Source organism: Desulfomonilaceae bacterium (assembly GCA_041662605.1).
In the GTDB taxonomy this organism is placed as follows: Bacteria; Desulfobacterota; Desulfomonilia; order Desulfomonilales; family Desulfomonilaceae; genus CAJBEZ01.
The window spans coordinates 57,672-98,806 of record JBAZSD010000015.1 but is presented as its reverse complement, the minus strand read 5'-3'; the positions used below and the strand labels follow the sequence as shown (position 1 = coordinate 98,806).

Sequence of the window (41,135 nt, the reverse complement as noted above, 5' to 3'; positions counted from 1 at the left end):
AAAACCAGGTTGAAGGCGAATTGGCATTTTCTTTGTCCTCCCTGCTTGATATACTTTCCCTATAGCACAGACTGAACAAGCCGCGAAGACTGTGGACTGAAAAATCAATCAATTTTTAGAGACGCCCGTAAATCATAGTGAGAGCTTTCATCCAAAACGTAAGTTAAGCTCTTTTAGTAATTACCCTAAGAACCTATACGAAAACTGTGTTTTGAAATTGGCCCAAAAATGAAGAATCCTAACGAAAAACGTCAAATTGTTATGTGTCTCCTGATCCTCTGGGCGCCTATCGGGCTATCCTTCATTGCTGCTGCGATTCAGGACTGGAATTATGTATTTGACGATTCATTCATAACATATCGCTACGCAAAGAACTTGGCTATGGGGCATGGAATTACTTGGAATATTGGTCAGAATCCAACTGAAGGTTACACAAACTTCCTTCTGGTTGTTGTTCTGGCTCCGTTCATTAAGGCTGGATTTGATCCCCTTTTAGTTACTAGGGTGATTAGTTATGCCAGTTTGGTGGCGATAGCCCTTATTTTATTCACCGTCGCACGATCTCATTACGGTTGCTCGGCTCTAAGCGCTATGATGGTCACTGCTCTTATCTTTCTCGTTCCGGAGACCAAGTCTCTCTGTCTCCTAGGCATGGAAACGATAATCTACAGCCTATTCCTACTAACCTCATTTGTAGCTGGCATGGCATTCATCAATCGTCAACGAACCAGTTCTTCAGTTGTGTTTAGCTGTCTCTTGTTTCTCACGATCTTGCTCCGGCCAGAGGCCACTATGCTATATCCTGTAATATTCGTATCATATTGTGTTTTGGCCTTTCGTAGGAACAGTATTCAATTGAAACCTCTAATAGTGGGATTTTTATTTCTGATAGCCATTGGAAGCGTGTATCTTACCTGGAAGGTTCTCTATTTCGGTCATCTTTTACCCAATCCTTTTTACATTAAAGCGTCTGGATCTTATTTTGTCAGCAGCCTTGGCATGCGGACCGTGCAGTCATTTTTCAGTTCTCACTCTCTTATACTCGCCCTCATTTATCCCAGTTTACTTATGGTGTTTTTGTCGGGAAATTATAGAAATAACGACAAAGTAATCATGCTATCAGCCGTTAGCTTCTTGCTATTCTATCTATGTTTCTTTGCTCGCTGTGATACCCTGATGGACGTCAAAGGGCGTTTCTTGTATCCATTGATCCCTTTGGTGATCTGTCTTATTATCCCGATCTTTGTGTGGATGTCAGGAGTTCTCAATGAGCTTATCGGTCGCAGATTGATTTTACTGGTGGGGGCTCTAATAGCGTTTCTTCTTGCGTTTGGACCAAGGGACATTCTTGAGATATATGGTAATTCCAAAAAGCTTTCTCCAAACAACAAATGGCGGATTAGTGACCTGCTTATGCAGAAAGAGCGTCGTGTCGCCACAGCGTTAGCCAACTTGCCGGACATAGCTCAAGTCCGAATAGCAGGCAGTGATTCAGGAGGCATCCCCTATTTTTCAGGAGCAGTATGGCTGGATATTGTAGGGCTTAACGACTCTTTTATAGCTAGGACTCGCGACAATAAGTCACTAGTTGACTATTTTTTCAATTGGAATGCTGACTTGGTGATCCAAGAAAGTAACAAGGATGGTTCATGGATTCAATATGGACATGGGCCGCTTGGAGATAAATCTTCTTGGGCCTCAGACCCCAGATGGGACAGATATTATTACGTTGGTACGGTCAAAACAGGTGGCAAGATGTATGACCTCCAGTTTTTCGTCAATAAGTCTAGTAAATTCTCGCCTTCCCTCGAAAGCTTTCTGAAGAACAACGTAGTCGATGGATGGTATGATCCATCTCCATATTCTATAGGAACCTACAAACTTAAAAGAGAAATCGAGCCAAAATGGGTGATTCGGACAGTCCCACTTGACAACATTATGCCCGACGGCAAGAATCTCGAATAGAACTTGACCAAACTCTGTTTATACTACTCTACTCCCGAACGTTTGATGAACGACGACGTATGGTATAGTTTGCCTTCAGAAATTTATAGAGGTCTTCAGCCATTGATTCATTCCCCTTTATAGTCACGTGAGAATCATTACGTGCCCTTTCATATCCATTGGAACTGTTTACAACTTTTATACCGTGATGAGGCATAATTTCTCTAATTGCTCGTATCGGACTTAAAAAATTCTCTTTAGCCTCTTGTGTGTCAGGGTGACGATACCAGTCAGCGTGCCATTTGAATTCCATTTCGTCGGTTACCGGAAAGATGACCAACTCAGCGTGTATTGCATTAGCTAATTGCTTGATTTTTATTGCGAGAGCCAAAAACAGCCTCCATTCATAAGAATTTATGTCTAATTTCTGTGGGAAGTATCTTTCCTCCAACCAAAATTTGTGGTGCAATCTGTCTTCAAACACCTTGAAGGCGATTTTTTGGGTTTGATCATCTTCCGAGTTTAAGAATAATTTCAGTTCATCTGAAGTGACTCTTGTGTCAAGCCGCTTTTGCAGTAACTTATAAAGATGTGATCCTTCATCTAAATTCAATAGAAATTGAAGTTGATCAAGTTGATTCTTTCCTATCTTATAAACTGTGTTGCAGGGATTATGGTAAGGGGAGAATTGATACAAGCGTTTAAGTATTTCGGAATTATTGATACAGAGTTTGATAACATTGCTGCTGATCCAAGAATCCCAAGTCCACGACCTGTGAAAGTGTGGATTCTCTTTTCTCAAAAGCTCATTGGAGTCAGCTACCTCGTAATAGAAAGGTTTGTAGCCTTTCATTTGTTCTGGAACTTTCGACCCAGGTTTCGATGCATTGTAAAAGTACGCGTTGTCCCACAAATCATTCGTTGAAAATTGCAGGATTATTAAGTTTGGCTTGTACATTAGGCCTTCGTTGACAAGCGCCTCCAACTCCTGGTCTGTTCCCCAACCGTTCAACGCCACACTTATGACCTCCACATTGTAGCCGACGTCCCTGAGTTTTCTTTCCAATATGCGTGTATAAATTTTCTCGGCTGGAACAATCGCACCAAAGGTGTGAGAATCGCCAAGCGCTAATATCCGATAGGATCGTTTGCTATTTTCGTAATCCCTTTCCAGATCTCGCCATCCATGGCTGTTGGTCCGGTCTATGGAGACTGCGCAGGAGTCAGGGTCGGAAATCTTTATCAACTGCTTCGGATGAATTCCCCAGCCGTATATCGCTCCGTTACGAGTTGAAGGAAGTCCAAAAAATCCAATAGGAGAAGGATATAATGTTCGTAACAATAGCTCGGCCACGATAATCAGAAGACTGATACCTACAAAATTGATGGTGAACAAAGTTAATATGCGGTTTGTTTCAAACCAGGTTTTCATGAAAAGATGCTTGACCTACAGAACCAACCTACGAATCGGAAGTCAAATTTGGGGTGATCGCCGACAGTTACCGCACAAAGCACTTTCACGGACTTCCTATTGGTGGAGTCTTCACCACACATCCAATAACCTTTTAGACTCAGGCAGTTCCTTTGCAGGCCACATGGCCTGCTGCTTCTCATCGGCTTTGGAAAGTTCTTGTTCACTGTCTATTTGGGTCCAATTCTTTTTCGCAATCGTTCAACCACCATACGATTAAAACACCAAGTAATATGTACTCAATAAAGGAGATAGCATGAATTGCCCGACTACCATGAAAAGAATACAAATCGAGATATTGAAAATTGTTACTGAGTATAGTCAGGATTGGAAAAGGCGTAGAGAACTCATTGGGATAATCAGGAATAGTCCAAAGAACTCTCTCTGAGATCAATTGTCCAACAATCAGAATGGTTAGCCCAAATGGAATCAATTTTGCTAATACTGCATTATCTTCTATAGATTTTCCGACAAGAAGATAAACTATAGGCACACCCCAAAATAGAATTCTTTCTGTATCAGTACCACCAATCCACGCTAAAACTGCAAATTGAAGCAGATAAACCAGTATGAATTGGTTCTTTGCCAGAAAACGAATTGTTCCACGCCAATAATAAATCGGAATGACAATAATCGGCCCAAAAGCAATAAACCAAGCGTGCAGATAGGTTAACGCGGGTTTATTATATGCCCACATGATCGCTGTTCTAATATAGGAGTATTCATTGTTTTGAGAGGCTATTAGGTGAACTGTCAGAAGGCCAAGAATAGCAAAACCAAGTGGAAGAAAGAATGTGGGGGGAATACTCTCAATAACTGGCTTATTCTGAAAGCTAGGCAACGCAGAAGATGTTTTCCTTGACAGGATAATGGGGTCTTTACAAAACAGAAAAGCGACAGGTATCATAAATGCAGACTCTCGAAATATTACGCCCACAAATGCCACCAACCCCAGAAGGCATATGCGTACAACAGTGGCGCTTGTCTGAATTTGCTGAATTCCTATTAGGCCAGCAAGTAACATGACAAACAACCAAGGATCGGTATAGACTTGATAGTAATAGACGAATCGAACTGGTCCATGCCACATGACAAGAAAAAATGTAACCAACAAGACCCTGGTTTTACGATCGTTCAGATATAGATTGAGCCAGAAAACAAATAACACAGCCGTGAGCATATTTCCTGCAGTGTTGATGATCTTGAACCCTAATAATAGGTCTCTTTTAGAGAAAAGCGATACCAACAGAGGTGTTCCGAGACGATAAACGAAAGGAGCTTCAGCACTAGGTAGTCCGTGGTTACCTAACTGTTCCACAACCTTTAAGAGCAAGGCCCCATCCCATCCGTGCCCATTGTTTAAAGAAATAGGCCGTTGAAATGTCTGGCTGAATAAATTGATAAGAACAAACAAGAACAGGGTGATAGCTAGTTCAATCCAATATTCTTGTCTTTTTATCATTGCATTGTTTTAGAAATTTCCGGAGAAAAAGGTTTTTCGTTTCCGATTGTTGAGGAAACGATTCCAATTCAGAGCGTTAAATGGACAACATACCGAAAGCTTAGACCATTTTTCAGGGACGGTTTGTCCTCGGGGTCTTAGCCCACCCCATGACTTTAATTCTAGCGATAACCGTGCCCCTGTTTGGCCGCAGTCAGTTATCTCCAGAACATATCTTTCAATTATGAATAATAATCAGATTAATGTAAAGATACAGGCCAAAAAGCGGTGTGGCAAATGATTTTTCGAGGTACATCGAACATATTGAATCGGCAATAAAAATAACAGGTTGATGTTACACGGTTTATTTGTGAGCGATATTGCACATCAAAACATGCGGCATGAGCATAAACGCTTGTCTTTTTTGGACCTAGCCCCTGTGACGAGCCAAAGCCAAAAGAAACTTCCCCCGAAGCCACTTAGCCTCGGCCGATGAATCACGTGGTTTTTAGATTGGAATTTTCTAAAGACTTTTTCAAGGAGCCACTGTCTCTTTTCTTTCAACCCTAAATGTCACATGTATAAAAGGCTATTGCCCACCGTATGGAACAGTTGCACCTGGTGTTGAGCGAAGATAGCAAACAATTAAGTTCGCGCATATGGAGTTGCCCGTTTCATTCCAATGGAATTTATCGGATGATCTGACTGTTATACCCCTGTCTTCAGCATTTTGAATCGCACTACCGATTCCATCAATAAATTCAATCTGTTGTTCTTTGGCAATCTCTTGGAACTGATCAAGATATGGCTGAGTATTATCTACGGAAAACGCCACGATGCGAGCTTTTGGTATCCTATTTCTAACCATTGACATTATCTTACGCGTAGTTTGGACAGACTGTCTGAAACCTTCATGCCGAAGACCTATTTCATTGATATTTTGTTCAAAGTTAAATCTCATACCAATATATGACTCGATTTCATACGCTTTTTCAAATAGCCGACGCGTTAGAAGCATATATTTACTCAGAAAATGCCTCAAACTGGAATCGTTATTGCTACCAGCGTAGAAAATCTTTCCGTCCTCAGATAAGAATGGACGTCTCATTTCGTTTCCCCGCTCCCGAGCCATAGGCCATGAATTGTCAAAAAAGTCATTGTAACAGAACTGCCAGACCACTACGTCGGGCGAAATGGCGTCTAGGTATTCATCCAATATCATGTATTCTTGCAGCGAGCCATATCCGCCACAACCATATGCAAAAATAGTGGTCCCAATTGCATCGCCCACGAGAGAATAATAAGTCTTGCTATCTGAAACGTCGTTAGCAGCAGTAAAAGAATCTCCAATAAACAAGATGCGTTGATGTTTTTCCAATCTCAAAGGGTATTTCCGAAATCCACCCGAGGACGTGGAAAAACTTAATTCGTATTGCTTTCCAGAGGCATCTAAACAAGTCGTATGAATTGAAATATTCTCTATCATCCGCCAACCAAGCTTCGGGTCTGAAGTCATAATTGGTGGCCGAAAGGCCACCGGGCCGAATTTCAGGTATATGTATCCTCTGAAAGAAAGTTCAGATAAAACTATAATCGTAACCAGGCTTGAAATGAACAACACCACAGAATGAACAATATGCTTGTGTACAGCTTTAGACATTTCCAGATAAAAGAGTTGTTAATTTCCAATCATTGCGTAACCAAGCGACGGTCTAAGGATTTGGCACAGTTGAAAGCAAGCTTTACGTTCAACCTTCTTTTTCATGCTGCTGCCGCTGTTTGGGAAGTGAATTCGAACAAACTTCATCAGGGGGTCTTCTGTCACCTTTGTTCCCCAAGGTGAATTCGTCAAACGTGAATTGAATGATCATCAGTATATAGAATTTCGGTCCTAGTAGGAAAAAATTCTTAATTACCTTTTATTTCTACGGTGATTTTGCTTACATTTAAAAAAATTTAAAAAAATAACCCTTTTCTGTCTACAGAATGTGAAGAGCAAAAACTTTACAAACGATGACCGAACAAATACATGTCAAAAACCCTATATCCATTTGATTCAAAAAGGAATCGATTTTGCATTTCCAGAGGCCATGAAATTTTATCTCCTGGATGCAACAAATACCATCGAATGTTCCAAGTCCTTACGATTTTCCCAACGCACTCTTTAGTGGGGCATTGTCTCAGCTGATTGTGAATCCTTCGTTTTTTTTCTATCCATTCTAGATCTGGACTATCGTTAGAAAGCCGGGATATGTAAGGTTCGGACAAAAATAAACGCCTCTCACCAACCCCGCAAACAATATTGTGAAACTTGTCTTCGGTCGAATCTAGGGTAACATCTCCCAAATGACCTTTATTTCTAATAAATTTAGAAGCTTCCCACAAACCGGGGTCAATAGTGACATCATGGAGTCCCGAAACCCAAGCCCCTGTGTTGAGAACCCTTTTACCGAAATACAGTGGGATCAACAATAACGACAGGCTTACTATGATCGGAATGAATTTCGACTTCATACCACTAGAGCCAGATTTTTTTGATGGCCGACAAGGACTCGAAAAGAACAGGTTCGCAGATCTCGCAATTACCCAAATTGTAAAGAAATAATAGACAGCATGATATGGCCTGTGATGAAATTCATCGGGTCTACCTAACACATTAGTATTAGCTGGCATAATCAGAATTAAGATCGTCCAAAACAAGAGACATAGGAAGGGAACCATATCTCGGAAATTCAAAAGATCTTTTCTTTTCAGGTAATATATCAAAATCACTCCTCCGAGGAGAACTGGTCCAAGGGTTCCTAACCAGACCATGGTGGTCCCGACTATGACATCATCCAAAATAGTCGAAGTGCTTTGTGTCAGAGAGAAAATAGTTGTATGAAGCCTTGGTCTATTTCCTATACCAGAAGAGAAAATGTTCCTGAAAAATTCAATTGCCCATGGTTTGCCAAGCGAAATGTAGTTAAGATGCCAAGCTAATAATGCTACTAACCCGAAGGCAGCAGAAAGTAATATTATCCCTAATATTTTTGTCGTTGTACTCATGCGAGACAAAGACAAAATTAACCAGAAACATGCTGCCGGAAAAACAACAATAAATATATGGGCTTTAAAAAATACCAGAGTAGAAATTGGAATTAATCCCGCCAGAATTATTCGGGAATTTGCCTTGACTATCCCTTGGGCCAGTGTGCCGAGGCCTACTGCGGCGATTGCTTCTGCGTAATAATTGGCTGCTCCTGTCTGACCAAGGAAATGGTAACTGAAATAACCGAGGCCGCAGCCGCACATGTACGGATCTGGTAACAAAGTAATCGCCAGAGCGCTGACAATCCCTTCCTTTTTCCCCCACATGGAATTGCCAAAAACAAAAGCCCCCAGACCGGAAAGTATTCCTCCAAAAGGGAGCCAAAATGCAGTGGCTATATTGATAGCCGGTAAATCGCTTACGGCTCTCAATAAAGAAGAAAACATATAAGAAGCATAGTGATATAACGGAGCGGGTATCCCAGACATTAAGGCAAATTCTTGATGACGACCGAGCGTTGAACCTTCATACAGCCTTTGAATCATTGAAGCATGAATAAAATAATCGACACATGGCCGGAATATAATCTCTTGCCCACTGACGACGGTCTGAATGATTCCCGTCTGACTCCAAAGAGACATTGCCAAACCAACGACAGCTAGAAGTCCTATATTTGGGGTTGTTACATAAATTTGTTGAAAACTTTTTCTATTGAAAATCAATAAACAAATCATTGCCATTGACAAAGTGGCGCTCAAGATACTCATGTTAGCTAGGGGAGGCAGGTAGAAAACAAGGCACATCGCTAACAGGCTTATTACAAAAAATCCTGTTATGAGAGAGGATTCAATACTCAGAAGACATGGATCATCGATGGAGAAAACCTTGAAATACAGTCGTCCCCAGATCACACATGTCAAGGGCATCAAAAGCAGAAATAACCCGCCCCAAAATCCCGGATTGGAGCCACACACAGTTAGGTCGACAAATAGACTAAATGATAATAACAGGCTGTAGCAAATCGCTAACATAAAACTATTACCTGAGCAATTAGGGAGGGTCACCCATGCCGAAGTTTTTCGCCTTTAACATGTTTGTAAAGAAACAAGAGACGACATTTATGATCTTCAAACAATCTCTTAGACTGTCGCGCTTCGGTAAACAATTTAAACTGATCAGCTAGAAAAAAAATTATCGCTTCGCTTCTTGAGCTAAATCGGTGATTTTCTATCCGCAGATTCTTTTGACAACCGTTGATTTATCCGAGTGAAAAGGTTAAATGCAAGCGCTCCAAGAAAACCTCCTAACAGATCAAAGAATAGGTCATCAACTTCATAACCACGACCAGTTAAATGCTGATCAATCTCGTGAATTATCCCAACGACAAACGACAATCCAGTTGTCCGAACAACGTTCTTTAGGCCCAAACATTTAAACATCTTTTCCAGAAAATTGGAGATTAAGAAACCAAGACCAATAAACATAACAAGGTGCCCTACCTTATCATTTAGCGGAATGCCGCCAAGAAATTTGGAAATGTCATCCGGATGCGGTGGGTCTGGTAGTATCGATATATAAATGATGCCGCAAAAGACTACTATGAGTGGCAGGCTGCAAGACAAAATCTTCATCAATCTTGGGTTAAAGATAATCAATCAACTACCCAGACGACGGCATAGTTTCAAAAAGCCGACAAAATTGGTAAGGAATTGTTTTCAGAAGTCACAAAGTAATTAAAGACACTTAATGGACAAGTCTACTTTCGAGCCTCAATTGGCGTGGCCTTCCGAGTAGTTCCGGATGGTCCGGATTTCCTGTGCAAAGGCCCTTGCAATTACAAAGTTAAGCCATGCTCTATGGTGAGCGCCGCTGTGTTGATTTTCCCACGGAATTCCAGGAACCGCGTGCGTAATTGATCTCGCAGCGGGTTCCCAGTCGGCAAATCGTACACTGTTTTGAGCGGCCCAAGATTTGAGCCAATCATAGGATTCTCCCACCATAAACCAAGACACAACGGGAACCGCCCCCAATTCTCTTGCTGTAGACACTATTTTTTCAATTGCATCCCCCTCCATTTCCGCAACGCTCCGCCCATGACTTTCTTCCGCTTGAGCTTTGTAGGCACCAGTTTTAAAAATCCCCTCCTGAACTAGATACTTAATTCGTTTACCTATTTCTAGTTCCAAAAGAAACCATTTCATGGGATAGTAAAGCCATCCATAATGCGGGTTATGCAGAACCAGATTCTTGTGACGGATCCCCGAGTCAAACATCAAATCATCAGTATAATCGTTTGAACAACCCAAATACAATACTATATTAGGTTTTCTTAGGCATTTTTCGAATCGTTTTAGGGTAATCAACTCCTGCTTCCCTCCATACGGACCAAGGCCTAAATTTACAATTCCGTATCTTTTAGAGTAAATTCCTTTGTCGTCAATGTTAAGAAGCAAATCGAGTTGAAAGGGATATGAACTGTCAGTAGGGACTCCCAAGCCTTGAGTGTATGAATCTCCGAGCGCAAAAACAATAGTTTTATATTTCGACAAATCCTCTTGAAAATTTAAAGCACCTAACTGATTTGTTTTAACTTCTTGCTGGTAATCCGTGAGGTGAAAGAAATGTATTGCTTTGCGGAACCGATATCCTAGATCTTCATCATATTCGAAGGATTCGATTGGCTGCATGAAATGAAAGGGACAAAACAATCTCAACACAGCCTCTAATATTAACAAGCAGCAGGTCAAAGACAAAGTGAATATCACGATATTGGTTGTCCATTTTCTGCGAACATTAGTTAAATAAGCCATCAAGGCGCCCCCCACTAACCACCGTCTGGTACATTCCGGTCATGGTAATGAAATTGACGAATCAAATGATCTGCCAGGGCATTGGCGAAAATGCGTTGCGCCGATTGATTTGGATGAGCGTCCAGAGCGGAAACCCAATACTTCATTAAATTATGGCCTTTAAAAGAGGACAATATATCTACACAATCAATGCTGTTTTTTTTACAAAAAGACAAAATTAAATCGTTTGCAGGTTTGTATGGGTAGTTGTCAAAGTTCAGCATTGCCGGCAGAATGGCCAACGTAAATCCTATTTTTTCGGAATCGCATTCCAATTTCATTTGTTTTAATAAACTAGATATCTTGGCCCACCCTCCGTTTGAAGATATATATTGATTCAAAGTATCTTGAACATAATTAGACGCATACCATGTAGGGTCGAAAAGTCGAATCAGATTTCCCGCCCTCTGTTTCACGAATTGTGTGATTAGAAGATCGTCCAGGAAATAATTTTGCAAACGGTCAATCAATGGCTCGTGGCTGTGTTGCTCTTTTTCAACTGAATTGGGGTCAACCCCTATTGGCTCGCAGTCATTTATGTTATATCCAACTACCACCCAATTGGGTTTCCGCGGTAGTACGAAAGACTTTAGGAGATAAGCCTCTTGTTCAGTGTTGTAGCCGGATACCCCGAGATTCCACACCCGGAACCGCTGGGTCTTACCTGATTGATTCAGGAGATTCTGTAGAATAACCGACATTGTTTCAGATTGGGGGACCCCCTGCCCAAAGACAAAAGAATCTCCTAAAACTGCAATCAAAAACTCACCTGGTTTGGGTTCCCCTGAAAAATTAGTGTCACGAAATCCGTCGGAGTTAGTTTTGATTTCAACTCCTTCACGAACAATCTGGAGGTTTGGTTTCATCTCATAAACTATTGGAGTTGAAGTCAATTCCACCAACCCAGAATGATCCCAACTAGGTATATAATGGCGAAGCGTCAATTCCCCGATCACTGCAAGAACAACGACCAATATTCCGAGAACAAATAAATTTGTCAGAAAAATGTTAAGTATAGATTGTTTTCGATTTTTCATACGTTTCCAAATCTTAGGCCTGTTTTTTTATTGAACCTTTGCGAATGGCAAGATTGATATATGGCGCAATTGTAATACCTGTGAACGTTTTAAAAACCCTGCAAAATTGCCCTGCGACCTGTTTTATCAAACCCAGATTGGATAAGTCCTTGGTCAGGTTCCAAATGTCGATAGGATCTCGTACGCCCAAGCGACTCGGTGGAATGAAGACCGGGACTCCGTCGGTTTCCTGGAGTATTCTTTCTATCTCGTGCGACGTCCCGCCCCTAAACCCTCCACGCAAGAGTCTTTCCCAATCAGCGTCTATCCCGTATTGTTTCTTCATGGCCCAGTGTCCGACATGAAACGCCAGGCTATCAGGCAGAAAATTGACCATGGGGATACGTGTGACATGTGTGCCTATTGGAGAGTATCTGTTTGGTGTCTGGGCGATAAACAATACGCCTCCGACGGGCAACATATTCCATATGGCATGCAGCAGGCTTTTACGCTCTGGTGGAAGCAAATGTTCATAGACTCCGCACAGTATGCAGTAATCGATATGTCCCAGGGCAGCCGGCAATTGGTCATCAGAATTCGATGTCACAAAAGAAACCCGGTCGAGGCCCAACTGTTCCTTTTTGAGATTGCAGACTCTTATGCAATCCGCAAGTCGGTCCAGGCCCAAAATGTGGCTATTTGGGAAAATCCTCGATAAAGCGAACGTGGAAGCGCCGCAACCGCACCCAAAATCCAGAAGGCGCTTTCCTATAAAATCGTCATCCGGCAAGAAACTCAATGTATAATACTTAAGTCCAAGCTCAAGGCCCGAGTGTCCTTCCTCTCTCGTAAGCTCACTTATGAGCCTGTCTGCGCCTCCCATATCAAGGAGGGCTTTAGCCACTTTTTCACCATAGAAACTGTCAAACGTTATTTGCTCTGTGTGCTTTCCGGAGCCCGTTCTTGTGATATGGTACCTGAACCTGGAATTAGATATTGGTTTTATATCAATAGTCGCCTCGGATGTCTTCAGATTGAGCATGGGCACTTCCTTAATTCTCAGCTTTGGAGGCGTCTGTAAAATTAGGCTTAGCCATGTTTTAAGATCTTTGAGGGAAATTTTTCAAGCGCTGGAAAGCCCGGTGAATATTTTTTTCGCAATATCTAAAAATTTTTTTAGATTCTTTTTCAAAAATATACTATTTTTGCGCCGAATTTCAATAATAAGTTAGCCTTTGTAGAAGGCTCAGGTTACAGGATCATTAACTCAAAAACTTCAAAAGAAAAAAGAGTCCTCATTGTCGGACCGGTTCCTCCTCCATTCGGTGGAATTGCCACGGTCATAGACAGCATCATAAACTCGGATCTCTCCAAAGAATATGTTTTTGATATTTTTAATCGTTCCGAAAGTATTTATGATTCCCAAACGAGTCCTTTTCGACGAAAGCTGTTAAAAGCCAAGCGGGTCTGGCAGCTTTTTCGTAAGCTATGGTCGGGACGATACGATTTTCTGCACATTCATGGATCCACATCTGGTTTCTTGGGCGACACCATGGTTATGGTTGTGGCCTTTCTTGCTTCCTCCAGAGTTCTTTTGCATCTGCACGGCACCGATTGGGAAAAATTCTACGGGTCTGTTTCACGTTTCAGGAGAATTTATGTTCGACTAGGGCTGGCGATTCCCAAACGTATCGTAGTTCTTTACGATCTGTGGGCGCAAAACATCCGGAAAATAGATCCAAAAATTAATGTCCGGGTGATCCGGAATTTTGTGCCAGATTGCCCTAAACCTCAACAAGTCTCATTAGACTCGTTGCGAGAAAAACTAGGGATAAGACAGGAAGAATTCTTAATTTCATCAATCGGTAGGGTTGGATGGCGCAAAGGGAGTTTCGATATCGTTCAGGCGGTAAAACAGTTGCTGGTGGACAACTCCAATTTCAAGGTGTTGCTTGTTGGTGGGGAAGAGCTTCAAGGGGAGATGAACAACATCAAAAAGGCAGTAGATGACAACGGGCTTGGCTACACAATTAAATTGATTGGTGAGATCAAAATCAGTGACGTTCCGCTCTACTTAGGGATTTCAGATGTTTTTGTTTTACCCTCCTACTATGAAGGTATGCCTATGTCCATCATAGAAGCGATGAGAGCGGGTAAACCTATAATAAGCACAACGGTGGGCGCAATCCCAGACATGATAGAATCAGGTGTTTCGGGAATATTAGTAAATCCTGGCCAACCCGAAGAAATAGCTTCGGCGGTCACAAAACTGAGGAATGACCCAATTCTGAGGAAAAAGATTTCAAAAGGAGCAAGAAACGCATTTGAGCAAGGATTTGAGACGTCAAAAGTGGTTCTAGACATAAATAATCTTTACAAAGAGATGATTGAGTGAAAATAAGTCGTGTATAAACAATATCATCCATACAAACTAATCCTTATCGTTTCAGATTTCTGGATCACTCTTTTGATGCTTATAATCGCGGAGCATTTAAGGCCAGTGTTGCCCGGTGAGTACGTCCCTCCGCCCCTTATGGTTCCTCACTATTCAATTTATATTTTTGCTCCTTTTTTGCTCCATGTACTGTTTGCGCTTACGGGAGTATATGATTACAAGCGAATTCCAAATCTCCCCGCCCAAATCACCAGACTGACCTTTTCATACACTTTGGCGATCTGGATTTTCGCCGGCATATTGTTTTTCACCTTCAGGGATACATCCAGACTACTGGTAATATATTTTAGCTCCTTGAACTATATGGCTCTCGTAGCGGTTCGTTACCTGGTATGGAAAAGCCTCAAGAAGAAGCATAATAGGGTTGACGCTGCTCCCGTTCTAATCATAGGAGTAGGTGACAGAGCCCTTGAACTGGCAAAAATCATTTTTCAGGAGCTTGGCGCAGTTTTCAAACTGGTAGGATTTGCTGATTTTGAAGCCCCGGGGAATGCGGATTTACCAGCACCGTTTTTGGGGACAGCGAAAGATTTGCCGCAAATAGTTCGTGAAAAAAAAGTTGAAGTTGTAATCATTTCTCAAGAGGGGATCAATACTTCACAGCTTGAATCTCTGGTGCGTGAACTGGTGGGGTTGCCAATCAGGATCTTTCTTGCCCCAGATTTCGTTCAACTAGCATTGGTAGAGGCAGAAGTCGATCAAATAGGTAACATGGTCCTTATAGGAATACGTGAGCCTGTAATCCAGGGTGGGAAAAGGTTTTCAAAAAGAATCATGGATATAGCCCTTTCTGCGGTCTTATTTTTGTTGACCTGGCCGCTCTTAATTGTGATATGGGTCGCCGTCAGGATCGATTCCAGGGGACCTGCCATCTTTGCCGCCCCCAGAATCGGCGAGGGCGGAAAGCTGTTCAAAATGTACAAATTCAGGACCATGTTTACAGGTTCGGAAAAAATGCAGCAGGCTGTTGCTCAAACCGATGAAAACGGCCAAAAAATTTATAAGATCAGAGATGATCCAAGAATCACAAGAGTGGGAAAAATCTTGAGACGAACCTCCCTCGACGAGTTGCCTCAAATGTTCAATGTGCTCAAAGGTGAAATGTCATGGGTAGGCCCCAGACCTGAACAGCCATTTATCACCGAGGGATATGAAACCTGGCAGTGGCAGCGTGTGCTGGTACCGCCGGGAGTTACAGGCTGGTGGCAGATCTCCGGCAGAAGCGATCTTCCGATGCATTTGAACACAAATTATGATGTTTACTATGTTCGAAATTATTCAATACTTCTGGATCTGAAAATATTGTTAAGAACCGTATTTGAGGTCCTTAAAGGTAAAGGAGCTTACTAGGATAGTGTTTGTTTGTGGATAAAATGTATGAGATTGACCATTCATCGTCACTATCAATTCCAATGAGACATTAAAGTGGACCAAACCTTAGCAATAAACAAGAATTTCAAGCTATTCCTAATCATATCGTTTTCTGCTCTCGCTGGGGGATACTTCTATGTCATGGCGCTGGGAACGGGTTTTAGAGCTTTTATCATAATACATGGAGGAATACTTTTTTTTGCCGGCATAGCTCTATTTCTGAGAAACATAAAAGAGTTTCTGATTTTTTCCACGTTGTTCGCAATAGCCTTAGGTTATGGAAGGCACTTCGTTTATGAAAGATTACCGTTTGAATCAGTTCTATACAGCGCCGGAATCCGACTTGACGGTTCAGAGCTTATTCTCATTCTTTGTTATATTCATTGGGCCATAACTTCCAGTGGCTCTCATGACTTAACCAGACGATTAACAATTGGCGGCAAGGTCGGGGCTGTTTTCCTGGCATGGATGACCTATGTTTTTCTGTCCTCTTTCTTGACGGCGACAAGAGAGGATTATAGTCTTTATGAAGCGCTTGTTTATTTCAAAGGCTTCCTTCTCTTTTTTTATCTTGTGAACAACATAAGAGATAATTACTACCTTAAACTCGTTGTATATGCGCTTTTTGCCGCATGTGTCGCGCAATCCTTGTATATGATCCTTCAGTACATTACCAAGACAGCCTACACTATCAATGGTGACTGGATACCATTTATCGGTCCGGAAGGGTTTCGATCCCGAGGATTTTATGGTAGTCCGGACGCTCACGCCACATTCCTGGTGACAATCTTCCCAATGTTTGTACTCGCTCTGTTTCTGTTGAGAGATCTTTTCAGAAAAACCATAATCTTGACCGCCATAGTCATTATTCTGGCAGCTATTATTTGCAGCAAGGTCAGGATCGCTTTCGCTTCAATCGGCATTGGCGTGGCTACAGCAGTCCTGATCAGTTACACAAGGGGTTGGCTTTCCAAAAACCAAATCGCAGGGACTATAATAGGCGGCGCATTGGGGGTGTTGATTATCATTCCTTTTGTTTACGCAAGGTTCGCTTATGGAATTTACGGTGAAGACCGTTGGCCTCTCATTGTCACCGCTTATAACATGTTCAAATCGCATCTGTTGTTTGGTGTTGGCGCCAACAATTACAACTTTGTCGTTATGAAATATATTCCCCCTAGCATGACTACAGCATGGGTCTTCACTGTGCATGATGAATATCTCTTGAGGATCGCTGAGACGGGTTTTGTCGGCTTTTGTTTTTATTATTATCTGATATGGACGGTGACCAAGGAATTTTATCGGGGGATGGCCACCAGGAACAACCTTCTATTTTTGGTGTCATGCGGCCTCTTTTCAGCCTTGATAGCCTCATTGTTCCATCGTTTGGTGTCAATGTATCATTATCAGCAGGTCTATCTCCTGCACTGCACGATTTATGCCCTGGCCTTTATAGTGAATTCCATCCGAAAGGAAGAAGCGTCGGGGTCGGAATGATAAAATGGGTAATTCCTTTCTATTCGGCGCTACCCATATTTGCCCAGCATATGGGGTGCAATATACACGGCGCACACATGAACCAGAGGTTTTATGGCAGGAAATACAGAGAAATTCTTGATCAGGATATTCGACGCTCTTTCCTCTCCTCGAAAACCTTGAGAGAATATCGAGACAAGAAGTTAAGAAAATTTGTAGAACACGCCGTCAGAACCACTCCTTACTACAGAAAGCTGTTCAGTGATTTTGGCCTTTCGGTCAAGGACATTCAAACACTAAAAGATCTCAGCAAGCTCCCCATACTAAAAAAAAGCGACGTGCAGGACTATTTTGAGGATTTACAATCGGACATCCTGCCCAAAGATGAAAAAATCCTTATCAATACGAGCGGAACAACTGGCATGCCGCTCAACATTTACACAACCCAAATTGCATTGATCGAATTATATGCCGTCTGGGGGAGATACTACCACTGGCACGGTATCAATCCTGGTGAACAATGGTGCGCTGTGTTCGGCGCCCGTCCATGGGTTGATGTTTCTCAGAAAGAGCCTCCCTTCTGGAGGTTCAACCACTTTGGCCGACAAATTTTTTTCAGCGCATTCCACATGACTCAGCACAATATCAAGTACTACATATCCGAACTTCGGAAACGACAACCACCCTGGATACAGGGTTTTCCTTCACTCATCGTACTGTTGGCGAATTACCTGATAGAAAACAAAGAAAGTCTCGACTATCCAGTCAAACATGTCACCTTTGGAGCGGAAAATGTCTTTTCATACCAGATTGAGGCGGTAAAAGAGGCTTTTGGCGTCCGTCCGAGACAGCACTATGGTCTGGTTGAGGCTGTGGCGAACATCTCTGAATGTGAACTTGGAAAACTGCACGTAGATGAGGACTTTAGCGCCGTGGAATTTGCTCCGAGAGACGACGGGACATTCTCCCTCGTGGGAACCAATTTCACAAACCCTGCGATGCCTTTGATACGATATGATACCAATGATTTTATAACCCTTGACGAGACCGAGTGTGATTGTGGCCGACCGGGACGGGTAGTAAAGGAGATAGACGGCAGGATAGAGGACTATATCGTCAAGATGGACGGCTCTAAAATAGCGCAAATGGATAGCATATTCAAAGGCTTATCCAGCATCAGAGCCGCCCAGTTCTATCAGGATCGCCCTGGGGCTTTCACTTTAAGAATAGTTAGAGGGAAAACCTATTCCAAATCTGATGAACGAAAACTTCTGGTAAGAATTGCGGTAAGAGTGGGGCCGGAAACAGATGTTAAGCTCGATTACGTTGATGAACTGGAACGATCCTCAGGGGGCAAAGTCAGATTGTTCATCAACAAACTTATGTCTCCTCCATCCGACATGGATGCTTCTCCACAACATTAGGAATTGTTAAAAGCGTATCGCTAAAAAAATCGTAACTATCTAACAAACTAAAAATTATTGACAGTCAATGCTGCTTTTGATAGTAGGCCAAGCGCAGGGGTGTGTTTGAACATGCTGCAAGCGTTTCCGGAATCTTTTGCTGAAAGGCGTAATTGATGAAGGATGTTCAGGGGCTGACATTACGAGATATCCTGAATGTAATTTACAAGAGGATACTCATTTTAAAACTAATGGTAGTCCTTGTCCCAATTGGGGTTTTCATCGGATGCCTGCTAGCCACACCAGTATATCAGGTCGGCGCAAAGGTTATGGTCACGGCAAAGAAAGATGAGTCTTCCCTGCTTGTTGGGGCAAGTCCGGGAGCTTCGCGAATCCTCAACCTGAACATTGATGAAATGGACCTGAACAGTGAAATGGAGATAATGAAGAGTCCGGACTTGTGGGCAAGAACCGTGAAGGCTCTTGGACCGGATTTCTTTAGAGGAGAGTCCCAGGGGTTATTGGGAAGAGTTATTGGGGTGATCTCATCCGGCATATCAGATTTGGTCCCATCGCGAGAAGAATCCAAGAAAGAGGAAAACCCCGAAGCCCAGGAAGCAGCCAAGGACCGGGCGATAGCGTCGGGACTAATGGCCAGGTTTGACGTGACGCCGGTCGCGCGTTCGAAGGTACTGGACCTGAGTTTCAAAGATTCAAACCCAGACAAGGTCCAGAAAATTCTTTCCACATTCCTTACAGTCTATATTCCATATCATTCCCAGGTTTACTCTATGCCTGGAGTCCAGGGCTTTTTTGCCGAACAGCTTGAGGCTTCAAAAGAAAAATATGATCTCACCAGACAAAAACTCACGGAATTTAAGAGTAAATGGAACCTGTCAATTCCTGACCGGCAGGAACAGGATGTGCTTTCAACCCTCAAAATGATACAAGACGCTTTGGTTGACGTTAATTCCAACATAAAACAGTATGATGAGACGTTTTCGATTGCAGGAAAAAGAGATGTAACCACTGGACAACTTGCTCCAAGCGCTGTACGAAGCGGAGAAAGCACCCTTATAAACGTCCTTTCTGTCCAACTGGTCCAGGCTGAACAAAAGCTCTCACAACTTGGTGAAATGTTCGCTGAGGGTAGTCGTGATTACCGTGCAGGGGTAGAACAATACAAGGATGCGAACGATAGATTCAAGTCCGCGTTGAATGCAGAAAAGACCATACTGGAGGTGAAAAAGGCCAGCCTGGAAGCTAGCCGAACCCGTGTCCTACAACAGATGAATCTTTTAGCTCAAAAAAGCGAGGAGTTCAGGGCGTTAAATCTCGATCTCTCTGTAGCGCGCGAACAGTATCTAACATTTATTGGAAAAGAACAGGCGGCTCGTATCGAAGGAGCTGAAAGCCGACAAAAACTCGTTGATATCAAGATACTTGGTGATCCGAGTCGTCCCAAGAATCCTATTTTTCCCAAAACAGGTTTGTATGTCCTTCTTGGGTTCTTATTTTCATTTCCCCTCGGTATAGGAATAATATTTGCAGCCACATTCCTTGATCACTCTTTCGATGATCCTTCCAGCCTGGAGGCGGCTACAGGGTACAAGGTGCTTGCCACATTCGGAAAAGTGAAGAAAGGGGAGCCTCCGGGAGAGGACAAGTGAGTCGCTCCTTAAAAAAGCTGAAAATCCTTTGTTGTGGTTTGCTCTTTGCGTTAGTCTTGGAGGGATTGGTTTTTGCCCAGGATTATATTCCTCGAACAGACACCGGAATAATTCAGGAAATTATTGGTGACAGGATATACGTTCAAGGAAAATTAGGCGCTTACATTTTTGAGATGGTAAACACCTGTTCATGGTGTGAAAGACTGGCCGATGTCGCTGTAGTCTTTGAAAGCTTTAGCCGGGCCTCCATGCATCCGTATCCGAACCCCCTCAACATGGCCTCAGTTCAACTGTTTATCGTGAAGGACGCCCGAGACAATCTGTGACCGTTTGGCAATATCATCTTGCCAGGCTCTCATAAGCGGATATGTAACGATCTATCAATACACGCCAATCTCTATTTTCAGTGACCCATGTTCTGGAACGTTCCCCCAGTTCATTTCGGTAATCCGGATTTTCTATCATTAGCCGACATTTTTCAGCGAGAGCGTCTGTCTGTTCAGGCTGGAAAAGTACTCCGTTGACCCCGTTTGTTACAATTTCCCTGTGACCTCCGATATCGCTTGCTACCAATGGCTTGGCCATCGCCATTATTTCGAGAGGTTTAAGCGGTGTCACCAGGTTTGCCTCCCTGGCGTCTCTCCTGGGCAGGATCAAGAAGTCAAACAACTTGTAATATTCTACTATCAGATCGTTTTTTATTCGCCCTGCGAAAATGACTCTATCGGGGTAGGCTGATTTGGTCGCAAAATCTTTCAATGTAGGCATGAGTTCCCCGTCTCCCACCAGAAATAAGATGAGCGACGGGAACCGGGCTGCAAGGGTCTCAAAGGCTCGCGCCAACAAATCCAAACCTTCATAATAAAAAAAAGTACCAATGTAGCCCATCACCAATTTATCCTGAAACCCGAACCGGTCTACAAGTTCCTGAGACGGCCGCCCCGGGGTGAATTTTCTGGTGTCCACACCATTTGGAGCGATCATGATCTTGCCCGGCTCCACGCCCCTGGAAACGATCTCCGCTTTGAGAGCGTCGGATATTGCAAAGCAAATGTCGGCGCGTTTGAGAGCCTGGGTCTCGAGGAACCGGACACCTCTATATCTTAGAGAAGTTGTCGCCATTCCGTAACGGCTTGTATGTTGGTCTTCCCAGATACCTCGCATCTCGTAAATAGAAGGTATGCCTGTCAGGAGACTCACCATGTCTCCCACCAATCCACAGGTAAACGGCGAGTGGGCATGGATAACATCAGGCTTGTATTTGCGGGCTATCCGCCGTGCCATTTTAAGAAGATTGGCGTTTTGGAGGACTCTTATGGTTGCTCTGCCATATTTTCCATCTTTCACTTCAAGGGTAGGCTCGAGCAATTTTCCGCAACTCCGAAAGTACCTTACCCCGTCAATGAATTCGCTCGATTCGGAATCCAACTTGCCTAGAGGCGCCTGGGAGGGAGATGTAACCACGAGAGTCTCCACTCCTTTGGCTGTCAAATTGGCTACGATTTCTTTGCTCCTGATAGCATATCCATGGGTTCCCGGCACTGATCTGTGAAGTATGTGGAGAGCCTTCATTATAAACTCCTGATTTTCACATGGTTCTTAGTAAATGTAGATCCTCGGCTTGGTCTAAGGAAATCCCTGGTCGCTGAATTATCGTCACGAGTTCGCGTGTGTTCGAAATATTGATGGAAAACTTGAGACAATAAGACGGCGCCACAAGGCCATAGCTCTCTGAATACCATCCCTGCATCGGATCCTTAGATCCCCTTACAACCTGGCATGAAGTTCCTTCAATTTGAGGCAAAATCACTTCACAAAGGTCGTTTTCGTCTGACACGAGAAACTTGTTCCTGCCTATACAATCGATGCGCACCTCAGGATGTAAATGAAAATAGCTCTCGACCAGGGCGTCGCCATGAACCGACACCCTGTCACAAATTATGAAGCCCTTTTCAAGGGAATGCAGAATTATCCTTTTGTGAATGTAAGAATTCGTAACGAGCAACCCTGAAAAAACTCTAAAATTGGTCATTTCGATTGCGTCACTCCAATCGACGCGATAATCCGACGCCCACTTAAAGGTATCAAGAACTTCAGCCTGACCGGTTCTGTTTATTACTAGCGTGTTGTGGCTGGAAGTTTGCCTGAAAAAAGAACGCACATCGAATTGCGCGTTGTAGCGCATGGTTCCGGAATCAACTATTATTGGTTTGTTCTCAATGTTCAACCAGACTGACAAGGCGTCGGCATGTCCATGACCAAATCCTGGATACATGCCAAGTGGCCCTGAATCAAAAACCATCTGGAAATAAGAATCGCGGGAAAAATGATAGCCGCCAACCGGAAAACCCCAATAATTTGATCTTCGGGCTTTTGTCGCCACAGATCGTCCGGATTGCGCAGTCCTGAAAGAATTAAACTTCTCCAAGCCCTCGAGGCCGGTGTTCAAGAACGCCTCAGCAGGATATTTTTCTATTCCCTCTGCGAGACTGGGGGTGTTGAGCAAAGTGGAGCCAGCGGCCAATAACCATGAAAAATCCCAATAATTTTCCAGCCCCCAACCAATGGCGGAACCGGAGTCGGAGTCGCCGATCATTGGAGTTGTTTTTCCACGGTCGGACAGGGCCATAATAAACTCAAGAGAAGATTTCAACCTGCCTGTGACTACATCAGAAAAACATTGGGATGCGGTGCCTGACGCAAAAACGATGGGAAGCAAGAATTCAAGAGCAAATTTCAGATAACTCGTTGATTGTTCTGCGTAAACTCCATCGGACAAAATCAGATCAGGAAGGATTTTTTCGATAGTCTTTAAACCAAAAGCCTTCCATAAAATCGATTCTTCGTAACCTGGGTAAATTAAAGCGAACAACACCAACGCGGAAGCCTCACCCAGTTGGTGATTTCCCAGAGTGTAATGAAGAGTGATTTCTTCTCGCAGATGCGTAGCATGAAGACGATTCCATGCCGTAAGTGTCGATATGAATGTCGAATCCCACATGGGGCTATTCATGAACATTATATGGCAACGGGAGATCGAAAGCAGTCTCAATCCTACTTCAAGATTGCTGCTCCATTCGACTCCCCATGGATATCTCAGTTGGTTGAACCACCAGTCCAAAATCTCTCGAGCGACCGATGCGAACCTGTTGTCTTCTGTCAATCTCCACGCGGCGCCAAGCCATAGCAGGAACTGCAATCTTTGGAGTTCCCAAAGCCACTTCACATCAAAATCAGGCCTGGCTTTACTCTGAAAAAAATTGATGTCCCAATGATTCGTTGAATCCCAACCTTTGACAACTTCTAACGCTTCAGCGTCCTGCGGCTCAAGCGCAGGAACTGAAACCGGAACCTCTTTCCAGCCGAAGAGTTCTATCCTTCCATCTATGGTGTCTTCGGCCAAACTCAATAAATGATCTGTCTCACTGGAATACGATCTTTGAAATGTTTTCCAGAAATCAGGATCATTCAGAAATCCTTTGGGCAAGGTTCCGATCAGCCCCAGGTTACTTTGCCCAACTTCAGGGTTTGCGACATGAGTTGATGAGCCGTAATGATCGCACCAGGCATGGATAGAGGAAGATGTTATGGGGCCGGAATGGCTGTTGACAAAGTCCAGGATCTTTCTACGCCACGACCGAATCTCCAGCCGTCTGGTAAAATCATCAGGCGTCAGGCTCCTCAAGCGCCTGTAGCGGTATTTCCAAACATTCAGGTTCATCAATGGCCATCAACATGGACAATTAACTTAGAGGAACGCTAACCCTTGCGAATCAGTTTTTCAACCAATTTCCGGTAAATAGGATACTGGTCTCTCCACAACATCCTGGAGCCTTTTGCCTTGGCGTTCGAAGCAAAAGAGCGCCTTTTCTCGGGGGATTTGTAAAGCTCGACGACCATCCGGGAAAAGTCTGTTACATCGCCTGACTCCACAAAGGCTATGGAATCCGAACCGTAAAGTTGCTCAAGGACAGATATTCTTGCCGCCACAATTGGCAGTTCCATGTTTACCATCTCAGGAATCTTGAGCGAGAGAGCATTATCCATGTGGCAGTCTTTAAGAGCGGGATATAGCCCGATATCCGCATTCGCCATTATAAACGGCATTTTCTCCAGCGGTACTGGGTCATTGACTTCGAAAATATCTGCAACCCCTAGATCTTGAGCCAATTGCACGCAATCCGAGAGAGCTTTGCCTTCTCCCTTTATTTTTGTAAAGACCTGGAGCTTCAAGCCCGGGATTCTTTCACGAAGAGTGGGAAGAGCCCGGACAACTGTCTGGAGCCCGTATCTGAAAGCTACTGTCCCTACATAGAGGAGAACAAACTGTCCGTCCTCATCTCCCCTAATACGAAGAGCCTCCCTTGATCTAAACATACGCTCATCCGGGAAATTGGTAATGACAGTAATTTTCTTTTCAGGTGTTCCTCGTTCAATGAGTTTGTTTTTGAAAGGTTCGGTCGCGGTAATAACATGCGCGCTGAATCCGACGCAGACCTTTTCCAGAAAAGACTGGACTTTGATAATTGGGTGGTTTGGCCCTATACCGAGTTTTGACTGAGCTAGTTCCGGAGTTGCGTCATGAATGTTCAGTATGATTGGAGTTCCTTTAATCTTTTGAATTGTAGCGCAAAACACCAGAATGTCAGGCATGTTATGAACGTGAATTAGACTGTAACCATTGTGAAAATCCAGCTTGTTCACGTACCAGAACATTAAGAGGATCGACAAGCCCCAATCAATCAAGTGTCTGATTTTCTCCTGACGCTTTCTTGTCATGGGAATAGGAAAAACCCCAATTCGATCATCACTGGACTGGGGCGCTCCTTCTTCAGAAGCCAGGCATATTATATCTACCAGGAACCCGTCATTCACGAGATATTCGGCGTAACGGCGTACGCGAATATCCCGTGAATATACACTGTTAGTGAGCATGAGAATGCGCGGCTTAGTCTCGTTCATCGTCTCTCGACAAAAGAAAGGATTACAGAAATCTGTACAACCATTTCGGAATGTAGAAGACTCGTTTGTTCAGAATCAAGCCCGCAATATGGGCTTCTACCGCCTTGAGACGATTGATGGTGACGTCCAGAACTTCCGCCTTGGTTGTGGTGGCTTCTACAACTATTACTACTGAATCCACAAAACCAGCCACAATATCGCTATCGACAAAAGGAACGACCGGCGGCGTGTCCACAATGACAAACCTGTAACGAGTTCGCAACTCATCAAAAATTTTCCCTATATGTTCCAGGTAGAATTCAGGTCCAGTGGCTGCTCCAGCAATCGGTGAGGCTCCGGCTGAAAGCACGGAAATCCCGCAATCTTCAATCCTGGTAACCGCGTCCAATGATCCATGACCGGCTTCCAAAAGATTTGTTAAAGGAATCTTAGGGAGAACACCCAACGTGTCATGAAATGCTGGCTTTCGAAGATTGGCTTCCACCACAACGGTCGAATCATGCCCAAATAAGCGGCCCATGGAACTTGCCAGCGCAAGCGCAACCGTGGTAACGCCCTCCCCAAAACGTGACGAAGTTATCTGAACAACCCAGGACTCCTTGACGGCTTCGGTCTGAAACAATGCCCATTGGAGTCTATGCATCTGGTCGGCGTGGGAGGAAGCGAACGACTTTATCATTTGGAAGCCTCAATGTAGAATTAGTTAAATAATCTTAGCTTACAACATGATATAATGTCAACATCATTCATCACATTAATAAACTAATTTAACATGTTGACATATATGCTTCTTTTTGCTAACATCCGAGTCATAGACGTATGCGCATGGCTTTATCAGAATTTGTCATGTTTTCAGCGCAATAACCGATAAGCTCTAAGGAATCGGAAATGATAACGAGAAAAAAGACTCTGGAGATGGCCACTCCCAGGCGAACGGGCGACGAAGAGTCAGCCAGAACTAAAGAGTTTTGCCCTGAGGTTCTGGATCGGGTTGAGGCTTTAAGTCCCTTAGATGATATGGAATTTGGTGAGCTGGAAGCTGAGGTTAAGCTGCCGGAAATTGAAGAGCCTCAGAAAGAGCCTGTTCCGGAAAAGCGCGCTGTACAGGAGAAAAAACTTGAAATACCGAAGAAAATTTATGAACTCCCCAAGAAATACTATATGTACGCCGCTATCGCCCTCGTATGCCTCCTTCTTACCATGTATCTCCTTATCGTTCAGTCATACACCGTTGAGACAAGACTCGTTTTCATAATTGGTAACCGAAACGCTCTAAATAAGGACAACTGGTCTCCTCTCCGTGAAATGTCCGTGCTTCAGAATCCTGCAACATCCTCTCTACTTACCAAACGATATTACAACGGGATTGATCCTCTCAGCTTATTCAACAAAACGGCCCAAAATACTCCAGAGTCTTTCTTTCAGGATATGACCGCAGTCAATCCGTCACTATTGAAAAAGGATTATTTCAAGAATCCCGTTGATTTTGAATCGTGGCTGTCCAAGTCGATATCTTTCGAGCCCGAGTTTTACACCGGCCAGAACCGGGTAGTGATAAAGCTCACGGGAACCAATCCGGAACTTTTAAAGGGACTATTGATGGACTATGTCGGTTCTTATGTCGATCTTAGAAGAACCATTGAAGCCAAATCTAAAGAAACCGCCGGTATTTCAGCCCCAAAAGAGCCGGCGGCTGATAAAACCGCCACGCAGCAATCCATCGACAGTTTGAACGAAAAAATCAAGAGACTCGAATCATTGGAACGCGAGTATGAAATGGTCTTAAAGGTTATAGAAGCAGGTGGGGGTTCTGGGGCAGCCTCGGTAGATCCCCAAAGCCCAGTCTTCACAACGCTTGCCAGATTCCAGGACAAAATCATCCAGCTCGAGATCGAACGCGGCTCGCTTGAGGCGCGTTTCACCCCCCAGAGCCACGAAATCAAATCGATAGATTTTCAGATCGAAGGTGTAAGGGGACTTATGCGTCAACATCTAACAGAGCAGATGAGCTACCTGAAAAAAGATAAGGACACGTTTGTCGCCCAGAAGGCAGAGCTTGAACAAAATTCTCAGGCAAAAACCGAAGTCGCTGAAGAGTCCAGGGATATGAGCAAATCATCCGGCATGCTTGCCAGTGGAGCAAAATGGTATTTCCTGAACGACGGCCTCTCGGTAATCAATGAAAACCCTTTTATTACCAGTAAACCATTGCTCGGAAAACTCGGGGACATAAAAGACGCGTTAGCGGCAAGTCTGTTCTCTTCCGGCAACGGTAGTCGTAACAGACCCACCGGTCAGTACGTCGGTTCAATGAATAACCAGTATGGGCCTCCCCCTGGACAGCAGTATTACGAGCCTTCTCACTATCGTGGAGGGCCGAATATGGAACAGGGTCCAAGGCAACCTATGGACTTTTACCACAATGACGCGAGTTCATTTGTGAGACGTTGATATGGAGATCCTGAGACCATCCAGGGTTTAGCGATTATTGAAAATTAACCTGTTCTCAACCGATTGGTATCAAGAGAGGATCGCCATGGGTTCTCAGAATAGACGAAAAAAGACGGTATCCGACAGAAGTAGCAGCGGCAAATTGTGTCATCGAGTCTGGATAGCTTTCCTCATTGTCTCGACCATTGTCTTGGGACAAGGACTAGCTGGCGCTGACGCTCTGGAATATCTCTCGCCCTGGTCTATAGGCACTGAATTCATGTATAGCTTTATCGACGGACAAATGGGGTTTGACCAGACCCCGACAGGGTTTGGGACGCTCAACGATCTGCGGAGTGACCTCGGGTTGCCACAGGACAATCAAACATTCCGAGTGTATGCCACCATGAGGCCACTTGAGCACCACATGCTTAGAGTCTTTGGTAGCGTGCCGGAACTGTATCAGGCGGAGATCAGGCCACAGAAAGAGTTGAGAATCACAGAGCTTCCGGGGGCTACAGGAACAACCACAACGAATACAACTAACAACAGGGTCATAGTCTTTCCCGTAGGGAGCATCGTAAAATCCCAAATGAGAACAGCCCAATTTGGTTTCGGGTATGATCTGGATTTTGTTAAAGGCCCTGGGCACGCGGCCGGACTGCAAGGTGAGCTTCGTTACATCGACTTGCGTGTCAGTCTTGCTGATCCCGATGCGCTTGCCTTTCCACCTCCCGGTGGTGGTGACACCGGTACTAATATTGGTTATCAGAGCAACATTATCAGCCTGGATGAGTTGGTACCGTGTCTCGGCGCTCACGCACAGGCTGTGCTTCCATTCGGGTTCAGCCACATGTTCCCGGAACTCACATTAGGCGGGTACACCCGGATGAGTTTCGGTTTATATCCCGGGTACGTCAATTATGTGGATATCCAGGCTGGCTTGCAGTTGAATTCCGGCTCCAAGTGTGGAAGTAGGCGGTTTCTGGTCGCCAAATTCGGACTGGAGCATGAAAGCATCCTTCATGACGGAGCTGCTAGGGCAGGGCGCGTCATGGAATTGAAACGTGAAGGATTAACATGTGCGCTTGAGGCGGTATTTTAATTAGGGTCGACTTCTTTCCGCTGTGCGCAGTTTTGCCGCAGGGTCAAGGGTATGGTGGTGTCAAAATGAAAACGATCGTAAACGTCAATAAAATTGAGTCGATTAAGCGCAAACTGTGTCTGATTGCTATGACCCTGTGTCTAGTACCAGTTATCCTGGGCGGTTGCGTGACGACAAAAGATCGTGCGGTAGGGCAGATAGATCACCCGGCGAAAGCGATTGCGTCGGCAATAACGAATCATTTTCCAACTTCCCTTTATCATCTTTCCGAAGGGGATTCGCTGGAAATCATGTACCTTACCAGGCCGAAAGAGACTACAGCCCCATACAAGCTTCAGGTCAAGGACGCGATAGACGTGGAATTTACGTACCACCCGGAGATGAACCGCACGGTTCGTGTGCGTCCTGACGGTAGAATCAGTATCCCTCGAAAAAAGGATGTATCGGTGGCGGGGATGACCCCCGATCAAATTAGCGCGATGCTGAAACAGGTATATTCAGATCTGTTGAAGGATCCTGAGATTACGATCACCGTTCGAGAATTCGGAGCGAAACTGGATGAACTCCAAAAAGCTCTTGCAACTGCCCCATACGGACAGGCCCGATTGGTAACAATTCGACCGGACGGTCGAATCTCCGTGCCCATGATTGCCGATGTCCAGGCAGCCGGACGGACAGTGCCACAATTGACAGAGACGTTGAACACATCCTATCAGCATTTGATCTCAGACATGAACATTTCCGTATTGTTAAGGGACGTGGTCGGAAACCTGGTGTTTGTTGACGGACAAGTCACGAAGCCTGGAGTTTTCACCATGAAGGGCCCGACCACTGTTCAGCAGGCGATCGCGATGGCGAATGGAACAGCACCGACGGCCGAGCCCCGCTCTGTGCTCGTGCTGAACAAAAACGCAAATGGACAGATTGTTCCAAAAACTGTCGATCTCACCAGGATTACAGGCGGCACCGATTATCTTCTGCGTAAAGATGATCTGGTCTATGTGCCTAGAAGCCTGATTTCAAGAGCTGATATTTGGGTGGACCAGAATATAAAACAATTGCTGCTATTTAACGGTTGGTCGCTGGGAATGGGAACAAACGTAGGTAGATCGAGTTCCAGATAGCATTTAACTATCTTCTCGGAAAAAAGGGTCGAATTATTCGGCCCTTTTTCATTCCAGAGAAGATGATGGCCGTTGCAACCGGTACCCCCACTGATCAACTATTCGCCAGGCGTCTAAAGATCCTTTCATAATCATCTTGAATGTCCTCAGACCATCCCCCGCTGTAATAGTCGTGCGATTAAGTCTGAATTGGTCGCATCCGATATGATTTAATCCATGTATGGCCGTAACCGCATATGGGTATCCACATTTATGTGTCGCTCGGACAATCCCATCTGAAAAATCCCTGAGAGTTCCATACGGATATGAAATGCCGTCAGGCGCAGTTCCAAGTTCCTGTTCAAGGCGATCGTATGATTCCTTGAGTTCTAGTTCAACATCATGACCGTTGAGCGTTCCCAGGCTCCTATGGGTAACCGTGTGCGAACCAATGTTGAATCCTGATTTCTTCAATTCTTTGACTTCATGCCATTCCAGATAGCCACTGAGCGAATGTCCGGCTTTCTTGTCCAGTATTCCGGTTATGACAAAGAAACAGGCAGGCGTCTTGAACCTAGTCAAAATGTCCCCAACCACACCGGCCGCCTCGGAGTAACCGTCATCAAAAGTGACACATACCGAGCCATCCTCCAACTTTGACCGACCCTGCAATCCAAGCGCCATTTCTTGCAAACTGACTACGGGATAATGGTCCGTCAGGAAAGCGACATGATCTCTAAAATGGGAAGTTTTCAGACTGTAAGAATCAAGAGGGTTTTGGGTAATTCGGTGGTAGGTAAGTATTCTAAAGCCGTTTTTAAAATATGAGGAATTCCTATAAATGAAACCTGCGCCGCTGACTTCGGAGCCCCATTCCACGCCCCACTTCAGAGTTCTTTTCAATAGCCATCTAGGGGTCACAATTTATCTCTTCGATCTAGCGATTGAATCCCATTCTAGGTGATAAATTCCAAACCAAGCCGATTCAAATAATTCCATGCTATCTTCGCGTCAGCCTCGAAACCATCCTCAGTCAAGTCGATGTGATCGATACCCTCTTTAGTGCTTTGAGGGACCTTTTGGTGTTTACGGATAGACTCCAAAATTTTTGACGCGTTTTCATTATTGACTTGTTCAGGCTTTAATAGGAACTCCAACTTTACTAAATCGCCTTCTGAAAATATGAGAACGTCGAACAAATCAAAGAATTCAACTCCGGCTCCACCGTCGCTTATGTCCAGGAGATCGGCAAGACAGTCTCCTTCCTTTATTTTTATTCGAAGCGAGTTAGGAACCCTGACTTTAATCCTTGGGTATTTTCTTGCGTCTCCGGATTTCGGCATTGTTCAACTCCCGCCTGGAAGGCTGACAACTGATGAAACCTTGATTTAGAGTCCGAACTCTTATAATATTTTCTAACTTATCGAAAGAAGCGCGTCAAGGCCAACTTTCTAGTGCTAAGTAGGCCTCATTCCTAAGGGGTTTGTTGAAAGATTATGACGCCGGATAATTGAATTGTCTGACTACCAAATAGTCGGGTTTTTCTCTCAAAAAATTGCGCTAATCCTTTACTGGTTGACATTTTGAGTGTATAAAGTTAAATTAATATACATGAGGCCGTCTTCATTTGTATCATGACTCCCCCCCCTTGATACTTTCCCGGAGACGGTCTTCTTTTTTGGGCCAAGGAATTGGAATAGTGTTGGTCACTTGTGACAATAATGATGTCCATGGAGTTCCCGGGATTTCGTCTACTTCAGGCAAAGAACCAAACACCTTCAGCCCCGGGGAACAGATAACACTCCTTAATTACGGCACAATTAAGCTAGCCACATATTTCTCCCATGTGGCGGTTATTTCGATTGACATTCTAAATTAGTTGAACTATTAGCGGGAACAATTAATTGGATCCCAACTAAATGGTTGATCAGGAGATATGGATATGCGAATTATTAGCGCGTCCGGCCAGGAAACCAGGCTCAAACCCTATCAACGGTTGAAGGATGATCCCAAATTTGACCTAATTCGCAAACTCATAAACAGTTTTCCTCCCGAGAAGCTAATTAATCTTAAAAAGTACATCAAGGACCTGGAGAAATCTTAATAAACTTTCCGAAACGCAAACTGGATTTATTTTCCCGCACATTCTTCATTATAAGGAAATCATTCCCATTCAATAGTGCTAGGGGGTTTTGAAGAGATGTCGTAAACTATTCGGTTGATACCTCTTACTTCATTGATGATCCTGTTTGAAATTGTGGCCAGAGTCTCATGAGGTATCCTGAACCAGTCGGCGGTCATGCCATCCGTAGAGTGGACCGCCCTCAGAGCTGCAACATGCTCATAAGTCCTTTCATCTCCCATCACACCCACAGATTTTACAGGTAAAAGAACCACAAACGCCTGCCAGATATCCCTGTACAGACCTGCTCTTTTAATCTCTTCTATAGCGATTGCGTCCGCCTCTCTCAAGAGATCAAGCCTTTCCTTTGTGATTGCGCCGAGAATTCGGACAGCCAAGCCGGGACCAGGAAAAGGGTGACGCCATACAAGAGATTCGTCCAATCCCAACGTGATCCCTAATTCCCTGACTTCGTCCTTAAACAATTCCCGCAAAGGCTCAATCAGGTCCAGACGCATCTTTTCCGGCAAGCCCCCAACGTTATGATGGCTCTTAATAGTCGCTGACGGCCCGCCCTTGAAAGAAACGCTCTCTATAACATCAGGATAAAGTGTGCCCTGAGCTAAAAAACGAACATCCGGAAAATTCGAGGCCTCTTGATCAAATACTCCTATAAACTCGGCTCCTATAATTTTTCTCTTTTCTTCAGGATCAATGATGCCTTTAAGTTTACTAAGAAATCGTTCAGAAGCGTCAACATGGTCGACCTTGATCCCAAGTCCGTCCTCCAAAAACTCATGAACCTGCATGGCCTCATCCTTACGAAGGAGGCCATTATCTACAAAGATCGGGTGTAGGCGATCCCCGATTGCCCTGTGCAGGAGAGCGACCATAACCGACGAATCCACGCCACCTGATAGCGCCGCTACGACGTGCGCCTTCCCCACTCGATTGCTCACATCCCGCAATGAATTTTCGATAAATGATGACATTGACCAAGTCGGTTGAATCTTTGCAATCCTGAAAAGGAAGTTCTCCAGAATCAATTGCCCACTGGGGGTATGGACGACCTCGGGATGGAATTGCACTCCGGTAATCAGTCCGTCTAGACTCTCAACAGCGGCGACCGGAGTATCCGAAGTTGCGGCTACAACATGACAATTTGGAGGAGGAGAAATGACCTTGTCCCCGTGACTCATCCAGACCTGCGGATCGTCTCTGTCGACTCCGTAAAAAAGAGATGAGTCCGGGGAGACGTAAGTAAGCACGGCGCGTCCATATTCCCTTTCCGATGCCTTCTCTACCAAACCTCCCAGAGTATGCGCCAGAGCTTGGAGCCCATAACAAATGCCCAGAACAGGCGCTTTAAAGTCGAGGATCCTTGCATCCAACTGGGGAGAATCCGGATCGTAAATACTGGCAGGGCCTCCGGACAAGATTATGGCCGAGGGGCGATGAGTTTTGGCGATCTCTACGCCTGTGTGAAAAGGATGAATCTCTGAATATACACCAGCTTCCCGCACTCTTCTGGCTATGAGTTGAGTATATTGGGATCCGTAGTCCAGAATCAAAACATAAGAATCGTATATCAATGAATCACCTCATTGGATCAGAAGATAGAACGAAAAAGACCGGAGAAACCTCCGGTCTTTTAAAAATGTAAATCAGAGAATTCAGACTTTATCTAACCTGCTGCTTCTTGATCATCTCGTATCCGAGGCCTGGTGTTACGCAAGGATTGCAGCCGGGAGATTTAACAGTGTATTTTTCTACGTTACTGACGAGCTTGGAATTCGGGGGAAGCACTGGAGGAGCGCCCCAAGCGACAGGCCCACCAAAAGCGGGAGCAACACACTTCGGGGGTATAATCTGAACTTTTTCACGACAGGTTGTGCCTTTCCATACGCCCCAGGGACGGAAGCCACCAGTATACTGATCACAGCCGCCCAACATCAATGTGCTGTCACCACCGGCGGTTCCGGCAGTAGCTTTACTGAAGGTTGTTTTGACTTTCATGGGAATCATTATCATATCCCCAGTGTTAGCATAGCCAGGCCCAGGCATCCCGCATACTTGCGCCTCGGCTACAACCATCGCGCTCATCATGATGGCCATCGCGCCTAGCAGAACGACAATTCTTTTAACCATACCCAAATCCTCCTTTTATTAGGCCCCACAGAAGTAAAGCGTGGAACCAAATGTGGAATTATAGACAAAGAAAGCAATTTGATACTTTGATTATCAGAATGGCTCCAAGAAGTCAAGATATTTTTTCTCGATCCACTCTGATCCATAAGCCACTACATCAAGGGTAACACAAAAAATCCCGGTGAAAAAGTTTTTTTTACTCTGTCCATTTTTTCCTCGTCTTAGTGAATAAATCATATCTCAAAACCCTGAGTCGGCGCAATCCTAAATTTAACATCTCAAAGACTTCTTGGATCTGTAACCAACCCAGTCAATGCGCTTGCGGCAGCCACTGCCGGTGAACTCAAAATTACCTCGCTTTCAGGATGCCCCATTCGGCCGACAAAGTTTCTGTTCGTCGTGGAAATAGCGCGTTCACCACGCGCCAGAATTCCCATATGACCGCCCAGACATGGCCCACATGTGGGGGTCGAAACGACGCCGCCGGCCTCAATGATGGTCTCAATTATACCCTCTCTAATAGCCTGGATAACGACTTTCTGAGTCGCAGGAATGACGATCAGCCGTACTCCTTTAGCGACCTTGGCGCCTTTCAGGATGGACGCCGCTATTCTAAGGTCCTCAATCCTGCCGTTTGTGCATGATCCTATAACCACCTGGTCCACTTTCATTTCCTTAACTTCTGCGGCAGGCTGCACGTTTTCCGGAGAAAATGGTAAGGCGACGAGCGGCGGTATTCCGTCCAGTTCTATTTCAGAATGTGAGGAATACTGGGCGTCGGGGTCAGACTCATATACGTTATAGTGTCTTGATCCATACAGGTCAGCGTACTCCTTGGTAATAGAATCGAATTCAAAGATCCCGTTCTTGGCCCCGGCCTCTATAGCCATATTTGCTATTGTAAACCGATCGGCCATGGTTAAAGCTGATACCCCTTCTCCTGTAAATTCCATCGCATGGTACAACGCGCCGTCCACCCCGATGTCTCCAATTATTTTGAGAATGAGATCCTTTCCACTAACCCATGCCCCAAATTTACCCTTTAGGATGTATTTCATCGACTCGGGGATTTTAAACCAGCATTTACCGGTCAACATAGCCGCAGCGAAGTCGGTGCTTCCCACTCCTGTGGAAAACGCGGACAAGGCCCCGTAGGTGCAGGTATGGCTGTCCGCTCCTATGATCAAATCTCCAGGACGGACCAACCCCAGTTCGGGGAGAAGGGCGTGCTCAATACCCATTGATCCGAGGTCAAAGAAATTGACGATCTCCATTGCTTTTGCGAATTCACGGGATTTTGCCAACATCATGGCGGAATCAATACTCTGGGCAGGGTTAAAATGATCCAGGACTATGACTACCTTTTCCGGATCAAAGACTTTGGTTCCCCCTGCTTCCTTGAAAGGCTTTAAAGCCAACGGCAGCGTGATGTCGTTTGCGAGGGCGATGTCCACATCAGCCTCAATAAGCTGTCCGGGTTTTACATATTCCAAACCGGCGTGAACGGCCAGTATCTTTTCTGTTATTGTCATTCCCATTTTTTAGTAATTCCTCGTAGATATGTATTGTCTAACAGCCGCGTCCCAAGGCCGCATCTTCATACCTGTGAAACGCTCAAACTTTGATGTGTCAAGAACTGAATAAAGCGGTCTTGGGGCGGGACGAGCAAGCTGCTCGGTACTGATCTCCTCAATTTCTACCCCATCGATCCCCGCGAAGTTCAAGATCTTGGAAGCAAAATTGCTCCATGTAGTGGTATCAGAATTTGTGACATGGAAAATTCCGGAAGGCTTGAGTTGACAGAGCTTCAATACTGAGTCCGCCAAATCCACAGTGTAGGTGGGCGCCCCTCGCTGGTCATTCACGATTTTTAGCCTGCTGTTTTGCTTTGCAGCCCCGACTATGGTATCGACAAAATTTTTGCCATTTGAGCCATACAGCCACTGAGTCCTTACAATCAGATAATTTCGTTCAAGAACCGTTCTCAATCTTATCTCGCCCTCGAGTTTTGACTTACCGTAGATTCCCAATGGATTGGGGGTGTCATCTTCCAGGTACGGCTCATTTTTGGAACCATCAAAGACATAATCGGTGCTTATGTGCACGAAATAGGATCCGAAATCCCTGGAGGCTAGCGCAAGATTTTCGGGGCCAGTGGCGTTAACCCTGAAAGCTTCATCTCTGGAGGACTCACATCCGTCTACATCGGTCATTGCCGCAAGGTTGATCACCATTCCAGGTTTGACGTCGTTGAAAACGAGACGAACCGAATCCAAGCTACCTACATCTATATCTCCCAGGTCTGTTGCAACGTAGCCAACACCTGCCTGGTTCAATGCGGCGCACAAATCATGTCCGAGCATCCCTCGAGCGCCTGTGACCAGGCATGGGACTAAGAAATCAAGCATCCATTCCTCCAGACGTTTTAATCACTCCCTGTAAATTCAAATAACGCCAAAAAACTATCTGAACCAAATTTTCGCGTCATGTCCGATAATCTTGGCAAACATGAGAAAAAGGCTTCATTTAACATGACAGGGTAGTCTATTATGATCCAGTTGAAAGCGCTCTTCCCTTAAAGTTCTCTTTATTATGACATTGTTCTTTTGCATGGATCAAGGACAGTCATGAAACCAATAATCAGATCCGCCACTGAAAAGGACGTGGTTGAGATAGCGTCGTCGCTGGGTGACAGTCCCATACGAAGATCGTTTCAAGATTTTCTTTCCAGGGACAAATCGTTTTCACCTAATGATGAAAATCTGATCATAACCATTTTGGAAATTGAAGGAAAACCCCACGGGGTTTCCGTATGGTCCCTGGCAACGGACCAAGAAATAGTCCTCGCAGTGTTTTGGACATCTGATGAAGCAAGAAAAACTGGACTGGACGTCAGATTCCTCAGGAGAGAAATCCTGGCTTGGGCGGCAAGAAAAATATTAAAAGTCCGAATGACGGTATTTGAAAGTGAGTCATTAAGTGTCGCCAACACATTGATCACTTGCGGATTTTTCCACGAAGGGATGGAGTGGTCCTCTGTACCTGAGGGAGAGAACCGGTTCAGATTTGGGAAAAAGCTAATCTATGAGTCTATTCCTCATTCCAGTTTGGTTGGTTTTCTGGAGAAGTTATTCGTTTCCCTGGGTTATGAAACCAGGATTGAAAACGGAGCCCTCCTCTATAGGCCCGGCCCCGGACATCGGGGGCCGTTTGTTTCTGCCTCTTGGCACAGAATCAATCGCCAGGGACCGAACCTGATAGTTAGTCCGCCGGCGCGTCCGCTGGAATCGTATGAATTGGAAATGCTCTTTTTCCCTCTAATCATAGAAGGACATGACGAAAGCCCACTAATGATTACTCTCGATAAAAAAAGAGCGATAGGCATGATTGATATGCCTCGGGAAGAAACGAATCACGAGAATTTGTTGTTTACTGAAAATTCTGCGCGTCAAATACTTCGGCGTAACCTTGTATACACTTTTCCGACAGGATTTCACGAGATCAGAAAAGGATTGCCGATACTGTTCTACGTTAATGGCGTCGGAGCGGTAGGCCAGGCCAGGATAGAAACCTGGACGTTCGAAGATCCTAGGAACTTGTGTAAAGCTCTCTATGACGACGAGACATATGACCTTGATCACGTGCGTGAACATGTGGGTGTAACAGGCCCCAAAAAGGGTAAAACGCTTGTATTGAGTTATGAATATTACAGAGTCTTCAAGAGGCCGGTTTCACTGGATGCAATGAAGGTCAGCGACAAGGATTTCAATCCACAACGACAACGCTCTATCTCATACGAGTTTTTTAAAAGTATTTGTGGGATGGGGACCGAATGATCCACCACTATCCTTATGTTGTGAGGAAGCCGGTATTACGGAGCATTCAATGATAATTGAGTATAAAGGAATCAGACCCAAGCTCGGCAAGGAGGTTTTTATAGCTCCCGGAGTAGTCTTGTTGGGCGATGTGGAAATAGGGGATTTCAGTAATCTATGGTTCTATACTGTAGCCAGAGCTGACGTTAACTACATTCGCATCGGTCGGCAAACGAACATACAGGATCTTTGCGCGCTACATGTCACCAGTGACAAATTTCCGCTAATTATTGGAGATGAAGTGATAGTGGGGCATAGGGCCGTATTGCACGGAGCCACAATTTATGACAGGGCGTTAATCGGTATCGGAGCCTTGGTCCTTGACGGTTGTGTAATCGAGGAAGGAGCCGTAGTGGCGGCAGGCGCCGTGGTCAGCCCTGGGACCATTATTCCCGCGAACAAGGTAGCTGTGGGTGTTCCGGCGCGTCCGATCAGGGATTGCACCGATGAGGAGCGTGAGTTTCACACACAAAACTCCCAAAAATATCGGGATTACGGGAACAACTTTTCAGCCATTACCAGAATCATGGAATAATCTACACAAAGATGACGTTTTGATGCGAGGGTGATGAATAAAAGGCTGAATATTATCGACAGAGCTTTTTATTAATGTAATACTTTAATTATTGACAATATCATATTGTTATGCTTTATTTATTTTCAGTTGCGCTGCAACGGTATTCATAGAAAACGGGAGGATCAAGCATGCCTCATTCTCACAATATTGATTACTACATCGGCCATGTGAAAGAAGAATCACTGGCCGAAGCCCTTGCTGATTTTGAAGATCCCCTAGAGGGTGGTCCTGTTGATTTATTATCCTCCCTTGAAGTCGACGAAGATTTTTCTGACGAAGAACTTACGATAGACTTCGACGATTTCTGATCTCATATAATTATACAACAAAAGCAGACGACCTAAACCCGTACAGGCTTAGGTCGTCTGCTTTTTAGGGTCGTTAATTTTTTTTGCTTGAGCGATTAACTTAACGCTGACGCTATCTGTAGAAGAGTTTTGACGAGAAATTGCTGGAGAAAAACTATGGCAAGCAGGACGATTAGCGGCGAAAAATCTATTCCCATTTGTGGCAAAGGAAGGTGACGCCTCACAAAGTTGAACACGGGTTCCGTAATTCCATAAAGGAAACGGACTATGGGATTGTAGGGATCAGGATTAACCCACGAAATAAGTGCGGACACGATTACAATCCACATGTAAATGGAAAGCGCTATGTCAACTACATTGGCTAATGCGTAAACCAAGTTTCCTAAAACGAACATTTTTTCCTCTTTTGGGATCCCACAAAATCAAAAGCGCCCTTAGGCGCAAATAAAAATACAACCAAATGTTCAAAGGAAAATTCACCACAAAGTGGAATATAGATCAAAGCCACTTTTCTTGGGGCGAAATTCCATAATAAAAATTATAAACTAACGGCCCAGAATCCAATTATTTGATGGATTCCTTCAGAGCTTTCGCCGGGGAAAACTTCGGAGCCTTAGTTTCGGCGATCTTGATCTTTTCCTTTGTTCTAGGATTGATTCCGGAGCGCGCCTGCCTGACCACTACAGAAAATTTACCGAATCCGGGGACGGAGATTTCCTCCCCTGCCACCAACGCATCCGATATGGTTGAAAAAACCAGGTCTATCGCTTCCGACGCGTGCTTCTTGGTTGTCTGGCCTTTCTCTGCAAGTTTGTCCACAAATTCAGCTTTTGTCATTTCCACGCCTCCCTCGAGTTGATCAGAAATTTATGTCACTAAAATCAATGATGGTTCTATACGTCCCCCGAATGTCAAGTGTCAAGAAAATATTGCGTTTATTCGAATCAAAAAGATTCCTGCGGCAGCTTTATTTCTATGTTTGGAATCAATACGAGTTACTTTAACACCGCTGAGGCGCCGATTAAGTTACTTGAATTAAGTTAAAAATGACTCTAAATAATATAACTAACATCTTGTCATTATGTTATATAATTTAGACAACCCTGATGTCCAAAGTGTGTTAATCTATTTCCGTGCGCTAGAAATAGTTTCAAAGGAACATTGATGAATTACAATAACGGTTGACTGAAAAAACGCGTACATGTAAAGGTCAATTATAAACTGTTTCCATACTTATCAAATCATGTCCTGACGACAGAGGAGGAAAAATGGCTAGGACTTTAGTAATCGATCAAGAGGCTTGCAGTGGTTGCGGAACATGTGCGGCTATTGCGGAGGATTGTTTTGCTGTAAGCGATGAGACCGATAAGGCTTATGTGGTGGATCAAAGCGCGTGCTCAGAGGACGAAATCCAGGAAGCGATTGACACCTGCCCGGAAGAGGCGATCAGTTGGCAGGAGTAAGATCTGGGAACATGTATCGCCCCCAAGATTGTTTATGCTTATGAACAGATCATTTTAGGCGCTGGAGATGTATTCTGGAGATAATAGCGTTGATTTCTCTGGGACTGATTTTAACCCCCGTCTCAAAGAGCTTTATAATGAAATGGACGTCGTCTACAAAGAGGCGTCGTTTCAGGCAGGGTTCAACTGCGAAGGCTGTGACGGAACGAAGTGTTGCACTGTCGATCTAATCGTTCACACCTTTTCGGAAATGCTTTATATGAGGCGGGGCGTCCGCGCCTTGGATGAACCCACAAAACTGGAAATAGAACACAGAAGTCTACAAATTGTGGAACTCAAGCGATTAGATTCCTCTGGAGATCCATACAGAAATTCAGTTTGCGCTGCCAACTTCGACGGTAGGTGCGCCATTTACGAATACCGACCCATGATATGTAGATTGGCGGGTATCCCCCATTTCATTGATAACCCAAACAAAAACCGCATCTCTGGAACAGGCTGTCCCCGATTCGAGACTGATATACGTCACAATAGACCAGAAGTACAGATCGACCGAACTCCGTTCTATCGGCGGATGGCTGACCTGGAGCTTGAAATGATTTACATGAGGGGTAAGAGAACCAAAAGGCTCACTATATCTGAAATCTTGTCATCATCTAGCTTGTGAGATTTGTTCTAATCGCTTCAGCGGAAACTCCCCTGACAATAAGCACCTTGTTTCTGGAATGTTCCCCTCTTTTTATAGATACGTCCGACTGGGGAATCCCCAACTTTTTTGCGATCAATTTGACGAGATCCTTATTCGCCTTTCCTTCGACAGGAGGGCTGGTCAGCTTTACCGCTAATTTGCCGTCAGATTCGAGTGAAATATGGTTCGACGAGGAGTTCGGGGTCACCCTGACCACAAGGGTAAGT

37 protein-coding genes (1 of these 37 only partly in view) are annotated in these 41,135 nt (G+C 44.6%); 16 read left to right on the top strand and 21 right to left on the bottom strand.

The genetic code is table 11. The features are described from left to right. The first annotated feature begins 228 nt into the window (after positions 1-228). Positions 229-1,965 (top strand): hypothetical protein, encoded by a 1,737-nt coding sequence (locus WC647_12795; protein MFA6223184.1) that lies wholly within the window; start codon positions 229-231, stop codon positions 1,963-1,965. Between the two features lie 28 nt (positions 1,966-1,993). On the opposite strand, the gene WC647_12790 is transcribed toward WC647_12795, so the two are convergent. From WC647_12790 to WC647_12755, 8 genes are all read right to left on the bottom strand, one after another. Further along, entirely contained in the window at positions 1,994-3,376 is a 1,383-nt protein-coding gene (locus WC647_12790; GenBank protein ID MFA6223183.1) for an SGNH/GDSL hydrolase family protein, read from the bottom strand. A gap of 202 nt (positions 3,377-3,578) precedes the next feature. Continuing rightward, complete coding sequence (locus tag WC647_12785; protein MFA6223182.1) at positions 3,579-4,877, bottom strand: hypothetical protein; 1,299 nt, start codon at positions 4,875-4,877, stop codon at positions 3,579-3,581. 568 nt (positions 4,878-5,445) lie between these two features. Then, positions 5,446-6,240: an SGNH/GDSL hydrolase family protein gene (locus WC647_12780; protein ID MFA6223181.1), complete on the bottom strand. Its 795-nt coding sequence runs from the start codon at positions 6,238-6,240 to the stop codon at positions 5,446-5,448. A gap of 620 nt (positions 6,241-6,860) precedes the next feature. Further along, complete coding sequence (locus WC647_12775) at positions 6,861-8,918, bottom strand: hypothetical protein (protein ID MFA6223180.1); 2,058 nt, start codon at positions 8,916-8,918, stop codon at positions 6,861-6,863. 180 nt (positions 8,919-9,098) lie between these two features. Continuing rightward, positions 9,099-9,509, bottom strand: a complete 411-nt coding sequence (locus tag WC647_12770) for a VanZ family protein (protein ID MFA6223179.1) — start codon at positions 9,507-9,509, stop codon at positions 9,099-9,101. Positions 9,510-9,656: 147 nt separating this feature from the next. After that, entirely contained in the window at positions 9,657-10,697 is a 1,041-nt protein-coding gene (locus WC647_12765; protein ID MFA6223178.1) for an SGNH/GDSL hydrolase family protein, read from the bottom strand. Between the two features lie 14 nt (positions 10,698-10,711). Next, positions 10,712-11,773 (bottom strand): SGNH/GDSL hydrolase family protein, encoded by a 1,062-nt coding sequence (locus WC647_12760; GenBank protein MFA6223177.1) that lies wholly within the window; start codon positions 11,771-11,773, stop codon positions 10,712-10,714. Positions 11,774-11,786: 13 nt separating this feature from the next. Beyond that, complete coding sequence (locus tag WC647_12755) at positions 11,787-12,794, bottom strand: class I SAM-dependent methyltransferase (protein ID MFA6223176.1); 1,008 nt, start codon at positions 12,792-12,794, stop codon at positions 11,787-11,789. A gap of 138 nt (positions 12,795-12,932) precedes the next feature. Between WC647_12755 and WC647_12750 the strand changes: the two genes are divergently transcribed. The 6 genes from WC647_12750 (at position 12,933) to WC647_12725 (ending at position 20,453) form a co-directional block, all read left to right on the top strand. Further along, positions 12,933-14,147 carry a glycosyltransferase family 4 protein gene (locus tag WC647_12750; protein ID MFA6223175.1) on the top strand — a complete coding sequence of 405 codons (1,215 nt, stop codon included), beginning with the start codon at positions 12,933-12,935 and terminating at the stop codon, positions 14,145-14,147. 9 nt (positions 14,148-14,156) lie between these two features. Beyond that, entirely contained in the window at positions 14,157-15,557 is a 1,401-nt protein-coding gene (locus WC647_12745) for a sugar transferase (protein MFA6223174.1), read from the top strand. A gap of 75 nt (positions 15,558-15,632) precedes the next feature. After that, positions 15,633-17,075, top strand: a complete 1,443-nt coding sequence (locus WC647_12740) for an O-antigen ligase family protein (protein ID MFA6223173.1) — start codon at positions 15,633-15,635, stop codon at positions 17,073-17,075. After that, complete coding sequence (locus WC647_12735; protein MFA6223172.1) at positions 17,072-18,478, top strand: AMP-binding protein; 1,407 nt, start codon at positions 17,072-17,074, stop codon at positions 18,476-18,478. The genes WC647_12740 and WC647_12735 overlap by 4 nt, the downstream gene beginning before the upstream one ends. Before the next feature lie 155 nt (positions 18,479-18,633). After that, positions 18,634-20,127, top strand: a complete 1,494-nt coding sequence (locus WC647_12730) for a Wzz/FepE/Etk N-terminal domain-containing protein (GenBank protein MFA6223171.1) — start codon at positions 18,634-18,636, stop codon at positions 20,125-20,127. Beyond that, positions 20,124-20,453 carry a hypothetical protein gene (locus WC647_12725; protein ID MFA6223170.1) on the top strand — a complete coding sequence of 110 codons (330 nt, stop codon included), beginning with the start codon at positions 20,124-20,126 and terminating at the stop codon, positions 20,451-20,453. Before WC647_12730 ends, WC647_12725 begins: the two co-directional genes overlap by 4 nt. Before the next feature lie 13 nt (positions 20,454-20,466). Here WC647_12725 and WC647_12720 read toward each other — a convergent pair whose 3' ends face one another. Genes WC647_12720 through WC647_12705 form a run of 4 tightly spaced genes read right to left on the bottom strand, consistent with a single transcriptional unit; the run spans position 20,467 to position 25,768 of the window. Continuing rightward, the gene (locus WC647_12720; GenBank protein ID MFA6223169.1) at positions 20,467-21,699 is read right to left on the bottom strand and encodes a glycosyltransferase; all 1,233 of its coding nucleotides are present in this window, start codon (positions 21,697-21,699) and stop codon (positions 20,467-20,469) included. Positions 21,700-21,715: 16 nt separating this feature from the next. Beyond that, positions 21,716-23,848: an alginate lyase family protein gene (locus WC647_12715; protein MFA6223168.1), complete on the bottom strand. Its 2,133-nt coding sequence runs from the start codon at positions 23,846-23,848 to the stop codon at positions 21,716-21,718. Positions 23,849-23,886: 38 nt separating this feature from the next. Then, positions 23,887-25,089, bottom strand: coding sequence for a glycosyltransferase (locus tag WC647_12710; protein MFA6223167.1), 1,203 nt, complete (start codon positions 25,087-25,089; stop codon positions 23,887-23,889). A 22-nt stretch (positions 25,090-25,111) separates the two neighbouring features. Next, on the bottom strand, positions 25,112-25,768 hold the full coding sequence (locus tag WC647_12705) for a CpsD/CapB family tyrosine-protein kinase (protein ID MFA6223166.1): 657 nt from the start codon (positions 25,766-25,768) through the stop codon (positions 25,112-25,114). Positions 25,769-25,977: 209 nt separating this feature from the next. Between WC647_12705 and WC647_12700 the strand changes: the two genes are divergently transcribed. The 3 genes from WC647_12700 to WC647_12690 all read left to right on the top strand — a co-directional run bounded on the left by WC647_12700 (position 25,978) and on the right by WC647_12690 (position 29,748). Then, positions 25,978-27,540, top strand: coding sequence for a hypothetical protein (locus WC647_12700; protein ID MFA6223165.1), 1,563 nt, complete (start codon positions 25,978-25,980; stop codon positions 27,538-27,540). Between the two features lie 85 nt (positions 27,541-27,625). Next, positions 27,626-28,624: a hypothetical protein gene (locus tag WC647_12695; protein MFA6223164.1), complete on the top strand. Its 999-nt coding sequence runs from the start codon at positions 27,626-27,628 to the stop codon at positions 28,622-28,624. Between the two features lie 65 nt (positions 28,625-28,689). Next, complete coding sequence (locus tag WC647_12690) at positions 28,690-29,748, top strand: polysaccharide biosynthesis/export family protein (GenBank protein ID MFA6223163.1); 1,059 nt, start codon at positions 28,690-28,692, stop codon at positions 29,746-29,748. Positions 29,749-29,796: 48 nt separating this feature from the next. Here WC647_12690 and WC647_12685 read toward each other — a convergent pair whose 3' ends face one another. Together WC647_12685 and WC647_12680 are read right to left on the bottom strand one after the other, a co-directional pair. Continuing rightward, complete coding sequence (locus tag WC647_12685; GenBank protein MFA6223162.1) at positions 29,797-30,648, bottom strand: polysaccharide deacetylase family protein; 852 nt, start codon at positions 30,646-30,648, stop codon at positions 29,797-29,799. A 35-nt stretch (positions 30,649-30,683) separates the two neighbouring features. Then, entirely contained in the window at positions 30,684-31,070 is a 387-nt protein-coding gene (locus tag WC647_12680; GenBank protein MFA6223161.1) for a PilZ domain-containing protein, read from the bottom strand. A 599-nt stretch (positions 31,071-31,669) separates the two neighbouring features. Here WC647_12680 and WC647_12675 point away from each other — a divergent pair. Next, positions 31,670-31,831, top strand: a complete 162-nt coding sequence (locus tag WC647_12675) for a hypothetical protein (GenBank protein ID MFA6223160.1) — start codon at positions 31,670-31,672, stop codon at positions 31,829-31,831. A 59-nt stretch (positions 31,832-31,890) separates the two neighbouring features. Here WC647_12675 and guaA read toward each other — a convergent pair whose 3' ends face one another. From guaA to rfbD, 4 genes are all read right to left on the bottom strand, one after another. After that, positions 31,891-33,441, bottom strand: a complete 1,551-nt coding sequence (guaA, locus tag WC647_12670; GenBank protein MFA6223159.1) for a glutamine-hydrolyzing GMP synthase — start codon at positions 33,439-33,441, stop codon at positions 31,891-31,893. A gap of 88 nt (positions 33,442-33,529) precedes the next feature. Next, on the bottom strand, positions 33,530-33,997 hold the full coding sequence (locus tag WC647_12665; protein ID MFA6223158.1) for a hypothetical protein: 468 nt from the start codon (positions 33,995-33,997) through the stop codon (positions 33,530-33,532). Positions 33,998-34,275: 278 nt separating this feature from the next. After that, positions 34,276-35,535, bottom strand: coding sequence for a 3-isopropylmalate dehydratase large subunit (gene leuC / locus WC647_12660; GenBank protein MFA6223157.1), 1,260 nt, complete (start codon positions 35,533-35,535; stop codon positions 34,276-34,278). A 3-nt stretch (positions 35,536-35,538) separates the two neighbouring features. Continuing rightward, complete coding sequence (rfbD, locus tag WC647_12655) at positions 35,539-36,405, bottom strand: dTDP-4-dehydrorhamnose reductase (GenBank protein MFA6223156.1); 867 nt, start codon at positions 36,403-36,405, stop codon at positions 35,539-35,541. Between the two features lie 219 nt (positions 36,406-36,624). Between rfbD and WC647_12650 the strand changes: the two genes are divergently transcribed. The 3 genes from WC647_12650 to WC647_12640 all read left to right on the top strand — a co-directional run bounded on the left by WC647_12650 (position 36,625) and on the right by WC647_12640 (position 38,757). After that, complete coding sequence (locus WC647_12650) at positions 36,625-37,833, top strand: hypothetical protein (GenBank protein MFA6223155.1); 1,209 nt, start codon at positions 36,625-36,627, stop codon at positions 37,831-37,833. Positions 37,834-37,882: 49 nt separating this feature from the next. Next, complete coding sequence (locus WC647_12645; protein MFA6223154.1) at positions 37,883-38,407, top strand: gamma carbonic anhydrase family protein; 525 nt, start codon at positions 37,883-37,885, stop codon at positions 38,405-38,407. Positions 38,408-38,577: 170 nt separating this feature from the next. Continuing rightward, complete coding sequence (locus tag WC647_12640) at positions 38,578-38,757, top strand: hypothetical protein (GenBank protein MFA6223153.1); 180 nt, start codon at positions 38,578-38,580, stop codon at positions 38,755-38,757. 95 nt (positions 38,758-38,852) lie between these two features. Here WC647_12640 and WC647_12635 read toward each other — a convergent pair whose 3' ends face one another. Continuing rightward, entirely contained in the window at positions 38,853-39,152 is a 300-nt protein-coding gene (locus WC647_12635) for a YggT family protein (protein MFA6223152.1), read from the bottom strand. 169 nt (positions 39,153-39,321) lie between these two features. Then, on the bottom strand, positions 39,322-39,594 hold the full coding sequence (locus tag WC647_12630) for an HU family DNA-binding protein (GenBank protein ID MFA6223151.1): 273 nt from the start codon (positions 39,592-39,594) through the stop codon (positions 39,322-39,324). A gap of 431 nt (positions 39,595-40,025) precedes the next feature. Here WC647_12630 and WC647_12625 point away from each other — a divergent pair, with 431 nt between their 5' ends. Continuing rightward, on the top strand, positions 40,026-40,220 hold the full coding sequence (locus tag WC647_12625; GenBank protein MFA6223150.1) for a ferredoxin: 195 nt from the start codon (positions 40,026-40,028) through the stop codon (positions 40,218-40,220). 67 nt (positions 40,221-40,287) lie between these two features. Beyond that, the gene (locus WC647_12620) at positions 40,288-40,887 is read left to right on the top strand and encodes a hypothetical protein (GenBank protein MFA6223149.1); all 600 of its coding nucleotides are present in this window, start codon (positions 40,288-40,290) and stop codon (positions 40,885-40,887) included. On the opposite strand, the gene WC647_12615 is transcribed toward WC647_12620, so the two are convergent. Then, positions 40,877-41,135, bottom strand: partial view of a DUF167 domain-containing protein gene (locus WC647_12615; GenBank protein ID MFA6223148.1) — the 3' portion only. It continues 26 nt past the right edge of the window; 259 of the gene's 285 nt are visible here — the last part of the coding sequence; the start codon falls outside the window, past its right edge; it ends in the stop codon at positions 40,877-40,879. The genes WC647_12620 and WC647_12615 overlap by 11 nt on opposite strands.

Excerpts from the sequence above, each read along its gene's own strand:
- WC647_12650 (MFA6223155.1), top strand. The coding sequence starts at position 36,625 with ATGAAACCAATAATCAGATCCGCCACTGAAAAGGACGTGGTTGAGATA.
- rfbD (MFA6223156.1), bottom strand. The coding sequence starts at position 36,405 with ATGCTTGATTTCTTAGTCCCATGCCTGGTCACAGGCGCTCGAGGGATG.
- WC647_12680 (MFA6223161.1), bottom strand. The coding sequence starts at position 31,070 with ATGCCGAAATCCGGAGACGCAAGAAAATACCCAAGGATTAAAGTCAGG.
- WC647_12620 (MFA6223149.1), top strand. The coding sequence starts at position 40,288 with ATGTATTCTGGAGATAATAGCGTTGATTTCTCTGGGACTGATTTTAAC.
- WC647_12645 (MFA6223154.1), top strand. The coding sequence starts at position 37,883 with ATGATAATTGAGTATAAAGGAATCAGACCCAAGCTCGGCAAGGAGGTT.
- WC647_12795 (MFA6223184.1), top strand. The coding sequence starts at position 229 with ATGAAGAATCCTAACGAAAAACGTCAAATTGTTATGTGTCTCCTGATC.
- WC647_12635 (MFA6223152.1), bottom strand. The coding sequence starts at position 39,152 with ATGTTCGTTTTAGGAAACTTGGTTTACGCATTAGCCAATGTAGTTGAC.
- WC647_12665 (MFA6223158.1), bottom strand. The coding sequence starts at position 33,997 with ATGGTTAAAAGAATTGTCGTTCTGCTAGGCGCGATGGCCATCATGATG.
- WC647_12640 (MFA6223153.1), top strand. The coding sequence starts at position 38,578 with ATGCCTCATTCTCACAATATTGATTACTACATCGGCCATGTGAAAGAA.
- WC647_12700 (MFA6223165.1), top strand. The coding sequence starts at position 25,978 with ATGATAACGAGAAAAAAGACTCTGGAGATGGCCACTCCCAGGCGAACG.
- WC647_12630 (MFA6223151.1), bottom strand. The coding sequence starts at position 39,594 with ATGACAAAAGCTGAATTTGTGGACAAACTTGCAGAGAAAGGCCAGACA.
- WC647_12715 (MFA6223168.1), bottom strand. The coding sequence starts at position 23,848 with ATGAACCTGAATGTTTGGAAATACCGCTACAGGCGCTTGAGGAGCCTG.
- WC647_12765 (MFA6223178.1), bottom strand. The coding sequence starts at position 10,697 with ATGGCTTATTTAACTAATGTTCGCAGAAAATGGACAACCAATATCGTG.
- WC647_12760 (MFA6223177.1), bottom strand. The coding sequence starts at position 11,773 with ATGAAAAATCGAAAACAATCTATACTTAACATTTTTCTGACAAATTTA.
- WC647_12785 (MFA6223182.1), bottom strand. The coding sequence starts at position 4,877 with ATGATAAAAAGACAAGAATATTGGATTGAACTAGCTATCACCCTGTTC.
- WC647_12720 (MFA6223169.1), bottom strand. The coding sequence starts at position 21,699 with ATGAAGGCTCTCCACATACTTCACAGATCAGTGCCGGGAACCCATGGA.
- WC647_12790 (MFA6223183.1), bottom strand. The coding sequence starts at position 3,376 with ATGAAAACCTGGTTTGAAACAAACCGCATATTAACTTTGTTCACCATC.
- WC647_12695 (MFA6223164.1), top strand. The coding sequence starts at position 27,626 with ATGGGTTCTCAGAATAGACGAAAAAAGACGGTATCCGACAGAAGTAGC.
- WC647_12775 (MFA6223180.1), bottom strand. The coding sequence starts at position 8,918 with ATGTTAGCGATTTGCTACAGCCTGTTATTATCATTTAGTCTATTTGTC.
- WC647_12730 (MFA6223171.1), top strand. The coding sequence starts at position 18,634 with ATGAAGGATGTTCAGGGGCTGACATTACGAGATATCCTGAATGTAATT.
- WC647_12710 (MFA6223167.1), bottom strand. The coding sequence starts at position 25,089 with ATGAACGAGACTAAGCCGCGCATTCTCATGCTCACTAACAGTGTATAT.
- WC647_12705 (MFA6223166.1), bottom strand. The coding sequence starts at position 25,768 with ATGATAAAGTCGTTCGCTTCCTCCCACGCCGACCAGATGCATAGACTC.
- WC647_12690 (MFA6223163.1), top strand. The coding sequence starts at position 28,690 with ATGAAAACGATCGTAAACGTCAATAAAATTGAGTCGATTAAGCGCAAA.
- WC647_12755 (MFA6223176.1), bottom strand. The coding sequence starts at position 12,794 with ATGCTCAATCTGAAGACATCCGAGGCGACTATTGATATAAAACCAATA.
- leuC (MFA6223157.1), bottom strand. The coding sequence starts at position 35,535 with ATGGGAATGACAATAACAGAAAAGATACTGGCCGTTCACGCCGGTTTG.
- WC647_12735 (MFA6223172.1), top strand. The coding sequence starts at position 17,072 with ATGATAAAATGGGTAATTCCTTTCTATTCGGCGCTACCCATATTTGCC.
- WC647_12625 (MFA6223150.1), top strand. The coding sequence starts at position 40,026 with ATGGCTAGGACTTTAGTAATCGATCAAGAGGCTTGCAGTGGTTGCGGA.
- WC647_12675 (MFA6223160.1), top strand. The coding sequence starts at position 31,670 with ATGCGAATTATTAGCGCGTCCGGCCAGGAAACCAGGCTCAAACCCTAT.